Origin of the sequence: Mesorhizobium abyssinicae (assembly GCF_049887195.1) — a bacterium.
GTDB classification, from domain to species: Bacteria; Pseudomonadota; Alphaproteobacteria; order Rhizobiales; family Rhizobiaceae; genus Mesorhizobium; species Mesorhizobium abyssinicae.
On sequence record NZ_JARAKC010000021.1, the window covers coordinates 1 to 56,920 of the forward strand.

General features: G+C 62.9%; 50 protein-coding genes and 2 pseudogenes (1 of these 52 cut by a window edge). 14 read left to right on the forward strand and 38 right to left on the reverse strand.

All coding sequences use genetic code 11. The features are described from left to right. The first annotated feature begins 95 nt into the window (after positions 1-95). A complete protein-coding gene (locus tag PU724_RS27870; RefSeq protein WP_292248208.1) occupies positions 96-422 on the forward strand; it encodes a conjugal transfer protein TraD in 327 nt (108 codons plus the stop codon). 1 nt (position 423) lies between these two features. Beyond that, on the forward strand, positions 424-672 hold the full coding sequence (locus PU724_RS27875; RefSeq protein WP_292248206.1) for a conjugal transfer protein TraD: 249 nt from the start codon (positions 424-426) through the stop codon (positions 670-672). A 328-nt stretch (positions 673-1,000) separates the two neighbouring features. Here the strand turns inward: PU724_RS27875 and PU724_RS27880 are convergent, their stop codons facing one another. The 12 genes and pseudogenes from PU724_RS27880 to PU724_RS27935 form a co-directional block, all read right to left on the reverse strand. After that, positions 1,001-1,342, reverse strand: a complete 342-nt coding sequence (locus tag PU724_RS27880; protein ID WP_292248203.1) for a phage tail sheath C-terminal domain-containing protein — start codon at positions 1,340-1,342, stop codon at positions 1,001-1,003. 1,139 nt (positions 1,343-2,481) lie between these two features. After that, positions 2,482-2,772 carry a hypothetical protein gene (locus PU724_RS27885; protein WP_354421816.1) on the reverse strand — a complete coding sequence of 97 codons (291 nt, stop codon included), beginning with the start codon at positions 2,770-2,772 and terminating at the stop codon, positions 2,482-2,484. 48 nt (positions 2,773-2,820) lie between these two features. Beyond that, a complete protein-coding gene (locus tag PU724_RS27890; RefSeq protein ID WP_292248197.1) occupies positions 2,821-3,183 on the reverse strand; it encodes an SEL1-like repeat protein in 363 nt (120 codons plus the stop codon). Between the two features lie 92 nt (positions 3,184-3,275). Further along, positions 3,276-3,518: a tlde1 domain-containing protein gene (locus PU724_RS27895; protein WP_292248195.1), complete on the reverse strand. Its 243-nt coding sequence runs from the start codon at positions 3,516-3,518 to the stop codon at positions 3,276-3,278. Continuing rightward, positions 3,505-4,128: an RHS repeat-associated core domain-containing protein gene (locus tag PU724_RS27900; RefSeq protein WP_354421818.1), complete on the reverse strand. Its 624-nt coding sequence runs from the start codon at positions 4,126-4,128 to the stop codon at positions 3,505-3,507. Before PU724_RS27900 ends, PU724_RS27895 begins: the two co-directional genes overlap by 14 nt. 75 nt (positions 4,129-4,203) lie before the next feature. After that, on the reverse strand, positions 4,204-4,659 hold the full coding sequence (locus PU724_RS27905; protein ID WP_292246699.1) for a tetratricopeptide repeat protein: 456 nt from the start codon (positions 4,657-4,659) through the stop codon (positions 4,204-4,206). Positions 4,660-4,788: 129 nt separating this feature from the next. Continuing rightward, on the reverse strand, positions 4,789-5,052 hold the full coding sequence (locus PU724_RS27910; protein ID WP_354421821.1) for a hypothetical protein: 264 nt from the start codon (positions 5,050-5,052) through the stop codon (positions 4,789-4,791). Between the two features lie 141 nt (positions 5,053-5,193). Then, positions 5,194-6,501, reverse strand: coding sequence for an RHS repeat domain-containing protein (locus tag PU724_RS27915; protein WP_354421822.1), 1,308 nt, complete (start codon positions 6,499-6,501; stop codon positions 5,194-5,196). Positions 6,502-6,725: 224 nt separating this feature from the next. After that, on the reverse strand, positions 6,726-6,932 hold the full coding sequence (locus PU724_RS27920) for a hypothetical protein (protein WP_292249550.1): 207 nt from the start codon (positions 6,930-6,932) through the stop codon (positions 6,726-6,728). Between the two features lie 40 nt (positions 6,933-6,972). Further along, entirely contained in the window at positions 6,973-11,292 is a 4,320-nt protein-coding gene (locus tag PU724_RS27925) for an RHS repeat-associated core domain-containing protein (protein ID WP_426213700.1), read from the reverse strand. Positions 11,293-11,667: 375 nt separating this feature from the next. After that, positions 11,668-12,483, reverse strand: coding sequence for a hypothetical protein (locus PU724_RS27930; protein WP_354421825.1), 816 nt, complete (start codon positions 12,481-12,483; stop codon positions 11,668-11,670). 1,027 nt (positions 12,484-13,510) lie between these two features. Next, positions 13,511-15,555 (reverse strand): annotated as a pseudogene (locus PU724_RS27935) (SPFH domain-containing protein). A gap of 593 nt (positions 15,556-16,148) precedes the next feature. Between PU724_RS27935 and PU724_RS27940 the strand changes: the two are divergent. Both PU724_RS27940 and PU724_RS27945 read left to right on the forward strand, forming a co-directional pair. Next, positions 16,149-16,745, forward strand: coding sequence for an ankyrin repeat domain-containing protein (locus PU724_RS27940; RefSeq protein WP_127310975.1), 597 nt, complete (start codon positions 16,149-16,151; stop codon positions 16,743-16,745). A 13-nt stretch (positions 16,746-16,758) separates the two neighbouring features. Next, complete coding sequence (locus PU724_RS27945; protein WP_127284332.1) at positions 16,759-17,259, forward strand: YHS domain-containing (seleno)protein; 501 nt, start codon at positions 16,759-16,761, stop codon at positions 17,257-17,259. A gap of 48 nt (positions 17,260-17,307) precedes the next feature. On the opposite strand, the gene PU724_RS27950 is transcribed toward PU724_RS27945, so the two are convergent. Both PU724_RS27950 and PU724_RS27955 read right to left on the reverse strand, forming a co-directional pair. Beyond that, complete coding sequence (locus PU724_RS27950) at positions 17,308-19,473, reverse strand: adenylate/guanylate cyclase domain-containing protein (RefSeq protein ID WP_354421827.1); 2,166 nt, start codon at positions 19,471-19,473, stop codon at positions 17,308-17,310. Positions 19,474-19,722: 249 nt separating this feature from the next. After that, positions 19,723-20,025, reverse strand: coding sequence for a DUF982 domain-containing protein (locus PU724_RS27955; protein ID WP_127284334.1), 303 nt, complete (start codon positions 20,023-20,025; stop codon positions 19,723-19,725). A gap of 351 nt (positions 20,026-20,376) precedes the next feature. On the opposite strand from PU724_RS27955, the gene PU724_RS27960 reads away from it, so the two are divergent. Then, positions 20,377-21,834, forward strand: coding sequence for an NCS1 family nucleobase:cation symporter-1 (locus PU724_RS27960; protein ID WP_135909208.1), 1,458 nt, complete (start codon positions 20,377-20,379; stop codon positions 21,832-21,834). Positions 21,835-21,996: 162 nt separating this feature from the next. Here the strand turns inward: PU724_RS27960 and PU724_RS27965 are convergent, their stop codons facing one another. From PU724_RS27965 to tpiA, 5 genes are all read right to left on the reverse strand, one after another. Continuing rightward, positions 21,997-22,536 carry a DUF1697 domain-containing protein gene (locus tag PU724_RS27965; protein WP_127284336.1) on the reverse strand — a complete coding sequence of 180 codons (540 nt, stop codon included), beginning with the start codon at positions 22,534-22,536 and terminating at the stop codon, positions 21,997-21,999. Then, positions 22,536-24,173 (reverse strand): CTP synthase, encoded by a 1,638-nt coding sequence (locus PU724_RS27970; protein ID WP_127392869.1) that lies wholly within the window; start codon positions 24,171-24,173, stop codon positions 22,536-22,538. The genes PU724_RS27965 and PU724_RS27970 overlap by 1 nt, the downstream gene beginning before the upstream one ends. Before the next feature lie 172 nt (positions 24,174-24,345). Further along, positions 24,346-25,461 (reverse strand): L,D-transpeptidase, encoded by a 1,116-nt coding sequence (locus PU724_RS27975; RefSeq protein ID WP_135858427.1) that lies wholly within the window; start codon positions 25,459-25,461, stop codon positions 24,346-24,348. A gap of 213 nt (positions 25,462-25,674) precedes the next feature. Next, entirely contained in the window at positions 25,675-26,184 is a 510-nt protein-coding gene (gene secG / locus PU724_RS27980; RefSeq protein WP_354421830.1) for a preprotein translocase subunit SecG, read from the reverse strand. 161 nt (positions 26,185-26,345) lie between these two features. Beyond that, the gene (tpiA, locus tag PU724_RS27985; protein WP_127284340.1) at positions 26,346-27,113 is read right to left on the reverse strand and encodes a triose-phosphate isomerase; all 768 of its coding nucleotides are present in this window, start codon (positions 27,111-27,113) and stop codon (positions 26,346-26,348) included. 146 nt (positions 27,114-27,259) lie between these two features. Here tpiA and PU724_RS27990 point away from each other — a divergent pair, with 146 nt between their 5' ends. From PU724_RS27990 to lexA, 6 genes are all read left to right on the forward strand, one after another. Next, the gene (locus PU724_RS27990; protein WP_354421832.1) at positions 27,260-29,152 is read left to right on the forward strand and encodes a SurA N-terminal domain-containing protein; all 1,893 of its coding nucleotides are present in this window, start codon (positions 27,260-27,262) and stop codon (positions 29,150-29,152) included. Further along, the gene (gene trpD, locus PU724_RS27995) at positions 29,149-30,159 is read left to right on the forward strand and encodes an anthranilate phosphoribosyltransferase (protein ID WP_320320026.1); all 1,011 of its coding nucleotides are present in this window, start codon (positions 29,149-29,151) and stop codon (positions 30,157-30,159) included. Before PU724_RS27990 ends, trpD begins: the two co-directional genes overlap by 4 nt. Before the next feature lie 5 nt (positions 30,160-30,164). Then, complete coding sequence (gene trpC, locus PU724_RS28000) at positions 30,165-30,977, forward strand: indole-3-glycerol phosphate synthase TrpC (protein ID WP_354421834.1); 813 nt, start codon at positions 30,165-30,167, stop codon at positions 30,975-30,977. Between the two features lie 2 nt (positions 30,978-30,979). Then, positions 30,980-31,471, forward strand: coding sequence for a cyclic pyranopterin monophosphate synthase MoaC (gene moaC, locus PU724_RS28005; protein ID WP_354421836.1), 492 nt, complete (start codon positions 30,980-30,982; stop codon positions 31,469-31,471). Continuing rightward, positions 31,471-32,676 (forward strand): molybdopterin molybdotransferase MoeA, encoded by a 1,206-nt coding sequence (locus PU724_RS28010; RefSeq protein WP_354421838.1) that lies wholly within the window; start codon positions 31,471-31,473, stop codon positions 32,674-32,676. The genes moaC and PU724_RS28010 overlap by 1 nt, the downstream gene beginning before the upstream one ends. A gap of 116 nt (positions 32,677-32,792) precedes the next feature. Then, positions 32,793-33,527, forward strand: a complete 735-nt coding sequence (lexA, locus tag PU724_RS28015) for a transcriptional repressor LexA (RefSeq protein WP_126054478.1) — start codon at positions 32,793-32,795, stop codon at positions 33,525-33,527. On the opposite strand, the gene PU724_RS28020 is transcribed toward lexA, so the two are convergent. After that, the gene (locus PU724_RS28020) at positions 33,521-35,980 is read right to left on the reverse strand and encodes a ComEC/Rec2 family competence protein (RefSeq protein WP_354421840.1); all 2,460 of its coding nucleotides are present in this window, start codon (positions 35,978-35,980) and stop codon (positions 33,521-33,523) included. The genes lexA and PU724_RS28020 overlap by 7 nt on opposite strands. Positions 35,981-36,082: 102 nt before the next feature. Between PU724_RS28020 and gltX the strand changes: the two genes are divergently transcribed. Beyond that, on the forward strand, positions 36,083-37,507 hold the full coding sequence (gene gltX / locus PU724_RS28025) for a glutamate--tRNA ligase (RefSeq protein WP_354421841.1): 1,425 nt from the start codon (positions 36,083-36,085) through the stop codon (positions 37,505-37,507). Positions 37,508-37,690: 183 nt separating this feature from the next. Continuing rightward, a complete protein-coding gene (gltA, locus tag PU724_RS28030) occupies positions 37,691-39,019 on the forward strand; it encodes a citrate synthase (protein ID WP_127285805.1) in 1,329 nt (442 codons plus the stop codon). A 45-nt stretch (positions 39,020-39,064) separates the two neighbouring features. On the opposite strand, the gene lpxB is transcribed toward gltA, so the two are convergent. From lpxB to PU724_RS28095, 13 genes and pseudogenes are all read right to left on the reverse strand, one after another. Next, positions 39,065-40,231 (reverse strand): lipid-A-disaccharide synthase, encoded by a 1,167-nt coding sequence (gene lpxB / locus PU724_RS28035; protein WP_354421843.1) that lies wholly within the window; start codon positions 40,229-40,231, stop codon positions 39,065-39,067. Beyond that, entirely contained in the window at positions 40,221-41,123 is a 903-nt protein-coding gene (locus tag PU724_RS28040) for an LpxI family protein (protein WP_354421845.1), read from the reverse strand. Before PU724_RS28040 ends, lpxB begins: the two co-directional genes overlap by 11 nt. Beyond that, complete coding sequence (gene lpxA, locus PU724_RS28045) at positions 41,110-41,943, reverse strand: acyl-ACP--UDP-N-acetylglucosamine O-acyltransferase (protein WP_354421847.1); 834 nt, start codon at positions 41,941-41,943, stop codon at positions 41,110-41,112. The genes PU724_RS28040 and lpxA overlap by 14 nt, the downstream gene beginning before the upstream one ends. A 14-nt stretch (positions 41,944-41,957) precedes the next feature. Then, positions 41,958-42,416: a 3-hydroxyacyl-ACP dehydratase FabZ gene (gene fabZ, locus PU724_RS28050; RefSeq protein WP_127286425.1), complete on the reverse strand. Its 459-nt coding sequence runs from the start codon at positions 42,414-42,416 to the stop codon at positions 41,958-41,960. Further along, on the reverse strand, positions 42,409-43,464 hold the full coding sequence (gene lpxD, locus PU724_RS28055) for a UDP-3-O-(3-hydroxymyristoyl)glucosamine N-acyltransferase (RefSeq protein WP_354421849.1): 1,056 nt from the start codon (positions 43,462-43,464) through the stop codon (positions 42,409-42,411). Before lpxD ends, fabZ begins: the two co-directional genes overlap by 8 nt. A gap of 76 nt (positions 43,465-43,540) precedes the next feature. After that, entirely contained in the window at positions 43,541-45,916 is a 2,376-nt protein-coding gene (bamA, locus tag PU724_RS28060) for an outer membrane protein assembly factor BamA (protein WP_127286427.1), read from the reverse strand. 219 nt (positions 45,917-46,135) lie between these two features. Continuing rightward, positions 46,136-47,278: an RIP metalloprotease RseP gene (gene rseP, locus PU724_RS28065; RefSeq protein WP_127286428.1), complete on the reverse strand. Its 1,143-nt coding sequence runs from the start codon at positions 47,276-47,278 to the stop codon at positions 46,136-46,138. 103 nt (positions 47,279-47,381) lie between these two features. Next, a complete protein-coding gene (locus PU724_RS28070; protein ID WP_354421852.1) occupies positions 47,382-48,197 on the reverse strand; it encodes a phosphatidate cytidylyltransferase in 816 nt (271 codons plus the stop codon). 11 nt (positions 48,198-48,208) lie between these two features. Continuing rightward, a pseudogene (locus PU724_RS28075) lies at positions 48,209-48,940 on the reverse strand (isoprenyl transferase); the annotation flags it as partial. 20 nt (positions 48,941-48,960) lie between these two features. After that, complete coding sequence (gene frr / locus PU724_RS28080) at positions 48,961-49,515, reverse strand: ribosome recycling factor (protein WP_127286039.1); 555 nt, start codon at positions 49,513-49,515, stop codon at positions 48,961-48,963. A 123-nt stretch (positions 49,516-49,638) separates the two neighbouring features. Further along, positions 49,639-50,361, reverse strand: a complete 723-nt coding sequence (gene pyrH / locus PU724_RS28085) for a UMP kinase (protein WP_127286038.1) — start codon at positions 50,359-50,361, stop codon at positions 49,639-49,641. 157 nt (positions 50,362-50,518) lie between these two features. Continuing rightward, positions 50,519-51,628, reverse strand: coding sequence for an aldo/keto reductase (locus PU724_RS28090; RefSeq protein ID WP_354421854.1), 1,110 nt, complete (start codon positions 51,626-51,628; stop codon positions 50,519-50,521). Positions 51,629-51,660: 32 nt separating this feature from the next. After that, a complete protein-coding gene (locus PU724_RS28095) occupies positions 51,661-52,188 on the reverse strand; it encodes a nuclear transport factor 2 family protein (protein ID WP_354421856.1) in 528 nt (175 codons plus the stop codon). A 116-nt stretch (positions 52,189-52,304) separates the two neighbouring features. Here PU724_RS28095 and PU724_RS28100 point away from each other — a divergent pair, with 116 nt between their 5' ends. Further along, a complete protein-coding gene (locus tag PU724_RS28100) occupies positions 52,305-53,231 on the forward strand; it encodes a LysR family transcriptional regulator (RefSeq protein ID WP_127393699.1) in 927 nt (308 codons plus the stop codon). A 26-nt stretch (positions 53,232-53,257) separates the two neighbouring features. Here the strand turns inward: PU724_RS28100 and tsf are convergent, their stop codons facing one another. The 5 genes from tsf to PU724_RS28125 form a co-directional block, all read right to left on the reverse strand. Beyond that, positions 53,258-54,178 carry a translation elongation factor Ts gene (gene tsf, locus PU724_RS28105; protein WP_127286034.1) on the reverse strand — a complete coding sequence of 307 codons (921 nt, stop codon included), beginning with the start codon at positions 54,176-54,178 and terminating at the stop codon, positions 53,258-53,260. A gap of 118 nt (positions 54,179-54,296) precedes the next feature. Then, positions 54,297-55,076: a 30S ribosomal protein S2 gene (rpsB, locus tag PU724_RS28110; RefSeq protein WP_127286033.1), complete on the reverse strand. Its 780-nt coding sequence runs from the start codon at positions 55,074-55,076 to the stop codon at positions 54,297-54,299. 178 nt (positions 55,077-55,254) lie between these two features. Continuing rightward, positions 55,255-55,866: a LysE family translocator gene (locus PU724_RS28115; RefSeq protein ID WP_354421859.1), complete on the reverse strand. Its 612-nt coding sequence runs from the start codon at positions 55,864-55,866 to the stop codon at positions 55,255-55,257. Then, positions 55,863-56,141: a DUF4031 domain-containing protein gene (locus PU724_RS28120; RefSeq protein WP_126054457.1), complete on the reverse strand. Its 279-nt coding sequence runs from the start codon at positions 56,139-56,141 to the stop codon at positions 55,863-55,865. The genes PU724_RS28115 and PU724_RS28120 overlap by 4 nt, the downstream gene beginning before the upstream one ends. Before the next feature lie 57 nt (positions 56,142-56,198). Then, positions 56,199-56,920 carry the 3' portion of a cell envelope integrity EipB family protein gene (locus PU724_RS28125; protein WP_127286031.1) on the reverse strand. Its footprint extends 109 nt past the window's final position, so the window shows 722 of its 831 coding nt (coding positions 110-831); its start codon lies off the right edge, out of view; the stop codon is at positions 56,199-56,201.

Consider the following 56,920-nt stretch of genomic DNA (forward strand, 5'->3'; position numbering starts at 1 on the left):
ATGGACCAGCCCGTCCCGGGCTGTCTCGGCAACCCTGAAGCCTTCCGGCGGACGCTTGCCTATCATCGCCGCATCAACAACCGATGGAGACAGCAATGCGCAAACCACGTGACTTCGACGCCGAACTTCACGCCCTGGAAGAAAAGGCGCGCGAGCTCAAGACGCGAAAGGTGCAGCAGCTTGGCGAACTGGTGATCGCCACCGGCGCCGATCAACTCAGCAGCGAAGAGCTGGCCGGCGCGCTGGTCGCAATCGCTGAAACGAAAGACACCGCAAAGCGTGAGGCATGGGCCAAGCGTGGGGTGATGTTTTTCGAGAGCCGGTCCCGGCGAACTGCTCCGGCATCTCAGCGCAACCCTCGCAGCGCTCCAGCGCAACAAGGCAGCCCACAATCGCCGGCAGGCAGCTCTGGCTCGCAATGACATGCGCACTTGGCAGGTCGAGCGCCGCAAGCGAACTCGTCATCTGATTGAACTCGGCGGACTCATCGTCAAGGCAGGCATCGTCGAACTGACCAATGACGATCGCGCTATCATCTACGGAGCGATGCTCTGGATCGCCGCCAAGCTGCAAAGCCATGAAGGCGATCATGCGCGGCACTTATGGTCCGCGAAGGGGAAGCAGGCGCTCGACGCCGAGCGGCATGAGGGGCAAAAGGGCGGGTTGACGTAGCGAGGGTTGGTGCGGGTGGCGGGCTGCGCGGAGACCTCCACTATCGCAGCACAGCCCGCCACCGCGATTCGCCAAGCCGAGTTGGTTCATCCATCACCGGCGATCTCTACGAAACCAAATTAGTTCAGCCGAACAACTACCGTTGCCGCCCCTCCTGCCGCCCACGCCCTAACATGGAACTTGGAAAGCTACGGAACATGCATGAGTCTCGCAAACGACGGCAGACGCCTCGCCCTGCGGCTCTGTTGCATTTGAGCTTCGCTGTTCGATGCCACTCACCTAACCATCAGTTGAACGCGACCTCAGTCGGATAATCGGGAGGTCCGCATCAGACCTGAGCATCGGCGGTGTTCTGCAAGAGTCGGAAGATAACAAATTCAGCGGGACGAACCGGAGCAACGCCAATCTCACAGATAAGGCGTCCGTTGAGAATATCGTCTTGGGTCATCGATGAGCGGTCGCAAACGATTGTGAACGCTTCGTCTTCGGTCAGCCCCTTGAGATGACTTGCTCGCCATTGTGCGCGCAAGAACGAGTGAATTTTATCTTTGACACGCTCCCATAGCACTTCGTTGTTCGGTTCGAACACAACCCATTGCGTGTCCTCATCAATCGCTCGCTTGAGGAAGGTGAGAAACTGCTCAGTGTCGACGAATTCGACGGGTGGCATAGGCATAAAACTCTTGCTCGGCGATGGATCAATTCCGCTACGCATCGTGGCTTAGCATAGTGCCTTGTGAACTTGGTACGAAGTCAAGAATGCACCTTCAAGGCCGGTTGAGAAAACGCTAGATACACAAGCCGGCGGAAAACCAGCCGTGCTACAAACGATTGCGCGCAGCTTCGAAGGTTACCGCTAACCACGAGCCGGCGACTGCTATCGGCACCAAACGCAGGTTAGGGCCCTGCATTTTCGGATCGACGAAGTCGGTCCCCATCGCTTGATAATGCTTACCGTCCGCGTGAACGGGAGGGTCGTTGACGCGTTCGAATGGCAAGCTCCCATCTATTTCTTTAGGTCATCAAGGACCGAAGCAGTATGCGGCCAAGGAAATCTGACGACCGTCGATATCGCGATCTGCGCCTGCAATGACATCGAGCGTGGCAACAATGCCAAGAAGAGACCATGCTTGTGTGTGAAGGACTCTATCTTGAAGGTTTTTAAAGCCGCACTTGTGGCCTGGACCTCGGGTGGCAGGCGATCGAATAATCGACCCGTTTCTCCCTCGCTTCCGAGCCTCGGCAAGTCGGCAGGGCGATCGACGAATTCCGCGCCGGCATGTTCTCGCCGGTTGAGACGACTGCCTACGCGGCAGCGTATGGATCGACCCGTGCTGACGCTCGAATTTGGGTATTTCAGACTTTCAGTCCAACAAGAGAACAGCGTACAAGAGGGTCTGGGATTCACGTTTGCTAGCACGGCCAAGCGGCTAGTCGGATCATAGCGGAGGTTAACCGATCTGGCACACAGGTCGTGCCGACCGTTACGCGCCAATCGCGGCAACCGCCCATCGACCGCGGCTTGGTACTTCGGCAGGAATTCCTTGGCGTCTGGCCTTGGCGTCGCCCTCGGCCTGGTTTGTTAGGGCATGCCCCACATGGCCTGGATGAGCCGAACCGAAAGAAACGGATCCGGAGTTCAAGTGCCGATTGCAGCAAGCTCTGCATCCACTGCAGCCCGGTACCTCTCCAGAGAATCTCTCCCGCTTGATGTCCCCCGCACTTTTCGCCTCCGCAGACGCAGTGTCTTCGAGATGAGGGACGCCCAGTGAGAGACAGTGAGCGGCGTTGCGATACCGGCCCCAACTTTTATTCGCCCAGCAGCGCGCCGGCGCCGTCATATTCGGCGATCACATTGCCGTCGAGGTCATGGACGTAGTGCAGCACCGTCGAGGACGCCGGCAGCTGCCGCGCCACCAGGCGCGAAAGATAGTCGTAGGCGTAGGTCCCCTTCGACACGCCGCCGATTTTCACCTCGCCCAGCTGGCCGGCACCGTTCCAGGTAAAGGCCTTGCTGGTCGCGACATCGGTGTCGGCGGCGATGTTGCCGGCGGCATCCGAGCTGAAGGAGCGGCTCGGCGTGCCGAGGGCTAAGGTCAAGGATTAAGAGGCTCGCAAGAGCGAGCCGAACACCGCGGATGGCCATCGTCAATGCGACGATTGAGCGAGCATTGAGGCGGCTTCCTTGCTGCCGGCACCAGCAGCTAGTTTCAGCCACTTGAGGCTTTCGGCGGGATCCGCTTTCACCCCGTCTGTGCCATTGGCATAGGCTTTTGCAACGGCAAGCTCATAAGGCGCTGCGGGATCAGCGCCGTCCTCGATAGCCAGCGGCCCCCACGAGCCAATCCTGTCGAACCAGTAGACCGCATCCGCGTCACTCTTCGGAATGCCGCCCCACCCATATGCGTAGATTGAACCAACCAAGGTCTGAGCGGTCTTGTCCCCAAGTTGTGCCAGCGGTTTTAGGTGCTCCAACGCGGTAGCGCCGTCCTCCTGCTTCAGCGCGTGCACGCCCCTGTCCATTTGATCATTGCGAAGCAGAAGCAACCCAACACCGATTGCTATTAGCACCCCGAAGCACAGAATGACCCTATAAATCCTTGTCATGGAACCACCTGCAGGTGATTGTTGCCGTCCTCGTTTTTCAAAAGATCATTTATTCCTTGATACTGCTCCATCGCATCTGGATCCTCCTTGTCTGCAGTAATGCAACCCAACGAAATGCCCCCAGGATGCAATTCGAATCCGCAGCGTTTAAGCCCGAGCCGGCACATCCAGCCAGGAATCTTAGGGTTCGGCTCTAGACGCCAGAAACCTTCATGCCCCGGTCTGTCATCCTTGTTCATTTTTGTATTTACCGGGCACTACTGGCCCCAAATCATTATAGCCGATACAGCCCGGATCGTTTTGGCAAGAACCAACCCCCGAAAATACTCCTTTCGGGCCCAACGCCTTAGGATCGCCACCGGCATTCGGAATACAATAAAGTGTGTGTGTCGAAATTGAGTAAGTGCAGCTCGCCAACCCCTCCCAATCCACCGACATCAGCGGACTATTCCCCACATAAGCCCATCTCGACGGCCCGTCCGGCATGCCGAGCGGGTCGGGCTGCAGGTAGCGGCCGGTGGTCGGGTCGTAGTGGCGGTGCCAGTTGTAGTTCAGGCCGGATTCGAGCTGGAACCACTGGCCGGGCAAGCGGTAGTCGAGGCTGGCCGGCCCGGTGATGGAATAGACCTCGCCATAGGGCAGGTATTTCGCCCGCCACACCACCGCGTCTGATATTCTCGCCGGCCGCTCGAGGTGGTCGGTATGGACCCAGTAGGTGACCGGCGTCGTGCCCGCGGCGATGGCCGCGACCGGCCGGTCCTCCAGCCAGACATATTCGCGCAGCAGCGCGCCGGCGCCGTCATATTCGGCGATCACATTGCGGTCGAGGTCATGGACGTAGTGCAGCACCGTCGAGGACGCCGGCAGTTGCCGTACCGCAAGGCGCGAAAGATAGAGGAGGTATCCGAGATTTCGAAACCGGCCTCAGTCCTCAGCGCCTAGTGCGAGTGCCTTCTGCCGCCAAATGTCGGCCAATTCTCTGTCGACTTCCGTTCCAACCCCGTACCAACAACAGCGGCATACCTGCTGAATAGACTGCGCATCGCCAAATAAAGCTGCCTTAACATATAGCAGAAAAGCTTTCCGTTCGTCTTTTGTCACACCATTGCCGGCCTCATAGCTGTAGGCAAGATCGTACATGGCGCTTGCATTCCCGGCATCTGCAGCAATACGAAGCAGGTTCAGAGCCCTATCAACATCCATTTCTACGTTTGTTCCATGGAGATACCATGTCGCCAGCGCGTACGTCGCCCTGTCATCACCAGCGGCCGATGCTGCATTCAGCTTCTCCAGTACCACAAGCGGGTCACTCGACACGGTATCGGCTAGTTGAAGCGCCTCATCGTAAAGCGTGGAACGTATCAGCTCTTTCGAGGCCATGGCCCTTTGTATCCTAGCGGCTTCTTTCGAGGTAGATCACGAGAGGTGTCGCCTTTTTCACCACCATAGTCGCGTTTCTTACGCGCCCGCTGGAAGGCCATACGGGAGATTCCGGCTGCGGAGCTTCCGTCAGCTTTCGATGCGGTTGATGTATATACCTGTAGTGGACGATGATGAGAAATGGGCTCGACCGGCCCCTTTGGGCGAAATAGAAAATCCACCATTTTGACCATCATTGGCCGCAGAAAGAAAAATCTCTGACATCATTTTTAAAGCAGACTCCGTTCCTTCAATGAGGAAAATGGGTGATCCTCCGTCATCCGCATCAATTATTCTTGTCGATATACGGACGTCTTCCATATTGTACTTATCGACTACATCTTTGTAATTCATGACATCACACATACCATTTAGAATTTGCGCTTAGGCCGCCCATCGAGCCACACATCCCGATCCGGTCGTCCTCTCTCGTAGTCTCTTCTGTTCTTGTAAACCTCGTAGTGATTTTTATGCAGTTTGTCCTTTTCCCAGATTTCACCTGTTTTTGTATCCTCTTTGCCTGGAAGTGCCCCTAACAGGTTTGAAGTTCTCAGGATTCGTCGTTGGCGTTTGCTCAGGCTCAGCTTCTGGCTCACCGCCCTCGTCGTTGTTCAGAATGGGCTGCCTGGCTGGGTTCAGCAACGGCCCCGCGGGCGGAAGATAGGGCTCATCCGCATTTGGCGAACAATACGGCGGAAACAGCCAGTTCCACAAATCGTTCATACCACCTTTGAGAACGCCCCATCCGATGTATGGGAACGGTATGTACTGTCCGCTAGGATCTACCCCCATCAGCGGCGAGTTCTGTACGTAAGCATACCGACTCGGCCCGTCCGGCATGCCGAGCGGGTCGGGCTGCAGATAGCGGCCGGTGGTCGGGTCGTAGTGGCGGTGCCAGTTGTAGTTCAGGCCGGATTCGAGCTGGAACCACTGGCCGGGCAAGCGATAGTCGAGGCTGGCCGGCCCGGTGATGGAATAGACCTCGCCATAGGGCAGGTATTTCGCCCGCCACACCACCGCGTCGGTCTCGTCGGTCATCATCGCCGGCCGTTCGAGGTGGTCGGTGTGCACCCAGTAGGTGACCGGCGTCGTGCCCGCGGCGATGGCCGCGACCGGCCGATCCTCCAGCCAGACATATTCGCGCAGCAGCGCGCCGGTGCCGTCATATTCGGCGATCACATTGCCGTCGAGGTCATGGACGTAGTGCAGCACCGTCGAGGACGCCGGCAGTTGCCGTATCGCGAGGCGAGAAAGATAGTCGTAGGCGTAAGTGCCCTTCAACACGCCGCCGATTTTCACCTCGCCGAGCTGGCCGGCACTGTTCCAGGTAAAGGCCTTGCTGGTCGCGGCATCGGTGTCGGCGTCGATGTTGCCGGCCGCATCAAAGGTGAAGGAGCGGCTCGGCGTTCCGTTGCTGGTGATGCCGGCAAGCCGGTTCGAGCCCGCGCTGACGCTGTAGACATCGCTCGTCGCCGGCAGCGTGCCCCACGGACCATTCGCGGCCTGAAGAAAGCCGTTGTCGCCATAGGCGTAGGTCTCGTTGTTGGCCGCATCCAGGACATCCGTGATGCCGGTGAGGTTACGCTTGTCCGAATAGGTATAGGTCCAGTCGATCAGATGGGTGCTGGGAGCGTCGGCAAGCGGGAAGGTTCCGGACCCTTTGCCGCTATGGTGAAGGATTGATGAAGAGCCGGTCGCCTGGGAACCCGACCAACCCCTCCCGATCCACCGGCATAAGCGGCACGGTCGCCCGATATGACATAGGGCAGGTATCGGCGACCCAACGCCGTCGCGCGCGGGCATTGAGGTGACCAAGCAGACCGTCGACACCGTAAACCGCTCGGATCGCCATCCACGACCATCTCATCATCGGCGGGAACGGCAACGCCTTGGTGAAGGGTTTGCTGCTGATTTAATGGACAAGTTCGGACGAGTGAGCGATCGCACCTACGTGTAGCGTCATCGTCGTTCAGGCGCGGGCCGGCGAGGCTCTGGGCAGAACTATCCAACCGGGCCCAGGATGCGGATTAGGCCAGGTCATCGAGATCTTTGTACACTCGATATATCTCTCCCAAAATGTCAGTTTCGATACGGCCCATAGCGAGGCCAATCGCCTTTCTCATCCGCTTCATTTCATCGCTTTCCCAATCGTTTGATAGTTTTGCTATTTCGTTCAATTTCTCAACGGATGAGATCGCCAGATCTCTAGCATCCCTTGCAAACTTCTTATCCATTTACAGATCTGCTCCTATTTTGACTTGAAGTGAGTATCACCTATGGACCCAGAAACTCGCCCATGCAGCGGCGAAAACAGCCTCTATACTCGTTGCCATGCCCCACCCCCATAAGATGTTGGCATTGCTGAAAACAGCGCTCTTCTTTTTCCACTTTGGTTTCGCAAAATAGAGGACCATCCGGCTCATCCAGCTTGGGCACGCTCATCAGCAATGACGGTTTAGGCGACGGAAGTAGGGTGCGCGATAGCCCATCAGTTTTCAACCCCTCCCGATCCACCCCCATCAGCGGCGAGTTCTGTACATAAGCCCACCTCGACGGCCCGTCCGGCATGCCGAGCGGGTCGGGCTGCAGATAGCGGCCGGTGGTCGGGTCGTAGTGGCGGTGCCAGTTGTAGTTCAGGCCGGATTCGAGCTGGAACCACTGGCCGGGCAAGCGGTAGTCGAGGCTGGCCGGTCCGGTGATGGAATAGACCTCGCCATAGGGCAGGTATTTCGCCCGCCACACCACCGCGTCGGTCTCGTCGGTCATCATCGCCGGCCGCTCGAGGTGGTCGGTATGCACCCAGTAGGTGACCGGCGTCGTGCCCGCGGCGATGGCCGCGACCGGCCGGTCCTCCAGCCAGACATATTCGCGCAGCAGCGCGCCGGCGCCGTCATACTCGGCGATCACATTGCCGTCGAGGTCATGGACGTAGTGCAGCACCGTCGACGACGCCGGCAACTGCCGCACCGCAAGGCGCGAAAGATAGTCGTAAGCGTAGGTCCCCTTGGACACGCCGCCGATTTTCACCTCGCCCAGCTGGCCCGCACTGTTCCAGCTATAGGCCTTGCTGGTCGCGGCATCGGTGTCGGTGGCGATGTTGCCGGCCGCATCCGAGGTGAAGGAACGGCTCGGCGATCCGTTGCTGGCGATGCCGGCAAGCCGGTTCGAGCCCGCGCTGACGCTGTAGACATCGCTCGTCGCGGGAAGCGTGTCCCAAGGACCATTCGCGGCCTGAAGGAAGCCGTTGTCGCCATAGGCGTAGGTCTCGTTGTTGGCCGCATCCAGGACATCCGTGATGCCGGTGAGGTTACGCTTGTCCGAATAGGCATAGGTCCAGTCGATCAGATGGGTGCTGGGAGCGTCGATCAGCGTCTCCAGTTCCGTGATGCGGCCATCCTCGTCGTAGTGGCGCCATTCGCGCATACCGTTGCCGAACACGACGCCGGAACGCGGGCCGAAGGGCGTGCGCCCGACCCACTGGACCAGCCAGCCCATCGAGCCTCCTTGCGGCAGAGTGCGGATGACGCCGACCTTGCCGTCGGGATCGCGATCGAAGAAGACGATGCGTCCGGACGGATAGGTCTCGGTCACCACATTGCCAGCAGCGTCGTAGCCATAGGCGGTCGTATAGGTCTGGCTGCCGATGACCCGCTGTTCCTGGATGACCCGGCCGAGCAGGTCGTAGACATAGCCAACCGTTCCGGCAGCATCGGTCACCCCGGTCAGCCGGCCAACGCCCTTGTTGCCGCTCGCCGTCGAATCGTAGGTATAGGTGACGTTCAGTGCTGTTTCGCCGGGATAGGCGACGGCCGTGATGCGGGCCGCGTCGTCATAGGTGAAATCCGCCACGACGCCGCGCGCGTCGGTCCGTTCGGTCACCTGGCCCTTCTGGTTGCGCTGGTAAACGATCGCGCCGATGTCGTTGCTCTGTTCCTGGATCGCCTCGCCCCAGCCATTGCGCACGTAGCTGGTGACGACGCTGTTGGGATCGGTCGTGGTTGCCGGCTGGTCGGTGTCGCCATAGGTGGAGCGCGTGATGCTCGCCCGTTCGTCGACGAAAGTGATCAGCCGGTCGAGGCCGTCATACGCCATCGAGGCGGCATTTCCGTTCGGATCGGTGACGGAGGTAAGGTTGTTCGCCTTGTCATAGCCATAGGCCCAGCTTGCCGGTCCGGCGCCGGTAAGCTCGATGACGCGGCCGAGCTCGTCGAACGCCTGCTGCCACTGGAAGAACAGCTGCGGAAAGCCGTTATAGGCTTTGCGCGAGGTGACGTTGCCCATTGTGTCGTAGGTGAACTGGATGTTGTCGCCGAGGGCGTTGGTGATGGAGGCGACGCGGCTGTTGTCGTCATACGCCATCTGCAGGAACGAACCGTCCGGTCGCGTCACCTTGGTTGTGTTTCCAGCGTTGTCGTATTCGATCGTCGTCTCGGCTGCGACACCGCTTGGGTCCGAAACCGTCGAGATCACACGACCCACTGCATCATAAGTGAGAGACGTGACCAGGCCGTTGGCATCTTCTACCTCGGTCGGTTGGCCGCGGCCGTTCACGGAATTGACGGTCGTCACGAACCCAAGTTCGTCCGTGTAGGTATGCACATAGCCGGCCGCGTCATAGGTGTACGAGACCGTATCGCCAGTTCCGGGCAGCGGGCCGTCGATCGTCGCGACAAGACCCCCGGTCGTATAGGTATAGGTCCAGACACGGGTCTGGCCGTTGGTCGGATACGGCAAGGTGTGCGTGGTGGTATCGGTCTCGGTCAGCGAGACAAGGCGGCCGGCACCGTCATAGACGCGCGTGGCGGTGAGACCGGGCCTGGCAATCACTGCCGGAACGTTGAATGTCGTGTCCCAGGTGATCGATATCTGCTGCGTTTCAGGACGCCCGTATGCCAGTGTGATTTGCGTCGGACGGCCGCGCGCATCCCGAACATATCTGGTGATATGTCCTCCGTCATCGATCGTCGACGAGATGAACCCGTCGACGCCGTAGGCCACCTGGGCAGCGGTGGACGGACAATGGGTCGTCATCTCGCCGTCGACGCCGACCAGCCTGATGTCGGATGCGTTCGATCCGATCTTCTCGAACTTGTAGACGCTGTCGCGACCGAGCGGATTGGTGACGGTGCGCGTGACCAGACCGGCTGACGTGCCGTAGGAAACGGTGACCTGTTCCTGGTCGTCGGCCCCCTTCTCCAGGACTGCGCGACCCAAATCGTCATATTGATATGTCGCGATACGCACATTGCGATGATCGGTGATGCCGGTCACGGCGAAGGTGAAGTCGGGATCTTCATAGTGATAGGTTGTTGAGTCTGCCACCGCGAGAGCGGAATCCCGCAGCGTCACTCCGATAAGCCGTTCGATCGCCGTCGTCGACGGAGGCGTCGCCGCCGGCGGCGGATCGTAGTCGTATTTGACCGACGTCCCGTCGGGGAAGGTGATCGTATCCACAGCTTCGGGATATGGCAGAGAGCCCGAAATGCCGGTCAGGAACGTGATGTAGAAAAGATTCCAGCTAAAGGTCGCGGTGCGGCCGAACGTGTCGACAATTGTGCTCAACGAGCCGTCGCTCGCGTAGTTGAGTGTCCATTCGTATCCGTCGCGCTCGGTGATCTCTGTCGGGCGTCCGAAATAGTATTTCGGCGGGCTGACGTTGTAATTGGAGAAGGTCTTGAGGGTCCAGACGCGATCGTCAGGCCCGGTAATCCTCCATTCGGTCTGGCTGTCGTAGATCGTCGACAGGGTCGAAGGAAGCGTTCCAACGAACTCGACCTTGTAGTCGTAAGACACTGCGCCACTGGCTGTCCGAGGCAGGAACTGGCCGCTGGCATTCAGCAGGAAATCATAGGCCGAACCATCCGGAGCAAGCAGCGTCACGTTGCCGGTTGGTGAGGATGGGGAGCCACTGAAAGTGCCGAGATGCAGTTCCATCTCGAAATTGAACTGCCAACCAGTGGCAAGCCCGAGCGGCGACCGACGAAGGCTGGTGTTATAACCCCCAGGGAAACTCCTGTAGCTGCGGCCAATGCGGAAGCGGCCGTCCTCTGATACAAAGTCCGTGGCCGCAAGTATCTTGGAGCCGGTGCTCAGGATGATCGGTTTGCCGGTACTTGCGTTGGTGTTCCCTCCGTCATTGTAACATTCCGGTCGCTCCGGGGTTAAGCCGGCATCCGGCTTGCAAACACCGGGAGACACCCGCGTGTATCCTGAAGCGCAGGTGAAGGTCGTACTCCCCGGCCAAGTCGTGCCGCAGCTTCCGGGCTGCCCGGGCGTTTCCTCTGGACAAAGATACTGAAATTGGGTCCACGAGCAGCGATTGACCCACCAGACGTCAGAGGGGAGCGCCCCGATAAAACGGCTTCGATTGTTGCCATACCCAGCCCAAATCCACTGCGCGTGGCATGCCTCCGATGCGGTGGGATAGCTGCCGGCGACGCCAGAACTCCAAGCCCCATGGGGATCCGCGCAAGCGGGGCCAGCAGCAACAACAGCCAAAACCACAAGAAACTTGGCAGGGAGCGGCACCTCCAAGAACTTTCCTACACCGGCTCGAGGGAGAAGCGACCGGAAGAACGTCAAAATTCCTGACATGCCCTGTCTCCGACAAAAACCCAGCCAACGCCGACTGGGCCGCAATCGCCAAGCAACTCGCAGACTGAGAGTTATTGCGACGTCCAAAGGAGGCAGCCCCAACTCGCCGCCCCCCAGGTTGATGTCGAGGGAGCGGTCGTCCTGGCCGTCCGGTTCCCTGTCCCGTCATAGCTGAACGTGATGCACAAATCGGCGGAAGCGGACGTTGCATCCGAAGCGATGGCGCCCGCAGATATGACCAGCATGGTCAGCACTATCCTCGCACGTCGAGTTCGAGCACTGGTCATCGAAGCCTGCTCCTTGTCCTGAACTTGCGACCCGATTTTGCAGCCCGACTCGACTGACCAGATCCACTCCCCGTCAGGCGTCTTCTCACTATGGGTTAAGCCGCCCGGATGCAGGGTCGTCGTCTATGTCCCAGTAAGTCACAACTCCTCCCAGCGTCGATCCAGGACGCCCGGAGGAGGTGCCCGTCAGGCCGCCGATCCCCACAAGCGCGAGCGTGCCGTTGAGGAAAGTTGTGTTGGTCTCCGTCCATATGAAGAGCCAATTCTGGCTGTCCCATGAGACGTAAAAATTGATGTTTGTGCCATCATAGCTGACACGAAACCAGTTCGGTGCATCGCTAATAGATTGGACGTATGGATTTGAGCTGTAACTTGTATTTGAATTGCATCTCTTTACGACAAGCGAAGCACTACTGCTGCGGGACTCCATGATAGCACCCAGCATCTTCCCCGAGCTATCCTTGATCCACACCCCGAATGAGGGATAGTTGCCCATCAGCGTGGGATATTTTGCCCGAAATGTCAGCGTCCAGGGCGCGACCGGCACGGCCCTGTAAGCGCCAGGGAAGGATGTTGCATTGCTCGTCAGTGGCACTGAATAAAGGAGACCGACCTTTGCCACATCTGTCACGGTCGGGGTGATCGACGACGGTGAATCTATGACGGTAAAACTGCTTGCTGTTGGCGGTGCAAATGGCCCAAGCTCCCGCAGATCGTTGGGCAACGCTACCGCGTTGATGCAGTCTATCAGCGCATTGTAGTTCGCCATGACCTGCGTGGCGTCTGCCGGCTGACCATTTGTAAGCTGATACGGCAACGTGCATTGCGCCTGTGCAGCACCGCTGGCGCCGAGCACTAGAACGATGGCGCACACCGCCAAAGCGAAAACACCATTCCTTTGCATGCTATTGTCCCCCAAGTGCCAGATGGAGAGCGAACTTCATGAATGCGGCTGCACCGATTCTACGATAAGCTGTTGGGAAGGCTGCCTTTTCAGGTGGTTGGTTAGCGAGGCGCGGATTCTTAGCGCAAAGCGGCATCACCAATCGTGCGACGGCCGATTTGACGAATTGGTTCACCTAGAATTGGATTACAAGAAGAGTGACATTACAGAAGACCATGCGCAAGAGGACTTTTTCTTCAAGTTTCTTGGTTTCAATAAATTCTATTAACTATCACCGAATAAATTAGGAGCGACTAATTTAATTACTTACCGCGGTCGCTTAGCGGTCTATCTCCATCCGCCCGCCCTTGCGCGGACATCAAGATGAGCAACAGATACCGCCAACCGCTCGGCACTCCCGTCCACGCGACTCAGGGTCGGATCGCTAAAGAAGGTGCTGAGCGGTTTGGCGGTATCAGGATGGCACCATTGCCAGAAGTCGATGCCTCCCAAGCTGCCAAAAACCGAATCTAGTGTCCGACGTTGTCCATAAGCACGCGCAATTCGAGCTGGGGTACGAGCCAGAAAGTTCGAAAAGCTTCCAGGAAGCCAGGCAAATTGGATGCTGCATCGGACAACAAGCGGCACGGATATCATAGCGAACGTCCGCGATGGAACGGCCGATATCGTCGGCAAAGAGCGCCCCAAATAGGGCCGCCGACAGCTCCGTCGTGGGAACGAAAAAAGAAGAGAAGCAGAACTTTCGTGTGCGATTTTTGCACACGACATCTCATAACTAACTGATTTTCTTTAAGTATCTGTCCAGTCCATCATGGGGGCGATGGCGAGGCGCATCTTCTTGTAATCGCTGCTCTTCATATCCGGCGGTTCTCGAGTCCTCGGTCAACGAGGCGTCGCGCTCACATAAGCGATTTTGCAGCGATTTCCTACCCGGCCGCGAAGAGCAAGCGTGCCCCGATCTCGACGCGGAACTCTGGATTGCGAACGGCAGAGCAGAAATGGGCCGGTACAACCGGCCCATTCCCAATCAATCCTCCTCAACCGGAGCCGGGATCTCATCCGGTAGGTTTTGCCGTCCAACCCGGTCGGCGACGAGCATCGAAAGCATCATCTCGACAAGGCCATTGGCGCCCCCCTTCTCGCCGCCGGTAGCGCCGATCTGGATCTGCGGCACGAGCGGTAGCTTGCCATTTTCGATGGCCTCGGCGAAGCGCATGAGAACCTGCGAGTTGAGCTGATAGTCCGGTCCGCCGAAAGCCGCGACCTTCTTCTCGGTGGCCTCGGCCTCCGCCAGGCCGACAGCGCGCACCTTCTCGGCCTCCGCAAAACCGGTCGCCTTGATGCGTTCGGCATCGGCAAGCGCGACAGCCTTGATCATGTCGGCCTCGCCCTGGCCGGCGAGGCGCACCTTCTCGGCTTCTGCCTTGGCATTGACCTGAATGGTTTCCGCCTCCTGACGGGTGCGGGCGAGTTGCGCCTTGCCCTCGTTCTCACTGATCTCGATGGTAAGTGCCGACGTCGTGATCTTGGCTTGCTGTTCGGCAAGCGCCTCCTTCTCTCGCAACGTGCGTTCCTGAGTGGCCGCCCTCTCCTGCAATTTATAAGTCTCGACCTTTTCGACTGCGATCTGGCGGTCGCGCAGCTGGATCAGGATCTGCTCTATGCTGTTCTGGTCATTGGCGGCACGGGGTGTGCCAATCAACACTTCCTGCAGCTCGAGGCTGTAGGAATTGAATTTTTCGCGCATCTCCTCGCCGGATTTGCGCTGGATATCGCTACGCTCCTGCAAAAGCTGGATCAGCGTCTTTGTCTGGGCGATATTCTTGAAATAGGCAGAAACCATCGGGTCGAGCGTCTGTTCGACCAGCCGCTTGATGTCGCCGAAACGCTGCACCACGAGCGGCGCCTTCATATAGTCGATATGCACGACGACGGAGAGCGGCAGCACAGGCTCGAACGCATCCTTGGTGATCAACGAGACTTCAGACAGGTTCTCGTCCAGCCTGTGTTCGCCAAACTGCTCCTTCGTCCATTTGAGCACGAAGTTGGTGGTCGGCACGGTGACGATATTGCCGGCATAGGTATTGAACGCATACTTGCCCGGCAGCAGCGGTGTCGACCAGACACCGCGTGCGCCGACTTCGACCAGTTCGCCATGACGGTATGCCTGCCCGGATATATCGGCGCCGTGGCGGCCGTTATAGGAGACGACGACACCCACCGTGCCAACGTCGATGATTGTCTTCTCGACCAGTTCGACGGTCGCGAAAATGCGATTGAGGAAGTAGCTGCCGTCGGCCAGCACCTGCAACTGCCGGCCACGGTAGCCACCGGCATTGAGAAACTTCTCCGGGTCCTGAAAATTGTTGTGAAAGTTCGGGTCGTTCGGATCGTTGGCGACGGTCGGTGCGATGATCTCGCCGTCCGGCAGGGCCGGACCATCATGGATGGTGACGATTCCGATCATGTCCTCGGCATTGTGGATGACGACCGGCTCAAAGCCGCCCCGCTCCGAGATCACGCTGGACATATTGGCAAAAAGATTTTGTTCCGACGGGCTCAGATTGACGGCATGGATCGACTGGGCGGTCAGCACGATGAATTGCGCGAGATTGATGGCATAGGTGCCTTCACGCAAGATCTTGCGTTGCGGTCCTTTCTGCCCGCCTTTTTCGAGAAAGCCGCGCACATCCTGGAAATCGTCGGCGTCGGTGTTGGAAGCAAGTGTCTGCGTCGGAGGCAGCGGCTTGCCATCACGGGCAAAGACATAGCCGATCTGACCCTGCGGATGGTGACAAGATTGGCGCGATGAATCGAATATTGGAACGGCATGAAGAAATGGAGGCCACCGCGCACGACTTCCGGCTGGTAACCTGCCTCACGGTTGAGCGCGATGAAGCCATTGCTGACGGAACCGCGAAAACTCCATAGTTTTTCCAAGATGCCGAGCCTGTCGTTTGGGATGTAGCGGACCACGCCGCTCCGCCAGAACAGGATTGCCAGCACGACGACCGGCACGGCTATCTCGATTGCCGTCCATGTCATCGGCTCGAGATATTGTAGGGCTTCCATCTCTTCTCTCCTATGGGGCGCGCGGGTTCGTTCACCCGAGGGCCACCCGGTTGGTGTTTATTGATGAAGCGGGGAGATCGCGCACCGGCACGCTCGACGCACCAAGGGCTTGTCGAACGTTTGGGCTGCTCATTGTATGGGAAAATGACCGCGCATCCCGAGTCCCCAAGTAAGGGAGGCGTGGCCGTGAGCGATGTTACATCGGTGTTGCCTTGATAGACATAACAATAAATGACGTAGGTATCGCACCTACAGGTTTAAAGATACTCCGCGCGGGAATCGTATAAGTTATTTCCAACGCTTTCGCTATTTCGAAGCGTGATGGTTGCTTTTACAGTTACCAAAAGCGCGAAATGGCGTTCTTACGGGTTAGCCGCCGGCCCCCGGATCCGACTGGCTGGGCCGGCTGCAAGGGAGGAGCGAGCGCGGAACGGGAACATGTCTTCGGCTAGCTTCCAGCGGCGAGTGAAATTGGAAGTCGCAACCGTGGGAGCGCCCTTGTCTTCCGTCTCAGTTAGCGGTCCGCCCGTCCCTCGAAGGGCTACCCAGGTGAAGGGCCGCATGATATTTTAGGCGCCTCTAAAGGACATTCGATGCGCGGCTTGTTTGCAATGGTCGGTCTGGCTTTCGCGGTTGTGACGGCTGCGGCAGACCCGTTGTTCGATGCCGTTGCCGCAGGAGATCCCAGCGCCGCCAAGGAGGCTTTGGCCGGCGGCGCCGCCGTTGACGGTCGCGCGCGCGACCAGGCAACGCCCCTCATCAATGCCGCGCTTGCCGATCAGCCGGCGATCGCCGAACTGCTGATCGCCAAGGGCGCCGACGTTATGGCGCGCAATTCCGGTGGCTTCACGCCCCTTCATGCCGCAGCCTATTCCGGCAGCCTGCCTGTTGCCAAACTCCTGCTCAACCGTGGCGCCGTGCTCGACGACGCGGCCAACAAGGCAGGCGTCACGCCGATGATGGTGGCGGGCGAGGAAAACCATCTGGAGGTGGTCGAGTTCCTCATCTCCAAGGGCGCTGACGTCGCCCATCCCGAGGTCCACGGCTACGCGCCGATCAGCCGCGCCTTCTGGAAGGGCAACTTGGAGATCGTTCGCCTCTACAAGCGCCACGGCGCCGCTTGCCAGAAGCCTGAAGTCATCAAGGATACAGAAGAGAACTACAAACGGTGCATGGACATTCACGATTGATGGGAGACGCGCGATGTACGTGGCAGACGCAAGCAGATCTCTGAGCAACCTTATCCTGGCGGGCGCACTAGCCTTCTCGGTTGTCGGCGCGGCCCCCGCGCATGCCGACGGCTCGGTGAACACCGGTTACTTCGGCGGCGTGGCCATCATGGGCTATGATCCGGTCGCCTATTTCACCGACGGCAAGGCGGTCAAAGGTTCGGAGAAAATCGCTTATGACTGGCTCGGCACACCGTGGAATTTCGCAAGCGACGAGCACCGCAAGATGTTCATGAGCGAGCCTGTCAAATATGCTCCGCAATATGGCGGCTATTGCGTGGGCGAGGTTTCGCTAGAATCGGTGACGGTCAACGTCGATCCCGAGGCGTTCAAGATCATCGACGGCAAGCTCTACCTAGCCTACGACAAGCCTGATATGGAAAATATCGCCGCCCACGCCGACGACGTTTTGCCAAAAGCGGAAGCTGCTTGGCCGGCCGTCAAGGCAAGGCTGGAGCGCGACCAGATCAATTGATCCGACCGCTCGGGCGCTTTGATGTCTCCGCCCTAAAGTGTGCGGCGCTTAGTCGAGCGGCGAGAAGTGAAAAACGACGCGCGAGTTCACGAAGCTGAACGCGAACTCGCCTTGGCGCCTATAGATCGGGCCGCAATCCGGTCGCCCAAATGCGTTTTCGCTTTGCTCGCAAAGCAGATCCTCTTTAACGGATATCGTCTCGGTAATGAATTGAGCGGTAGAGCGGAAGGCCGCCTGGCCGTCATTGCCGATCTGCATGATTGCCGGCCGGGGCCCCGGCTCCGCGACGCCCTTCAGCGTGTGACCGATGACCAGGGCGCTGATGTCCTCACCCTTAAGCCGATCGCTCTCGTCGCCCTTGAAGGCATAGGGCCATTCCGGCAGACCCGCCTGCTTCAACGTGCCGATCAGGGTTTCCAAATCCTGCGGATTGCGAAAATGCCATCCCATCCTGATTGCGGCGATAGAGTCGTTGTTGGGAAGAAGTCGCAGGCCCTGGGCCACCGCCGCCCGCGCGTCTGCGATGCGGCCGGTCTGAGCATAGGCGGCGCCGAGCGAGACCAGGATGTTGCCGACCCCAGGCGCTTCGTCGCGAGCGCGTTCCAGCGCCGCCACCGCGCGTTTGCCATCGCCGTTGAAGAGAAAGACCGTGCCGGCGATCTGGCGGTTGATCGGCGACATGTCGGGGTCGAGCCGCAATGCCGTTTCGACAGCCGCGGCGGCTTCCGGAAACTTGCCGTCGAATAGGTAGACGTATCCGAGCGCGACCTGCGCTTCGACGTCACCCGGTCCGAGCGCCACGGCCCGCCGGGCCGACTCGATCGCTTCGTCGAAGCGCCGGTCCACGCTCTGCAGGATGGCAAGCATCGCGTAGGGCAGCGACAGATCGGGATTGAGCTGCAGGGCTCGCCCCGCGCTCTCATAGGCGCGCTTTCGCGCCGGGGCGGACTGCAGCACATCGTCATAGGCATTGCGCCAGACATAGACAGCAGTGCGCGCATCGGCGGCGAATGCCGCCGCGAACGAAGGATCCAGCGCGACCGCCTTTGCATAGAAGTTCAGTGCGTCCCGCATGCCCGGCGGGCGGCCGGTGAAGGCAGCGTGCTCGCCGCGCAGGTAGTAGTCATACGCCTCGAGATTGGCGGTGGGCGGGCGCTCCATCCTCTTGGTTTCCATCGCCGAGGGCTCGACGTCGAGCGCGGCGACGATTTCCTTGCGCATCTCATCCTGGACAGCGAACGTTTCGGCCGCGCGCCGGTCGAAGCGGTCGGCCCACACATGCTCGCCGTTTGCCGTATCGATCAACTGCGCGTTGATCCGGATCAGGTCACCGGTCGGCCTGACGCTGCCCTCGACGAGGAAGTCGACGCCGAGTTCGCGCCTGACGTCGGCGAGATTGGGCGGCTTGCCCTTATAAGCGGCGACCGAGTTGCCGGCGATCACGTCGAGGCCCGAAAGTTTAGCGAGGTCGGTGATCAGGTCCTCGGTTATGCCCTCGGCGAGATAGTCCTGCGCAGGGTCGCCGCTCAAATTGGAAAACGGCAATACCGCGACGGAGGGCCGTTGCGGCGCCCGCAGCCACTGCCAGGCAATCACGGTGCCGGCAACCGCGGCGGCAACGAGCAGCGCCGCACCCGTCGCTAGGATCGCCGGCCGCAGCGGGCGGCGCGGGCCGCTCAGAACCTTGCCCGCCTTCGAAGGTTCGAGGAGAATCCGATAGACGCGGACAGGGTCGGCGATGTTCTTCAGCCGCTGCTCGCCAAGGCTGGCGAAGCCGACGTCGCATTTGTGCACGGCGTGGTCGAAGGCCGTGCCAGAGATGCACACGCCGCCGGGCTCGGCCTGCGCTTCCAGCCGCGCGGCGATGTTGACCCCGTCACCATAGATGTCTTCACCCTCGACAATGATGTCGCCGAGGTTGACACCGATGCGAAAGCGGATGAGCCGGTCGTCCGCGATACCCTTGTCACGCTCGGCCATCTTGCGCTGGATGTCGGCCGCGCATTGCACCGCATCGACGACGCTGCCAAATTCGACCAGCGCACCGTCGCCCATAAGCTTGATCATACGGCCGTGATGACGGGCGATCGATGGATCTATCAACTCGCGGCGACAGGCCTTGAGCCGCTCCAGCGTGCCGACCTCGTCCTCGCCCATCAGCCGGCTGTAGCCGACTACATCGGCCGCAAATATGGCAGTTAGCCGCCGCTCCATGCGTCGCCTGTGCTCCGTTGAGGCGCGTGATGGGTCACCCGACGCACTCTACAACGGCAACCGCCGCAACGCACCCGGTCCGAGTGGAGTTGGCTACACGGGACTGAAGGTGAATCCGCTTTGGCCCGGGGCGGCAGTCACTTGGTCTGGCCGGTTCGGGCCCTAGCCGATTCTTCTTTCGCTAGCTGACGCAGAACCGCGGTCCGCGCCGCTATGGCGCGAACCTCGACAGTTCTGGAGTTAGAGCGGCTAGCGCCGCAAGGCGTAGACGTTGTCCATCGCCTCGCCGCCGAGCGGCATGGCCATCTCGTCGTCGAGGAGGCGTGTGATGCGGGCAAAGCCGGTAAAAGCTTTCCTTGCCTCCTCGGCCGACATGTTGCCGGCCATGGCGGCGGAGCAGCAGTTCAGGGCGCATTGATAGACCGGTCCGCGCCGACCTGCTGGCCATTTCCGCAAAAACACCATCGCTTCGGCGACGCTGTCTACTTCTTCTACGGGGTAGCCTTGCCCGGGCAGAATCCGCACGGGCGTAAAGAAATGCAAGCGATCCATCGTTTTCCTCCCGGCGATCGCGGTGCACAGAACCTCATTAAACACCCGGTGGGCCATTTGGTTCCACAAAAAAGCGGATGCGCGGCAAAAAAAATTCAACCGGACCGGATGCCCGGGATTTCGACCGTCAGGCAATCGATCCACGGGTGACCCGGACTGAGATCCGCTTTGCCGACTCAGGAGCGAAATGTCGATGATGGGCCGCGGTGCGCATGCGTGATAAGCGCGATTCTCGTTGAATGTCTTTAAGGTCAAAGCCGGCAAATGGTTTGCTTGCCGGTTCCCCTGCGTCAGGCTTAACCTCGCCGAATTAACGCGTGAGGGCGCGTTTTGCAAAAGGGGACACTTGCAATGACGATACAAGGCGCATCGCCCGACCTTTACAACGAGGACCTCGCTCCTGCGAAAGTACGCAACTGGGGGCCGTTCTCGATCTTCAACGTCTGGACGTCCGACGTCCACAGTCTGTGGGGCTACTATCTGGCGGCCAGCCTGTTCCTGTTCTGCGGCGGCTTCGTCAATTTCATCATCGCCATCGGCATCGGCTCGCTGATCATCTACGCGCTGATGAACATGGTAGGTTATGCCGGGGTGAAGACCGGCGTGCCCTACCCCGTTCTCGCCCGCGCCTCCTTCGGCATCTGGGGCGCCAACATTCCGGCGCTGGTGCGCGCAATCGTCGCTTGCTTCTGGTACGGCGCGCAGACGGCCGCCGCCTCCGGCGCCATCGTGGCGCTGCTGACGCGCCTGCAATGGTTCGACGAGTTCAACAAGACCTCGCACCTTCTCGGCCACTCCACCCTGGAAGTGATCTGCTTCGTCGTCATCTGGGCGTTGCAGCTCTTGATCATCCAGAAAGGCATGGAAACGGTGCGCCGCTTCCAGGACTGGGCCGGCCCCGCGGTCTGGGTGATGATGCTTCTCCTGGCCATCTATCTCTGCGTGAAGTCAGGCAGCTTCGCCTTCACCAGCGACATCCCGATGGATGTGCTGCGCGAAAAAACCGCCGATGCCGGCATCCCCGGCGATCCCGGCTCCTGGACAGCGCTCTTCGGCGTCGCGGCGATCTGGGTCACCTACTTCTCGGCGCTCTATCTCAACTTCTGCGACTTCGCCCGCTACGCGCCCGACAATGCGGCGCTGCGCAAGGGCAACATCTGGGGCCTGCCGGTCAATTTGATCCTGTTCTCGCTCGTCGCCGGCGTCACCACGATCGCCGCCTACGATGTCTACCACGAGGTGCTGCTCCATCCCGACCAGATCTCGGCCAAGTTCGACAGCTGGTTCCTGGCAGCCCTTGCCGCCCTCACCTTCGCGGTGGCGACGCTCGGCATCAATGTGGTGGCGAATTTCGTCTCGCCGGCCTTCGACTTCTCCAACGTCTTCCCGCGCCAGATCGACTTCAAGAAGGGCGGCTACATCGCGGCCGTGATCGCGCTGGTGCTCTACCCCTTCGCGCCCTGGGAAGGCAGCGCCGCGCACTTCGTCGGCATCATCGGCGCGACGATGGGACCGATCTTCGGCGTGATGATGGTCGATTACTACCTGATCCGGAAGGGCGAGGTCGACGTCGAGGCGCTCTACCGCGAAGACGGTGAGTTCCGCTTCCAAAGCGGCTGGCATGTCAACGCCTTCATCGCCGCCGGCATCGGCGCCATCTTCTCCTCGATCCTGCCCAACTTCACCAACTGGCTGCCGTCCTGGTGGGGCGTCTATGGCTGGTTCTTCGGTGTGGCGATCGCGGGCGCCGTCTACTACGTGCTGCGCACCATGGCGCTTGGCGCAGGGGCAAAGACGGCGAAGGCTTGAAATAAGGCAGTAGGCAGTAGGGCTTAGGCAATAGAGAATACCCCTACTGCCTACTGCCTACTGCCTACTGCCTACTGCCTACTGCCTACTGCCTACTGCCTACTGCCTACTGCCTACTGCCTACTGCCTACTGTCTACTGCCTACTGTCTACTGCCTACTGCCTACTGCCCAACCATCTCCGCCAGCCTGCGCACCGTGTTCCAGTTGCGCGAAGTACCTATGCCCATGCGCTTGTGATTGCTCGCCGCCAGCAGCCGTGAGCTTGGTCGCTCGCGCGAAAAGACGAGCCAGATGTCGCCGCCGACCGAAAGCACCTTTTCATCGTCGGCGGCATAGGCATCGAGCGCCGCGACGGCGTCCGCCGGCGCAGGCTTGCGCATGACGCGCACCGCGACCTGATCGCCGGCATCGGCGGACTCGGCCGGGAACGGATTGCCGCTCGCGAGCTTCAGCCAGTCCTCGGCGCGGCGCACGATGATATCGACATGGCGGCCGAAGGTCTTTTCGAACGCTGCTTCCAGCCGTTGTTCGAGATCGGCGATCTTGGCCGCCCGCGCGTCGAAGACCAGGTTGCCCGTCGCCACCAGCGTCCGGACATTCTTCAGGCCGATGCTCTCCGCCATCGCCTTGAGGTCGGACATGACGAGGCGTCGCCCCTCGCCCAGGATGATGCTGTAGAGCAGCGCGACGTAGGTCCGCATCAAACGAGGCGCGACTGGTCCACCGCGGCCGAGATGAAGCTCGCGAACAGCGGATGCGGTTCGAGCGGCCGGCTCTTCAATTCAGGGTGATACTGCACGCCGATGAACCAGGGATGGTCGGGGTATTCGACCGTTTCCGGCAACACGCCGTCGGGCGACATGCCGGCAAAGACCAGGCCGCAATCCTCGAGCCGCTGCTTGTAGTCGATATTGACCTCGTAGCGGTGCCGGTGGCGTTCGGAAATCTGGGTGTCGCCGTAGATCTCGGCAATCTTGGAACCCTTGCTCAGCTCTGCCTGATAGGCGCCGAGCCGCATCGTGCCGCCGAGATCGCCGGTCGCCCTGCGCTTCTCCAGCATGTTGCCCTTCAGCCATTCGGTCATCAGGCCAACGACAGGCTCCTCGGTCGGGCCGAACTCGGTCGAGGAGGCGTGCTCGACGCCGGCCAGCGAACGCGCCGCCTCGATGCAGGCCATCTGCATGCCGAAGCAGATGCCGAAATAAGGCACCTTGCGCTCGCGCGCGAACTTCGCCGCCAGGATCTTGCCTTCCGAACCGCGCTCGCCGAAGCCGCCGGGAACGAGGATGCCATGCACCTTCTCCAGCCAGGGCGTCGGGTCTTCCTTTTCGAAGATCTCGCTCTCGATCCAGTCGAGCTTGACCTTGACGCGGTTGGCGAGGCCGCCATGCGAAAGCGCCTCGATCAGCGATTTGTAGGCGTCTTTGAGGCCGGTGTATTTGCCGACAATGGCGATCGTCACCTCGCCTTCCGGATTGTGGATGCGGTTGGAGAGCGCCTGCCAGGGCTCCATGCGCGGCTTTGGCGCCGGGTCGATGCCGAAGGCGGCAAGCACCTCCGAATCGAGCCCCTCCTTGTGATAGGCCATCGGCACGTCATAGATGTGCGGCACGTCGAGCGCCTGGATAACGGCGCTTTCGCGCACGTTGCAGAACAGCGACAGCTTGCGGCGCTCTTCTTTTGGAATGGGCCGGTCGGCGCGCACCAGAAGGATGTCGGGCGCAATGCCGATGCCGCGCAGTTCCTTGACCGAATGCTGCGTTGGCTTGGTCTTCAGTTCGCCGGCGGTCGGGATGTACGGCATCAAGGTCAGATGGACATAGACCGCGTTGTTGCGCGGCAGGTCGTTGCCGAGCTGGCGGATCGCCTCCAGGAACGGCATCGCCTCGATGTCGCCGACCGTGCCGCCGATCTCGCACAGCACGAAGTCGTAGTCGTCATTGCCCTCGAGGACGAAATGCTTGATCTCGTCGGTGACGTGCGGAATGACCTGCACGGTCGCGCCGAGATAGTCGCCGCGCCGCTCGCGCTCGATGATGTTCTTGTAGATGCGGCCGGTGGTGATGTTGTCCTGCTGGTTGGCCGAGCGGCCGGTGAAGCGCTCATAGTGGCCAAGGTCGAGGTCGGTTTCCGCCCCGTCGTCGGTGACGAACACCTCGCCGTGCTGGTACGGCGACATCGTGCCGGGATCGACATTGAGATAGGGATCGAGCTTTTTGATGCGCGCGCGATAGCCGCGCGCCTGCAGGAGAGCCCCAAGAGCTGCCGCAGCAATGCCTTTTCCGAGTGAGGAAACCACGCCGCCAGTGATGAATACATATCGCGCCATGGGAGTCATCGCTTAACGCGGCCGGATTGATTCCGCCAGAGAAAAAACCGCCGCGAAGGCTTTTTCCCAAGAAGGCGCGACGCCCCGAAGGGCAAGAAATGTTGCAGTCAAAACAAAAGGGCCGGCTGGGCCGGCCCTTTCGGCATGATGGGTGGAGGCCTCAGATAATAACGCCTGGTTGTTATATAATAACAACCTTGGTGCCGACCTTGACCCGGCTGTAGAGGTCCATGACGTGCTCGTTGATCATGCGGAAGCAGCCATTGGAGGCGCTGGTTCCGATCGACTGCGGCGCGATGGTGCCGTGGATGCGCAGATGCGTGTCCTTCTTGCCGTCATAGAGATAGATGGCGCGCGCGCCGAGCGGATTCTCACCGCCGCCGGGCATGCCGTCCTTGTACTGGCCATAGTGCTTGGGCTCGCGCTTCTGCATGTCGAGCGTCGGGATCCAGCGCGGCCATTCCTGCTTGTCGCCGACAGCGACCGTCCCCTTGAACTGCAAGCCTTCGCGGCCGACGGCGATCGCATAGCGTCGCGCCGTGCTCGACGATTCGACGAGATAGAGACGGCGGGCGCTGGTGTCGATGACGATGGTGCCGGCGGGGTAGCCGCTGAACTCGACGTCCTGCGGCACGAACTCCGGCTTCACCTTGAACGGCCGCTTGGCGTCCTTCTTGGCGAGAGCCGAATCAAGTGCGCGCGTTTCGGGCAGATAGCTGATCGATGACGACGACGAACCGCCGAACAGGCCTGCAAACAGGCCGCCGCTTGCCGGCTTCTGGCCAGGAGCCTCGCTGCGCAGCTCGCCATTGTTGCCGGTCAGCGCGACGTTCATCGCCTCGGCCGGCATCGGCTCGGCCGACTGGATCGGTTCGACAGCGGCGATCGGCTCGATGATCTTGACCGTCTTCTTGCCTGTCTTGGCATCGGCCACTTTCGTCTCGGCCGACTGGCCCTTCTTCGCCAGCCATTCCTGCCGGGCAGCGTCCGCCTTGGCCTTGGCTGCGTCGCGCATCGCCAGCTTGCGGGCTTCCAGCGCCTTGGTCTTGGCGGCTTCCTTGTCGGCCGCGATCTTGTCCTCGAGCTTGCTGATCTGAGCGAGATCGGCTGGCGTCGGGTTCTTCTTCTTCTTGAGAAGCTTCAGCTGCGATGCGTCGCTTTTGACGGCGACATTGATGGCGCTGGTAATCTCGACTGACGGCGATGCGGCTATGTTTGCCGGCGTACCGGCGAAGGCTGCGGACCCCATGCCGAGCACGGCAAGGAATCCCATGAAAATGAAGCTGCGAAGCTGCATGGCGAAGATCCGATCGTGTAATGCTTTGTTGCCACGGCGTCGCCCGGCGTCCCCCAAGGACGCCGAAAGTGCCGCGCGCAATGTATAATCGATCTGGCCGAGCCGCCTCAAGCGGGCCGTCGGCCTACGCCCGGTTGAATCTTCGTGAATGTGCGGCATTTGCCGCGACTGTGTTCAAACGACAACAGATCGCGGCCGGATAAGCTTGTCCGGCTACTGGTTCGGAACCTGCGGGGTGACCGGCAAGGTGACGCCATTGGCCGCCGGCGGGGTGGCCGGATTCGCGGGTGCCGGCGCAGGCGCAGGCGCAGGCGTCGCGGCGCCGTTGCCCGACGAGGGCGGCGTCGCCGATCCGCTGGCGGGTGCCGCCGGCGCCGTCGAGGTCGACGGAGCGGCCGGTGCGGTGGCGCCGGCCGGCGCGTTGCCCGGCAGCTGGTCGAGCACGCCCTTGCCGGCGTTGCTGGACGACGCCGGGACGCGATCGAGGATGTCGATCGGCTTTTCGCCGTAGCGCGCGACGAGCGACAGAGTGAGCGAGGTGGCGAAGAAGGCCGCGGCCAGGATCGCCGTTGCCCGCGTCAATGCATTGGCGGCGCCACGCGCCGTCATGAAACCGGAACCGCCACCGATGCCGAGACCGCCGCCCTCGGAGCGCTGCAGCAGCACCACGCCGACGAGCGCGAGCACGACCATAAGGTGAATGACGATCAGTACGGTTTCCATAATTTATCCTGGCAAGGCCTTGCGCGGCCGCGGATACGACCGGTGATTTGGAGGCGGCTCCTTACAATGCTTTGATGGCATTTCCAAGCCCGTGGCCGGAATATGGGGAGCAATGCGGCCTTTGCAACGATTTCGGCCGCGCCGGCCTGTCGGCCCCGCGGCTAGGAGATATTCAGATAGGCCTCGGCGATGCCCAGAAAATCCGCCGCCTTCAGGCTGGCGCCGCCTACCAGCGCGCCGTCGACATTGGCCACGCCGAGCAGCTCGACAGCGTTGGACGGCTTGACCGAGCCGCCATAGAGGATACGCATCTTCGCCGCAGCGCCGCCGAGCAGCTCCGTCAGCTTGGCGCGGATATGCGCATGCGCATCGGCGACATCGTCAGCGGTCGGCGTCAGGCCGGTGCCGATCGCCCAGACAGGTTCGTAGGCAATGACCGTGTTGGCCGCCGTGGCGCTGGTCGGCACCGACCCGGCGATCTGGCGCGACAGCACGTCGAGCGTCGTGCCCGCCTCGCGTTCAGCCCTTGTCTCGCCGATGCAGATGATGGCAACCAGCCCGGCCCGCCACGCCGCGGACGCCTTGGCGTGAATGGTGGCGTCGTCCTCGCTGAGGTCGGCGCGGCATTCGGAATGGCCGACTATGACGTGACTGGCGCCGGCGTCCTTCAGCATCTCGGCTGAAATGCGCCCGGTATAGGCGCCGCTCTCCTTGGGATGGCAATCCTCGCCGCCGGCTCGGACCGGGGTGCGCGACAGGATTTCGGCCGCGTGCGACAGCAGGGTCGCGGGCACGCAGACCAGCGCCTCGGTCTCGGCGTCGAGCCCGCTCATGAAGCCGTTGCCGATCATCCTCAGCTCATTGAGCGAGGCGCTGGTGCCGTTCATTTTCCAGTTGCCGGCGACAAGCGGGCGGATTCCAGGCGTCATGAGCTTTGCTTTCTCCAGGCGATATTCGGCTTCCGCCCTCACTATCAAAATCAGGCCACAAAGCAATCGACAGTAGGCCGGAAGGGCGCTATTGCGCTTGTTTCAGACTCGGGCGCACGCAAAATGCGCAAAAATCGGAAGTAGGCATGCTTGGTATCTTGAGAAACGCGGCGGGCACCTGGGTCGCGAAGGCGTTGCTGTCCTTGCTGGTGATCAGCTTTGCCGTGTGGGGTATTTCGGGGCGTCTGTCAGGAACTTTGGGCGGCCATCATTCCGTGATCACCGCCGGCGGCACGACCGTTTCGATCAATGAGTACCGTCTCGCCTACGACCGCCAGATCAGCGTCATGTCGCAGCAGTTCGGCCAGCGCATCACGCACGAGCAGGCGAAGGCGCTCGGCATCGACAACCAGGTGCTGGCGCAGCTCGTCTCGGGCGCCGTGCTCGACGAGCAGGCCCGCAAGCTCGGCCTCGGCCTCTCCAAGGACCGGCTTGCCGAGCTGACGCGCGAGGACCCGGCCTTCAAGGGCCCGAGCGGCCAGTTCGACCGCAGGACGTTCGAATATCTGCTGCGTCAGGTCGGCATGCGGCCCGAAGACTATCTGAAGAACCGCTCCCAGGTGGCGGTGCGCCAGCAGATCGTCGAGGCGGTTTCGGATGGCCTCAAGGCGCCGCAAACCTTCCTCAAGGCGGTCGCGCTTTATCGCGGCGAGGATCGCACCATCGACTATCTCACGTTGCCGAAGACGCTGGTCGAACCGATCGAGACGCCGGCAGACAGCGCGCTCCAGACCTATTTCGATGCCAACAAGAAGACCTACGCCGCGCCCGAATACCGCAAGTTCTCCTATGTCAGGCTCGAGCCGCAGGACATCATGGATCCGACCGCGGTGACCGATCAGCAGATCAGCGACGACTACAACAAGAACAAGGGGCGCTACACGACGCCGGAGATGCGCACCATCGAGCAGCTGGTGTTCAAGACGCCGGATGCGGCCAAGGCCGCGTTCGATTCGCTGAAGGCCGGCGCGACCTTCGACAAGCTCGTCACCGCCGAAGGCAAGACCCAGGCAGACACGCTGCTCGGCACGCTTGCCAAGGACAAGATCGCCGACAAGGCGGTGGCCGAAGCGGCCTTCAAGCTCGCCGCCAATGAGGTCAGCCCCGTCGTCCAGGGTGCTTTCGGCCCGGTGCTCCTGCGCGTTACCGAGATCAAGCCGGAGGTGGTGAAGTCGCTGGCCGAAGTCTCCGACCAGATCCGCAAGGACCTGGCGCTCGGCGAGGCAAGCCGCATCCTGCTCGACGTGCACGACAGTTACGAGGACACGCGCGCTTCGGGCAGTTCGCTCGCCGACGCCGCCGCCAAGCTGAAGCTCAAGGTCGTCACCATCGACGCGATCGACCGCACCGGCCAGCGTCCCGACGAGACCATCGTCAAGGACCTGCCGGAATCGGCGGACCTGATCAAGGCGGTGTTCGCCGCAGAGCCCGGCACCGAGAATGAGGGCCTGACCACCGCCGACAATGGCTTCGTCTTCTACGAAGTCGGATCGATCACGCCGGCGCGCGACCGCACGCTGGACGAGGTTCGCCAGAAGGTGGTGGCCGACTGGACAGCGGCTGAAACGGAAAAGCGGCTCGACGCCAAGGCGCAGGAACTGGAAAAGCGTCTCAAGGCAGGCACCACGCTCGACGTGATCGCCGGCGAATTGAAGCTGGAGAAGCAGACCAAGCGCGGCCTGAAGCGCGAAGCCGATGACGCCGATTTCGGCAAGGAAGGCGCCGCCGAAATGTTCGGCGTCGGCGAAGGCGGCACCGGGCTGATCCCCTCGCCCACCGGCGACGGCCAGATCCTCTACAAGGTGGCCGAAGTGTTCGAGCCGGCCGGCGCCGATGGCAGCTCCGTGCCCGACGACGCGCAGAAATCCTTCACCGCCGGCATGTCGGACGACCTGCTCGACCAGTTGGTGGCGCAGTTGCAGACGCAATACGACGTCCGCATCGACCCGGCCGCGGTTTCCCAGGCGCAGGCCCGATGAGCGCGCTGAAGACCCATATCGCCAAGGTCGCCGCCGGCACTCCTCTTTCGTTTGAGGAGGCGCGCGAGGCCTTCGACATCATCATGTCGGGCGACGCAACGCCCGGTCAGATCGGCGGCTTCCTGATGGCGCTGCGCGTGCGCGGCGAGTCGGTGAGCGAGATTTCCGGCGCCGTCGCCACCATGCGCGCCAAGATGCTGCGCGTCGAGGCTCCGCACGGCGCCATCGATATCGTCGGCACCGGCGGCGACAATTCGCACAGCGTCAACATCTCGACGGGATCGGCATTCGTCATTGCAGCGAGCGGCGTGCCGGTGGCCAAGCACGGCAATCGCGGCCTGTCCTCATTGACCGGCGCTGCCGATGTGCTCACCGCGCTCGGCGTCAAGATCGACATCGGACCGGAGACGATCGGCCGTTGCATCCATGAAGCCGGCGTCGGCTTCATGTTCGCGCCGGCGCACCATCCGGCGATGAAGCACGTCGGCCCGATCCGGGGCGAGCTTGGCACGCGCACCATCTTCAACCTGCTCGGACCGCTGTCCAATCCGGCCGGCGTCAGCAGGCAGATGGTCGGCGTATTCCTGCCGGAATGGATCATGCCGGTTGCCGAGGCGTTGAAGGCGCTGGGCGCCGAGCACGCCTGGATCGTTCACGGCGACGGCTATGACGAGATCACCACCACCGGCGAGACGCAGGTGGCGGAACTTGCCGGCGGCGAGATCCGCACCTTCGCGCTCACCCCCGAAGCGGTCGGCCTGCAGCGCCACACCAAGGACGAGTTGCGCGGCGGCGACGCGGCCTACAACGCCAAGGCGCTGCGCGACATGCTGGCAGGTGCTGCGGGCGCCTACCGCGACACCGTGCTGATGAATGCGGGCGCCGGCCTGGTGGTGGCCGGCAAGGCGACGACGCTCGCCGACGGCATGGCGAGCGCGGCGCAAGCCATCGACAGCGGCCGCGCGCTCCAGGTGCTCGGTCGGCTGGTCGAAATTTCGAACGAGTAGAGCCCTTGTCCGACATTCTGCGCAAGATCGAAGCCTACAAGCGCGAGGAGATCGCGGCGGCCAAGCAGCGCGTGCCGTTGGCCGAGATCAAGGCGCGGGCTCAAGCCGCCGAGGCGCCGCGCGGTTTTCTTGCCGCGCTCGAGGCCAGGCGCAGGGCCGGCGGCTTCGGGCTGATCGCCGAGATCAAGAAGGCGAGCCCGTCCAAGGGGCTGATCCGCGCCGATTTCGATCCGCCGGCGCTCGCAAAGGCCTATGCGAATGGCGGCGCCGCCTGCCTCTCCGTGCTGACCGACGCCCCGTCCTTCCAGGGCGCGCCCGAATTCCTCACCGCCGCGCGCGCCGCCGTCGCCTTGCCGGCGCTGCGCAAGGATTTCCTGTTCGACGCCTATCAGGTGTTCGAGGCCCGCGCCTGGGGCGCCGACGCCATCCTGATCATCATGGCGAGTGTCGACGACGCGATGGCGCGCGAACTCGAGGCGACGGCGCTCGAACTCGGCATGGATGCGCTGGTCGAAGTGCATGACGAGGCCGAGATGGAGCGGGCGCTCCGGCTCTCGTCGCGGCTGATCGGCATCAACAACCGCGACCTCAGGACGTTCGAGACCAGCCTCGGCGTTTCGGAGCGGCTGGCGGCGATGGTACCGGCCGACCGGCTGCTGGTCAGCGAGAGCGGCATCTTCACCCATCAGGACTGCCGCAGGCTGGAGAAGAGCGGCATCGGCACCTTCCTTGTCGGCGAGAGCCTGATGCGGCAACAGGATGTCGCGGCGGCGACTCGCCTGCTTCTGACAGGCAAGGCGCCGGCCGAGGCCGTCTGACGATGGCGGCCGCCCTCACCCATCTTGGCGCCTCGGGCGAAGCCAACATGGTCGACGTCGGCGACAAGGCCGAAACGGTGCGCACCGCGATCGCCGAGGGCTTTGTCTCGATGCGCGCCGAAACGCTGGAGATGATCCTTGCCGGCGACGCCAAGAAGGGCGATGTGCTGGGCACCGCGCGCATCGCCGGCATCATGGCGGCCAAGCGCGCGCATGAACTGATCCCGCTCTGCCATCCGCTGCTCCTGACCAAGGTTTCCGTCGATATCGAACCGGACAAGTCGCTGCCCGGTCTCAAGATCACCGCGCTTGCCCGTGTCACCGGCAAGACCGGCGTCGAGATGGAAGCGTTGACGGCGGCCTCTGTCGCCTGCCTCACCATATACGACATGGCCAAGGCCGCCGACCGCGCCATGGTGATCTCCGGCATCAGGCTGGTCGAAAAGACCGGCGGCAAGTCCGGCGACTACAAGTCGGCCGGGGCGGGCGCCTGATGGCGCTGGTTCCTGTGGCCGAGGCGCTCGAGCGCCTGCTGGATGGCGCGGCGCCGCGGGCCAGCGAAAGCGTCGCACTGATCGACGCCGCCGGCCGGGTCCTGGCCGAGCCTGTGGTGGCGCTGCGCACGCAGCCCCCCTTCAACGCCTCAGCCATGGACGGCTATGCGACGCGCGCCGCCGATGTGGCATCCGTGCCGGCGCGGCTTCCGGTGATCGGCATTGCGCCGGCCGGCCGCGGCTTCGAAGGCAGCGTCGGCACGGCGCAAGCCGTGCGCATCTTCACCGGCGCGCCGGTGCCGCAAGGCGCCGACACCATCGTCATCCAGGAGAATGTGCAGGACCTCGGCGGCGGCACGATCGAAGTGACCGAGCCGACCGCTGAAGGGCGCAACATCCGCCGCGCCGGGCTCGACTTCGTAGAAGGCGATGTGCTGCTGGAAAAGGGCCGGCTGCTCGATCCGGCGGCACTGTCGCTGGCGGCATCCGCCAACCACCCGCGCCTCATTGTAGTGAAGCGGCCGCTGGTCGCCATCATCGCCACCGGCGACGAACTGCTGCCACCCGGCAGCGAACTCGGTCCCGACCAGATCATCTCGTCCAACGCCTATGGCGTCGCCGCCGCTGCGCAATCGGTCGGCGCCCGCGCGCTCGATCTCGGTATTGCCGCCGACCGCAGGGAAGCGATCGCCGCGCTGGTCAGGCAGGCCGTCGAGCAGCAGGCCGATGTCATCGTGACGCTTGGCGGCGCCTCGGTCGGCGACCACGATCTCATTCACGACGTGCTGACCGGCGAGGGCATGACGCTCGATTTCTGGAAGATCGCCATGCGCCCGGGCAAGCCGCTGATGTTCGGCCGGCTGGGACCCGCGCGCTGCATCGGCCTGCCCGGCAATCCGGTAGCGAGCCTGGTCTGTTCGCAGCTGTTCCTGAAGCCGTTGCTGGCGCGGCTCGGTGGCCGCGCGTTCACCCAGGACATTCGCGGGGCGCGGCTGGGCGCCGCGATGCAGGCAAACGATCTGAGGCAGGATTACGTGCGCGCCGTCGCCCGCGAAGAAGCCGGCTCACTGGTTGCGACGCCCTTCGGCATCCAGGACTCCTCGATGCTGCGCACGCTGGCCGACGCCAACGGCCTGGTCGTGCGCGAGCCCTTCGCGCCTGCGGCCGCTGTGGGCGATGCCTGCCGCGTGCTGATGCTACGCTGAACAAAACGTCAACGCATTCATTAAACTTTAAACGGTTGCGGAACACAACTGGAACAGATAGTGTTTGTTCTGGGTTTGTTTTTCTGATTCTGGTTTCAGAACCCGTGGGGGCCGCCATGCTGACGCGCAAACAACATGAACTCCTGATGTTCATCCATGAACGGCTGAAGGAAAGCGGCATTCCGCCCTCTTTCGACGAGATGAAGGAGGCGCTTGATCTGGCTTCGAAGTCGGGCATCCACCGGCTGATCACGGCGCTGGAGGAGCGCGGCTTCATTCGCCGGCTGCCCAACCGGGCGCGTGCGCTGGAAGTGCTGCGCCTGCCCGATTCGATCGCGCCTGGCCTCAATGCCGCGAAGAAGTTTTCGCCGAGCGTCATCCAGGGAAGCCTCGGACAGGGCAATCTCGGCCGGCAGATCAAACCGGCGTCGCCGTCGCGGACCCCCAGCAATGACGACGACGCTGTGTCGGCGGTGTCGATCCCGGTAATGGGCCGCATCGCCGCCGGCGTGCCGATCGACGCCATCCAGCACCAGACGCATTCGATCTCGGTGCCCCCGGACATGATCTCGGGCGGCGAGCATTATGCGCTGGAGGTGAAGGGCGACTCGATGATCGAGGCCGGCATCTTCGACGGCGACACCGTCATCATCCGCAACGCCGACACGGCGAGCCCCGGCGAGATCGTTGTGGCGCTGGTCGACGAGGAAGAGGCGACGCTGAAGCGCTTCCGCCGCAAGGGCGCATCGATCGCGCTCGAAGCCGCCAACCCTGCCTATGAGACCCGCATCTTCGGCCCTGACCGGGTCAAGGTGCAAGGCAAGCTGGTCGGCCTGATCCGGCGCTACTGAGCGGACGGCGCCAGTTTGACCACCGGTTTTTCGGGTCTCTGGTAGGGCGGCAGTCCCCTCGCCTCGCGAGAGTATTTGCGCTGCTCGTGCCATGGCCGGTAGGGCTTTTCGACAGCGTAGCGGATTGTTGCTTGCGCGGTCGCCGATTGCGGATCGAAGAAGACGGCGGCGCTGCCGGAGCGGGCGAGCTGACGTTTGGTGACGACGAGGGCCAGCGAATTCCAGCAGGGACTGTAGGCGGTGGCGTCGTCGATGACGATCAGGTCGGCGAAGGCGCAGGCCGGCCGCGCCGTCTTGCGGTTTTCCGCGAGCGCCACGATTGCGCCTGACGGATGTCGGGCAAGGCATAGCCCGTCCCTGCAGTAGAATGGCGAGCCCGGCGGCAGGTCGAGCGGTTCGATATCGAAGCGTGCATCCCCTGTCTCGAAGGTCTCCGGCTCGACGATGGTCTCGGCCACCAGCGCGCGTTTCCAGTTGTCGGTGGTGAATTCATTCGACCGCACCCGGTTGACGGCAAGCTCGCCGCCGCCGATCGGCATCGCCACCAGATGAGCATCCTCCGAGATCAGCACATCGGGCGTGCGGGTATTGGAAACCGTCATCAGGCCGGCCACAGCGAAGGGGATCGCCGCAAGTCTCAGCCAGGTCGTGGCCATGGTCGCGATGACCAGCGCTATCGTCACGAAAAGCACCGACTGGATGGAGATCAGCCCGACGGCATCGACCGGCGAGCGTTCGGAGATCCACCCGGAAATCGCAATCATCGCGGTCAGGCCCTTGCCCATCAGATACAGGAATGGCCAGTCGAGACCGAACGGCATCGTCAGGGCGCTGGCGACCCCCAGGAACATGACCACCGAAACGATCGGCATGACGGCCAGGTTGGCGAGCAGGCTGAGCGGCGACACGCGCTGGAAGTGCCAGATGGCGAAAAGCGCCGTAGCGCTGCCGGCGATGATTGAGGTCATGGCAAGGCCGCCCATCCCCATCACCAGCTTTCGCGACGCAAAGTGAAGGAACGATCGCTTCGGCACCGGCGCGGTCGTCCTGTCGGCCCGATAGTCCGACCAGCCGGCATAGGCGCCGACCAGGGCGGCGGTGGCGGCGAACGACATCTGGAAACTCGGGCCGACCACTTCGTGCGGCGACACAAGAATGACGGCGATGGCCGAGATCGCCAGATTGCGCATGGTGAGCGCGGCCCGGTCGAAAAGTACGGCGACAAGCATCACCGCCAGCATGATGAAGCTGCGTTCGGCGGCGACCACAATGCCGGAGAAGACGAGGTAAGCGGCGATCGAGAGGAGCGCGGCGGCGGCGGCATATTTCTTGACCGGCCGGCGCGAGGCGAAGTCGGGAAACAGCGCGAAGGCGCCGCGCAGCAGAAGCATGATGGTGCCGGCAACCAGCGCCATGTGCAGGCCGGAGATGGAGATGATGTGGTAGATGCCGGTGCGCCGCATCGCCTCGTTGATCTCATCGGGAATGCCTGCGCGCACGCCGACGATCAGCGCCGCCGCGATCTCGCCCTCCGGGCCGCCAACCAGGCCGCGAATATGGTCGGCGATGCTCTCCCGCGCCTTCTCGATCGCGGAAGCGAGGTTCGCCGTCGCTGGCGCCTCTTGGCTGGCTATTGTCTTTGGATTGCCGAGGAAAAAGCCGCTGGCGCCAATGCCCGAAAAATAGCTGTCGAAGGAGAAGTCGTAGCTGTCCGGCCGCACCGGGCCGGTCGGCTGCAGCAGCCTTGCATAGCCCGTCAGCAGCGAGCCGGCGGTCATGTCGGCGGGTACTTTCCGCGCCGAAAGCCTGACCCGCTCCGGCGCGTAGCGCAGTTTTGGGTGGGCGGTGGAGATCACATCGATAGTCAGCCTGACGCGGCCGTTCTCCATCTCCTCCAGGCTTACGAGGCGGCCGGTCAGGCGGGTCTGGATCTCGGAACCGAGCATCGGGGTCGCGGCGCGCCAGGTCTCGACCTTGGCGGCGAGAAAGCCCAGGGCGCAAAAGAACGCCGCCATGAAGAGGAGATGCGTCTTTGGCCGTGAGCGCGAAACCAGCGCGCAGACAGCCATGAGCGCCACCGCCGCAAGCGGCCTGTAGGGATCTGGCTCTGCGTTCAGCGAGAAATAGAAGATCACGCCGGTCGCCAGGAATACCGGCACCAGCAGAAAGCCGATGCCGCGATCAAGCTCGGTCGTGGCAGCGTTGCCGATGCTGCGGTGAAACGCCGGCCATGACACGCGGCCAAGCTGCTTGCGGAGCCGCGTGATGGTTGCCGTTGGCGAGGCCGGGCGGAATCCGTCGTCATCGGTCGGCAAAATCTCTTTGGCCGGACGCGGCTCCGGAAGTGAAACCGGCGCGGCATCGGCAGGCACGGTGTCGGCAAACAGCAGTCGCTCGCTGACGCCAGCTGTCGTCCCCTCGCCCTCCTCCGCGCCCCGGCCTCGTCCAGCCATCAGATCTGCCCCTTGCGCCCCAGACCTCCTATGCTACATGAACGCCGAAAACGCGAAAGTCCGCGCCACCACGTCTGCTTCCTGTGCCAGCCTGAGAGTGCCATGTCCGACAAGGTCGTCACCCGTTTTGCCCCCTCGCCGACAGGCTACCTGCACATTGGCGGGGCGCGCACGGCGCTGTTCAACTGGCTCTATGCGAAGCACACCGGCGGCACCATGCTGCTGCGCATCGAGGACACCGATCGCGAGCGCTCCACCGAGGCGGCGACCGCTGCCATCCTGGACGGACTGACCTGGCTCGGCCTGTCATGGGACGGCGAGGCCGTGTCGCAGTTCGAGCGCGCGCCGCGCCATCGCGAGGTCGCGGAGGAGCTCGTGCGCCTGGGCAAGGCCTATTACAGCTACGAGACGCCCGCGGAGCTCGAGGCGATGCGCGAGGCGGCGCGGGCCAAGGGCCTGCCGCCGCGCTACAACGGCCAGTGGCGCGACCGCGACCCGTCCGAGGCGCCTCCCGGCCTCAAGGGTGCCATCCGCATCAAGGCGCCGACCGAAGGCGAGACCGTCGTGCACGACCGCGTGCAGGGCGAGGTGCGCTTTCCCAACAAGGACCTCGACGATTTCATCATTCTGCGCTCGGACGGCAACCCGACCTACATGCACGCCGTCGTCGTCGACGATCACGACATGGGCGTCACCCACATCATCCGCGGCGACGATCATCTGACCAACGCAGCGCGCCAGACGGTGATCTACAACGCCATGGGCTGGGATGTGCCGTCGATGTCGCACATTCCGCTGATCCATGGCGCCGACGGCGCCAAGCTGTCGAAACGGCATGGCGCGCTCGGCGTCGAGGCCTATCGTTCGATGGGCTATCTGCCGGAGGCCCTGCTCAACTATCTCGCCCGCCTCGGCTGGAGCCATGGCGATGACGAAGTCATGTCGATCAAGGACATGATCGGCTGGTTCGACATCGGCGACGTCAACAAGGGCGCCGCCCGCTTCGACTTCGCCAAGCTCGAGGCGCTGAACGGCGTGCATATGCGCAAGATGGACGATCATGCGCTGTTCGACATCTTCGTCGCCACCCTACCCTATCTCGAAGGCGGCCCGGCGCTCGCCGCCCGGCTCGACGACCAGAAGAAGGCGCAGTTGCTCGCGGCCCTGCCCGGCCTCAAGGAGCGCGCCAAGACGCTGGTCGAACTGGTCGACGGCGCGGGGTTCCTGTTTGCCGAGCGGCCGTTGCCGGTCGACGAGAAGGCGGCGGCGCTGCTTTCCGGCGAAGCGCGCGCCGTTCTGCGTGGCGCCCATGCGACGCTGACGGCGGTCTCTGGCGACTGGACGGCAGCTACCGCCGAGGCCGCGATCCGTGACTTCGCGCAAGCCGGCGGCCACAAGCTCGGCGCCGTGGCGCAGCCGCTGAGAGCCGCGCTGACCGGCAGGAGTACATCGCCCGGCGTGTTCGACGTGCTTGCCGTGCTTGGCCGCGAGGAAAGCCTGGCGCGCATCGCGGATCAAATCGATTAGGAGCGAACTGGCCCAAGAAGATTGGCATTGAAAGGCGCGTTTCGCAGTGCAACATTAGGCCTTGGCCCAATCTGGCACGCACCTCCTAAAATGCGGTGGCGAGTACGCGCATTCCGGTGATTTCGACGTGTCGTTTTGCAGGAATTTGCCTTGCCGGCATGAGGAAACAAGAAGGAGTTTCTAATGAGCGAAGCTGCAACAAAATTGGACTTGGGGGCCAACCCGCGCGAGTCGACCGCCAAGCTGGAACTCGCCGGCAAGACGCATGAATTCAAGGTGCGAAGCGGTTCGGTCGGGCCCGACGTCATCGACATCGGCGCGCTCTACAGCACCACCGGCGCCTTCACCTACGATCCCGGCTTCACCTCGACGGCAAGCTGCGAGTCGGCCATCACCTTCATCGACGGCGACGCCGGCATCCTGCTTCACCGCGGCTATCCGATCGACCAGCTCGCCGAGCATGGCGACTTCCTCGAGGTCTGCTACCTGCTGCTCTACGGCGAATTGCCGACCAAGGCGCAGAAGGACGACTTCGATTACCGGGTGACGCGCCACACCATGGTGCATGAGCAGATGTCGCGCTTCTTCACCGGCTTCCGCCGCGATGCGCATCCGATGGCTGTCATGTGCGGCGTGGTCGGCGCGCTGTCGGCCTTCTACCACGACTCGACGGACATTTCGGATCCCTACCAGCGCATGGTCGCCTCGATGCGCCTCATCGCCAAGATGCCGACGATCGCGGCGATGGCCTACAAGTACCACATCGGCCAGCCCTTCATTTATCCGAAGAACGAGCTGAACTTCGCCGCCAACTTCCTGCACATGTGCTTTGCGGTGCCGTGCGAGGAGTACAAGATCAATCCGGTGCTGGCGCGCGCCATGGAGCGCATCTTCATCCTGCACGCCGATCACGAGCAGAACGCCTCGACCTCGACGGTGCGTCTTGCCGGCTCATCGGGCGCCAATCCGTTTGCCTGCATCGCCGCCGGCATCGCCTGCCTGTGGGGCCCGGCGCATGGCGGCGCCAACGAGGCGGCGCTCAACATGCTGGGCGAGATCGGCCATGTCGACCACATCCCGGAATTCATCGCCCGCGCCAAGGACAAGAACGATCCGTTCCGGCTGATGGGCTTTGGCCATCGCGTCTACAAGAACTACGATCCGCGCGCCAAGATCATGCAGAAGACCGCGCATGAGGTGCTGGGCGAGCTCGGCATCAAGGACGACCCGTTGCTCGACATCGCCATGGAGCTGGAAAAGATCGCGCTCACCGACGCTTATTTCATCGAGAAGAAGCTCTATCCGAACGTCGACTTCTATTCCGGCATCACGCTGAAGGCGCTGGGCTTCCCCACCACCATGTTCACCGTGCTGTTCGCGGTCGCCCGCACCGTCGGCTGGATCGCGCAGTGGAAGGAGATGATCGAGGATCCGCACCAGAAGATCGGCCGGCCGCGTCAGCTCTACACGGGCGCCGCCGAACGCGACTACGTGCCGATCGCCAAGCGCTGATCGCGCCCGAGCGAAAAGGTGAAAAAGCGCCCGCGAGGGCGCTTTTTATTTGATGTGTCGCAGAACGACCTCGGCGGCGATATCGCCTGACGGTCTGTCCGTCGCCATGCGCCGCGCGATCTCGGCGAAACCGTCCTTCTGCCAGGCGCGCATGCCGGTGTCGGAAAACAGCGTCTCCAGTTGCCTGGCGAGGTTCTCCGGCAGGACATACTGGTCGTAAAACTCCGGAACCAGGGTCCGGTCCGAGATCAGATTGGGCAGCAGCGCCGACCAGACGGAAATGAGATGCGGCATGACCAGCCGCGCGACGGGATCGAGCTTGTAGCACGACACCATCGGCACGCCCGACAGGGCCAGTTCGAGCGATACCGTTCCCGAGGCGATCAGCGCGGCATCGGCCTTGCCGAAGGCCTGCCATTTGCGTTCGGGCTCGACGATGATCTCCGGTTTGTCGTCCCAACTGGCGACCGAAGCCCTGACCAGCTCGGTGACGTGCGGCACGGTCGGCAAGAGCAGACGCAGGCGATGCCCGCGCTGGCGCAGGATCGACATCGTCTTGCCGAACGGCTCGATTAGCCGGCGTACTTCGCCACGACGGGAACCCGGCAGCACCAGCAGCGTCTTGACGCGATCCCCCGCCAGGTCCCGCGGCAGGCCTTGCGCCTTGGCGGCGCCAAGCACGCCAGGATCCCGCGCCAGGCGATGCCCGACATAGGTGCCAGGCGGACCGCCGAGGCGGGCGAGCGCCTTCACCTCGAAAGGCAGGATGCACAGGATATGGTCGACATAGGGCTTCATCGCCACCGCCCTGCCCGGTCGCCATGCCCAGACACTCGGGCAGACATAGTGGACGATCGGAATCGACGGGTTGGCGGCACGCACCTTCTTCGCCACGCGCAACGAGAAATCCGGGCTGTCGATGGTGATGAGGCAGTCGGGTTTTTCGGCCGCGATCATGCTTGCCGTCTGGCCGATCCGCCTGATCAGGCGCGGCAGGTCGCGCAGGATCGCGCTGAACCCCATCAGCGCGATCTCGCTGCCGTCGAACAGGGATTTCAGGCCGAGCGCCTGCAAGTGCCGACCGCCGATGCCGAGAAGCTGAACATCCCGGCCCGTCGTCCGCTTCAGCGCCGCGACGATGTCGGCGCCCAGCAGGTCGCCCGATTCCTCGCCGCAGACGACGGCGACCTTCAGCGACTTGCTAGTGGCCATGAGCCGGCTCCTCGGCGGGCAGGCCGATGATGAAAAGGCCGAGCGCATTGGCGCGCGCGATCGTATCGGGACCTTCAAGGATCAGCGAGCGGCCGGCTTCCACGGCAATCCCTGCCAGCCCTGCCTCTTGCGCCGCCTCGACCGTCCGCGGGCCGATGGTTGGTAGATCGGCGCGCAATTCCTGGCCGGGCTTGGCGCATTTGACAAGCACGCCGCGGGTCTTGCCGGCCAGCCGGCCATGGTCGCGCAGTTGCCTGGTCCGCTCAAGCAGTCCGTTGGTGCCCTCTATGCCTTCCAGCGCGATCGCCCGGCCGCCGATGGCGATGGCAGCCTGGCCGATATCCAGCGCGCCGATCGCCTTGGCGGCCACCCCGGCGGCCTCGATGTCACGCCAGTCGGCTTTGCTTGGCTCAGCCTGGGTCAAAGGGCCCTTGCCGGCGAGCAGTTCGGGCACGATCTCATGCGCTCCGACGACCTTGATGCCGCGCTTTTCCAGAAAGCGCGTCAGGATCCGCAGCAGGCCGTCATCTCCGCGCGCCAGCCCCATCACCACCGTCGGCACGACCGCCAGCAGGCCAAGGCTCGGCCGCATGGCGCTTAATTTCGGCCTGCGCCTGATCTCGCCGGCCAGCACGAGATGGCTGATCCGCTTGCGCCTGAGCAACGGGACCAGCGAGCCGAAGTCTTCGAGCGCGAGTTGCTCGGCTTCATAGACGGCGAGGTCCTGCTTGCGGTCGACCTCGCCTTCGGCAGCGATGATGACGGGCGGGTGCCCTTGCCTTGCCAGGCTGGCCGCGACTTCCACCGGCAGGCTGCCGCCGCCGGCGATGATGCCGACCCTGGAGCCCGGCGCGAGGTCTAGCTTGGCTCCGGCAGCCTCAGCCTTCGTCATCGGCATCGTCGCCGTCGCCGCCCTTGAGCGACGGGACGGCATAGTGCCGCTTGCCGCGACTGGCGACGAAATCGATGATTTTCATGGCCGTCGGCGAGGAGGCGAATTCCGCCTTGGCGAACTCGATGTTCTCGCCGACGGTCCGCGAGCGGTCGAAGATCGTCCGGTAGGCCTTGCGCAACAGGTGGATCTCGGCGCGCGGCAGGCCCGAGCGCTTGAGGCCGACGATGTTAAGGCCGCGAAGGCTGGCGCGGTTGCCGACGGCGATCGCATAGGGAATGACATCGCCGACGACGGCCGAACAGCCGCCGATGAAGGCGTTGTTGCCGATGCGGACGAACTGGTGAACGGCGGTGAGGCCGCCAATATAGACGTTGTCGCCGATCTCGCAGTGGCCGCCGAGCGTCGCGCCATTGGCGAAGGTGGCGTTCTTGCCGACGACGCAGTCATGGGCGATATGGGCATAGGCGAGGAAATTGCCATTGTCCCCCACCGTTGTCTCGCCACGGCTGGAATCGGTGCCGAGATGCATGGTGACGCCTTCGCGGATCGTGCAGTTCTCGCCAATCACCAGCGTCGTGCGGCCACCCTTGTGCTTGGTGTTCTGCGGCGGCGCGCCCAGCGTCGCCATCGGATAGACCTTGGTACCGGCACCGATGGTGGTCGCGCCCATCACCGAAACATGGCTGACCAACTCGACGCGGTCGCCGATCACGGCGTCGGCGCCGACATGGCAGAACGGCCCGATGCGGGCGCCCTTGCCGATGGCGGCGCCATCTTCGACGACGGCGGAAGGATGGATGAATGTCTGAACTGTCATGAGCATTTCGATCGTCAGCCGGTGACCATCATCGCCGAAATCTCGGCTTCGGCGGCCTTGGCGCCGTCCACCAGGGCTTCACAGGCGAATTTGAGCAGGTTGCCGCGCTTCTTGATTTTCTTGACGTGGATCTTCAACTGGTCGCCGGGGACGACCGGCTTGCGGAACTTGGCATTGTCGATGGTCAGGAAATAGACCAGCGAGGGTTTTTCAGCGTTGAGGCTGCGGATGCAGATGGCGCCGGCGGTCTGCGCCATGGCCTCGACGATCAACACGCCCGGCATCACCGGCTGATCCGGGAAATGGCCCTGGAAATGCGGCTCATTGATGGTCACGTTCTTGATGCCGACGGCGGAATCGTCGCCGTCGATGTCGACAATGCGATCGATCATCAGGAACGGATAGCGATGCGGCAGGAGCTTCATCAGCCCCAATATGTCGACCGCCTCGAGCGTCGCCACCATGTCAGCCATTCCCATCGCCCTGTTTGCGGGTCCTGGCCAGCTTGCGCAGCATCGCGATCTCGCGCATGGCCTCGGCCATCGGCTGCGCCGGGTAGCCTCCCCAGATCTCGCCCGCCGGGACGTTGCTCATGAATCCGCTTCTCGCTGCAAGCTTGGCCCCAGGCCCAATGGTCAAATGATCGGCGAGGCCGACGCCGCCGCCCATGGTGACGCCGTCGCCGACGACGACGGATCCGGAGATACCCGAAAGTCCGGCTATAATGCAATTGCGGCCGATGCGGACATTGTGGGCGATCTGCACCAGATTGTCGATCTTGGTGCCCTGGCCGATGATTGTATCGGACATGGCGCCGCGATCGACGGTGGTGTTCGAGCCGATCTCGACATCGTCCTGGATGACGACACGGCCGATCTGCGGCACGCGCTCCGGCCCTTTGGCGCCGGCGACAAAGCCGAAGCCGTCCTGGCCAATCCGCGCACCGCCATGGATGATGACGCGATTGCCGATCAGCGCATACTGGACGCTGGCGCCCGGGCCGACATAGCCGTCGCGGCCGATCTGGCAGGAATGGCCGATGACCGCATGCGGAGCAATGATGGTGCCGCTGCCGATCGAGACGCGCGGACCGATGACCGCGCCGGCTTCGACAACGGCGCCGGCCTCGACATGCGCCGAAGGGTCTATGTGGGCGTGCGGGGAGATGCCGGTTTCGCCGGTCATGGGCCCGGGTGTGGCGGCTTGCGGAAACAGCAGGCGCCCGACCAGCGCGAACGCCTGCTGCGGGCGCGGATGCGTAAGGACGGCGACGCCTGCCGGAGCCTTGCTGGCGAAGTCCGCCGGACAGAGAACCGCCGCAGCCTTGAGCGACGGCATGAGGGCGAAATTGCGCTTGCCGTCGACGAAGACGAGCGCGTCCTTGCCACCTTCATTGGCCGGCGCCAGGGCTTCGATGGCAATATGGGATTGGCCGGAATCGACAAGCTGGGCGCCGGTCAGATTCGCGACTTCGCCTGCCGTATACCGGCGTGATGGCGCGAAGAACACCGGATCGGTCATTCCAGAAGCAATATCCAGCTTGGTCGGATCACTCTTCCGGACCGCAACGCGGCCCGGAAGCATTGTTACCCGCGGATCAGAAACGGGTCGCTATGCCGAAGTTGAATTCCTGCACGTCGTCGGTCGGTTGCTTCTTGACCGGCACCGCGTAGTCGATGCGGATCGGGCCGAAAGGCGAAGCCCACATCAGGCCGACACCAACCGAAGCGCGCAGCTTCATGTCGGTCGTCGACTGATCGACCAGGGCGGTATCGACCTTGCTGCCATAGAGCGTTGCCGCATCGGCAAAGACCGCGCCACGCAAGCCGAAGCTTTCCGGGATAACTGGCAGCGGGAACTGGGCTTCCGCCGAGGCATTGAAATAGGTGGTGCCGCCGAGGTGATCGCCACTGGTGCCCGTGGCAACAGGTCCGATGCCGCCATAGGCGAAGCCGCGAATCATGCGGTCGCTGCTCTGGAAGTGATCGAAGATACGCAAGCCGTCGTCGCCATAGCCTTCGATGTGGCCGGCACCGCCGGAGATCAGGCCGACCAGATCCAACTGCTCGGAAAGGGTCTGGTAGACACTGCCGCGGCCCGTCACCTTGACGAACTTGGCATCACCGCCGAGGCCGGCCACTTCCGTGGTCACATTGGCATAGATGCCTTCATGCGGGTTCTTCATGTCATCGATGGTGTTGTAGGTCAGGCCGAGGCTGACCGACGACTTGATCCACGGACTTTCGTCAATACCCTGAACGATCGCCGCCGAGATATCGCAATCCGCGTCCGGAATCCCATCTTGCGGCGTGTCATCGCAACCACTGTCGAGCTTATACTTCTCCTGCGCGATGTTGTACGCCAGCTGCGTCGAGATGTTGTCGGTGATCGGCAGGCCGAAGCGCACGGTCGCGCCCAACGTCTCACTGTCGTAGTGATCGTAGTTGCGCGTCTGCTGGAAGACGTCGAAGCCGGCCGCGATGCGGCGCCCGAGGAAGTAGGGCTCGGTGAAGGAGAAGCTGTAGTCGCGCGAGTTCTTGCCGCCGCCCGCCGCGATCTTGATGTACTGGCCGCGGCCGAGGAAGTTGCGCTCGGTGATCGAGCCTTCGACGGACGGCCCCGCCGTCTCGCCGCCGGTCGAGTAGCCAGCGCCGACCGAGAACTCGCCCGTCGACTTTTCGACCACATCCACCACCAGCACGACCTGGTCGGGCTGCGAGCCCGGCACCGTCGAGATGTCGACTTTGTCAAAGTAATTGAGCGCTTCCAGCCGCTTCTTCGCGCGCTGGATGAGCACCTGGTTGAAGGCATCGCCTTCGCTGACATCGAACTCGCGGCGAATGACGTAGTCACGCGTGCGGTCGTTGCCGCGGATTTCGATGCGCTCGATATAGGCCTTGGTGCCCTGATCGATCGTATAGACAACCGAAATCGTGTGGTTCTCAAAATTGCGGTCGCCACGCGGCGTCACCTGGGCGAAGGCATAGCCGGAACCGGCAACCTTCTCGGTCAGCGCGATGATGGAGTCCTCGACGTCCTTGGCGTTGTAGACGTCACCCTTGTGGGTTTCGACCACTGATTCCAGCGCCTTCGAGTCGACCTCGGGGATGGTGCTTTCGACACTGACGTCGCCGAACGTGTAGCGATCGCCTTCCTGGACGGTGATGGTGACCGTGTATTTGTTGGTGGTGTCGTCGAGCTCGCCGACCGCGGAGACGACCTGGAAGTCGGCATAGCCGTGATTGTAGTAGAAGCGGCGCAGCAGTTCCTGGTCGGCGCGCAGCTTGTCCTCGTCATAGACGTCGTCGCGCAGCACGAAGGAAAGCCAGGACGAACGCTTGGTGGCGATGACGTCCGAAAGGCGGCGGCTCGAATAGGCGCTGTTGCCGACGAAATTGATCGCGGCGATTTGCGTGCGGCCACCTTCATTGATGTTGAAGACCACGTTCACGCGGTTGTCGCCGAGTTCCATGATCTGCGTCGTCACGGCGGCGTCGTCGCGGCCGATGCGGCGATACGCAGCCTTCACCGCATCGACGTCCGAATCGAGCGTCTGCTGGGAGAAGGTGCCGCGCGGCTTCAGCTGCACGGCGACTGCCAGTGCATTGTCCTTGAGCTTCTTGTTGCCCTGGAACAGGACCTGGTTCACGACCTTGTATTCGGAAACCTTGACGACCAGCGAGGAGCCGACCTGGTTGATCTGCACATCCGAGAACAGTCCGGTGCCGAACAGCGCCTTGACCGCATCGTCGATGTCGGAGCTGGAGAAGGCCTTGCCGGGCTTGATCTGGATGTAGTTGCGGATGGTGTCGGCGTCGACACGCTGATTGCCCGTCACCTCGACTCTGGAGACAACGGCCGCCTCGGCAGCTGATGTGGCAACGAACTGCACTGCGAGCGCGCCTGGCACAACCAGAGCGGCGGACAAAGCCACCGCGGACGCGGCGCTCAGAAACTTGGATGCTGCCTTCATCGGGCTTTTGTACCTTTTCTCGTAGTCCCCACGGCGAGAAAACCGGACGTGCGGTAATTTTCCCATACCGTATTAACCGGATTTTCCCTACACGCAAGGCTTCTGGTTAATTTGTAATTACTTAACCCTGGTGCGTGGCTTTCGCGTCACGCCTTACCCCTGTGCATGGTAAACGGCGTCTCAACATTGCGGCTGCTGAAGCCAAATTTCTTCATGATTTCAGCATCCAAACAGATCGTTCCAGAATACGAACCCCATGAAGCCGAGCACCAGAAGCAGCCCGGCCCGATAGGCCATTTCCATCATCCGTTCCGACACCGGCCGGCGGATGACCGCCTCCACGCCGTAGAACAACAGGTGGCCGCCGTCGAGAGGGGGAATCGGCAACAGGTTGAGAATTCCTATCCCCACTGACAGGAAAGCAACAAGCTGCACAAGCCACTCGAAGCCGAGTTTTGCCGCCTGCCCCGACATTTTCGCGATCTTGATCGGCCCGCCCAGCTGGCATTTGTCCTCGCGGCCGACGAGGAAACGCTGCAGGAACTGGCCGGTGCGCTGAATGACGTGACCGGTCTCTTCGACGGCCGCTCCCACCGCGCCGACCGGATTGTAGGTGATGACGCGCGGCTGGCCGAGTTCCGTGCTGTTGGCGACGCCGATCACCGCCACCTTGATCTTGTTGCCCAGCGCGTCCTGCTGCTCCATCGGCTCCGGCGTCGCCGTGAGCGTGATCTCCTTGCCGCCACGCAGCATGGTGAAGGCGATGGCGTCGCCGGCGCGACCCTGGACCAGGCGCTGGACGTCGGCGAAGGTTTCGACCGCGCTGCCATCGACTTTGACGAATCGGTCACCGGGCAGGATGCCGGCTTTCTCGGCCGGGCTGCCGGCGACAACCTCGGCCACCATCGGATCCAGCACCGGGCGGCCATAGACGGAAAACAGCACGGCAAAGACGGCGATCGTCAGCAGGAAATTGAACAGCGGCCCCGCCACCACCGTGGCTGCGCGCTTCCAGATCGGCTGGGTGTGGAAGGCGACAGCGCGCTCGGCAGCGCTCAGCGTTTCCAGGTCCTCGGCGCTAGGCTGGCTCGACGTGGCATTCATGTCGCCGACGAACTTCACATAGCCGCCAAGCGGTATGGCGCAGAGCTTCCAGCGCGTGCCGTGGCTGTCGTTGAAGCCGAAGAGCTCGGGGCCGAAGCCGATCGAAAAGGCCTTGACGCCGATGCCGCACAAGCGGCCGATGAGGTAGTGACCCATTTCGTGCACGAAGACCACCACGGTCAGCACGAACAGGAACGGCACCAGCGTGCCGAGGACGAAGCCTTCCGTGCTGAACAACGCGTGAAGAATCTCGTTCAAGTCGTGTCCTCAAGATCGTGCGCGACGCAGGCCGTGCCGCGACTGTGACATCAATCCAGGCGAATCCGTGACGCAGCCCGTCTCTCGCCCTACGACATGCAGTTCAAACCGGAAACAGCCCCTGTGCCGGATGATCGGCGCCCGCCGATATCCATCCGATGACGTACAGGGCGAACGCCGCCGCGACAAGCCCGTCCACCCTGTCCATGACGCCGCCATGGCCGGGTATCAGGTTTCCTGAGTCCTTCTGCCCATGGCGACGCTTGACCCAGGATTCGAAAAGGTCGCCGGCTTGCGAGACGACCGACAAAGCCAGGGCGACAAGGCCAAGGATGCCGAGATTGCCGACCCCGGCCACCGCAGCCAGAAGCACACCCGCGATCACGCCGCCAATGGCGCCGCCGAGCGCTCCGCTCTGCGTCTTGCCGGGCGAGATCGACGGCGCCAGCTTGGGGCCGCCGACGGCGCGACCGACGAAATAAGCCGCTATGTCGGTCGCCCAGACGACGGCGAACAGGAAGAGGATCGCAATCAGGCCGGAATGGTCGCCGTCGCGCAGCATCGCCAGCGACAGGCCGGAGAGAGACGCATAGGCCAGCCCGGCGGCATCCCATTGCGCCGCCCCGCGCATTTGAGCGCTGGCGGCCGTGACCACAACTATGACCACGACGAGCGAGAGCAGCCAGGATGCCGGCACGCCGGCTATCAGGAAGCCGATGAAGGCCAGCAGCAGCGCCTCCGGCAGGAAGCCCAGGGACCCGCCGGTCGCCGGGCGCGCCATGCGTGACCACTCATAGAAAATGGTAGAGACGATGAAGGTGCAGAGAAAGCGGAACGGCAAGCCGCCGAGCCAGGTGAGCCCGAGGGTGACGGCGGCCAGCACGAGCGCCGAGATGACGCGCAGCTGGAGGTTGCTCATCTGGCCGCCGCTCACGAAGCGACGTCTTGGGCGGCAAGCCCGCCAAAACGGCGCTCGCGGCTGGCGAAGTCGCGCAGCGCGTCGGCCAGGTGCTCGCGGCTGAAGTCCGGCCAGTAGCAAGGCAGGAACACCAGTTCGCTGTAAGCCGCCTGCCACAAGAGGAAGTTGGACAACCTGAGCTCGCCGCTGGTGCGGATGACCAGTTCGGGATCGGGAATGCCGTCGGTATCGAGCGCGCCGGCAAAGGACTCCGCCGTGATCGCCTCGCTGTCGATCTCGCCGCGGACGGCCGCGGCTGCAAGCTTGCGCGCCGCGCGCACGATCTCGTCACGCCCGCCATAGTTGAAGGCGATGACCAGCGTCAGCGACTCGTTGCCGGCGGTGAGCGATTCGGCTTCCTGCAGCAGGCCCCTGATGTCCGGCTGCAGTCCTGACCGGTCGCCGACGATTCGCACCCGCACGCCGTTCTGGTGCAGTTCGGCAAGGTCGCGGCGGATGAACAGCTTCAAGAGGCCCATCAGGTCGCTGACCTCGGATTTGGGCCGCGACCAGTTTTCCGACGAGAAGGCGTAAACGGTCAGGAACGAGATACCGAGGCCAGGCGCGGCGCGCACCGTCTTGCGCAAGGCCTCGACGCCGGCGCGATGGCCGGCAAGCCGCGGCATGCCGCGCGCCTTGGCCCAGCGTCCATTTCCATCCATGATGATCGCGACATGCGCGGGCGTTGCCATGGTCTCGCTTTCGGGCCGGTGAAGGACCGACCCTAAACCTGCATGATTTCAGCTTCCTTATCGGAAAGCAGATGGTCGATGGTGCTGATCATCTCGTCGGTCAGTTTCTGCACCTGGTCGGAACGCTTGCGGTGATCGTCCTCGCCGATATTGCCGTCCTTTTCGGCCTTCTTGAGGAAATCCATGCCGTCACGGCGGACATGGCGGACAGCGACGCGGGCATTCTCGGCATAGCCGTGCGAAATCTTGACCAGTTCCTTGCGGCGCTGCTCGTTGAGCTCGGGCAGCGGAATCCTGAGATTGGTGCCGTCGACGATCGGGTTGAAGCCGAGATTGGATTCGCGGATCGCACGGTCGACGGCGCCGACCATCGCCTTGTCCCAGACCGACACCGAAAGCATGCGCGGCTCCGGCACGGATACGTTCGCCACCTGGTTGATCGGCATCGAGGTGCCGTATGCCTGGACCTGGATCGCGTCGAGCAGGTTGCTGGACGCGCGCCCGGTGCGCAGCGAGGCCAGATCATGCCGGAAGGCGGCGATCGCCCCGTCCATGCGCCGCTTGAGGTCGTCGAACTCACCACTCATCATCGTCTCCTCGACCCGTTTGCCGGGTTCACTGTTCAGGGCAACGGCCCCGTGCTCGAGCCTCGTTCCGAAAACCGGCTGTCGCTTTCATTAGCGGGCTTCCGGTTCGGATCACGCTCCGGATCAATCGTCCGCAACGACCGTGCAGCGGCCGCCGCCCCTCAGAATCTCGCCAAAACCACCCTTCTCGTGGATCGAATAGACGATTATCGGAATGTTGTTTTCGCGCGCAAGTGCAATCGCTGCCGTATCCATGATCGAAAGCCCGCGTTTGATCACTTCGGCATGGCTGATGCGCTCGAAGCGGGTCGCGTTGGGGTCCTTCTTGGGATCGGCGGAGTAGACGCCATCCACCTGGGTGCCCTTGAACAGCGCGTCGGCGCCGATTTCGGCGGCGCGCAGCGCCGCGGCCGAATCGGTGGTGAAGAACGGATTGCCGGTGCCGCCGGCGAAGATGACGACCTTGCCCTGATTCATGTAGGCAGTGGCCTGGCGCTGGGAGAAGCTCTCGCAAAGCTCCGGCATGGCGATTGCCGACAGCACCACGGCCTCGACGCCGATCTTGTTCAGCGAAGTGCGCAGCGCCAGCGAGTTGATGACGGTGGCAAGCATGCCCATGTGGTCGCCGGTGACGCGGTCGCCGCCCTTGGACGCAACCGCCACGCCGCGAAAGATGTTGCCGCCGCCGATGACGACACCAACCTCGATGCCCATCGCGCGCGCCTCGGCGATATCGGCGGCGATGCGGTCGACGACCGAGACATCGATGCCGAAATGCTGCTCGCCCATCAACGCTTCGCCCGACGCTTTCAGCAAGACACGTCGGTAGAGGGGCTTCGCCGTCATCTGAACCTCGTCATTGTGCGTGTGATGCGCCTGGGGTGGCCGCCCTCGCGCAGGCGCCGCGCCCAAAACAGCGGCGCGATGCGAGTTCCGATACACGAAGGGCGCCGCGATGTCACGCGGCGCCCCTGCGCAATCCCCGCTTGCGGACTGCGGCCGATCAGTCGCTGGCAACGCTGACGGCTTCGCCTTCGATGAGCACCGGCGACGCATAGCCCGCAGGTTTGTCGCCTGTCGTGGCGCCGCCAGTGACGCGGCCCTGTATCTCGAAACCGAAATAGGAATAGGGGAATGGCGCGGGGGACCGGCTCGCCTCGTCCAGCCTGCCGCGAAGATCGGCGGGAATCGAAAAATCCAGCGCGCCGAGATTGTCCTGCAGCTGGCCGAGCTTCGTGGCGCCGAGGATGACCGAGGCGATGCCCGGCTGCGTCGCCACCCAGTTGAGCGCCACCTGCGGCATGCTGCGGCCGAGTTCGGCGGCAACCTTTTCGAGCTCCGCCACGATCTTCCAGTTGCGCTCGGTGAATTTCTGGAACCCCGGATGGGTGGTGTTGCGAAACCCATCGAGCCGGCCGGCATTTCCGGCCTGCGCCGGCCGATACTTGCCGCTGAGCAAGCCGCTGGCCAGCGGGCTCCAGACCATGATGCCCGCCCCGTGACGCGTGCCGAAGGGGACGAACTCATGCTCGATCGAACGTTCGACGAGCGAATATTCGAGCTGCAAGGCCGAAACCGGCTCGTAGCCGCGCAATTCGGCAATCGCCTGGGCGCGGCCGGCATACCAGGCCGGCACGTCCGACAGACCGATATGGCGCACCTTGCCCGCGCGCACCAGGTCGTCCAGCGTGCGCATGACCTCTTCGGCCGGCGTCAGCCGGTCCCAGACGTGAAGCAGGTAGAGGTCGATGTAGTCCGTGCCGAGTCGCCTGAGCGAGGCCTCCACCGCGCGCATGATGTTCTTGCGGCCATTGCCGCCGCTGTTTGGATTGCCGAGCTCGGTGTTCATGGTGAACTTGGTGGCGATCACTGCCTTGTCGCGCAGCCCGCGCTGGGCGACGAATTCGCCGAGCCAGGTCTCGCTCGTGCCATTGGTGTAGAGGTCGGCCGTATCGAAGAAATTGCCGCCTGCCTCGACATAGGCGTCGAACATCGAGCGGGCGGTTTCCCGGTCGGCTCCCCAGCCCCATTCGGTGCCGAACGTCATGGTGCCGAGTGCGAGACGACTTACCCGAAGGCCGCTGTTGCCGAGCGTGTAGTAGCTCATAGTCATGGTGTTGTTCCGATCCAGATTGACGCCGCCTTTCAGCGGCCGGGAGTGGCCTTGACCCACGGGTTGCCGCGCTCATGCGTCATGCGGAACGTGAACCCATCCACTTTCCAGCCGGCTTGCGTGCGGGTCAGGTGGTGTTCGTAGGTGCCCCAGACTTCCCAGAGCGGGTCGCCATTGCCTTCCATCCGGTTCCAGGCGCAGCCGTTCGACGACACGGTGGCGCCATTGCCGTCGAATGCCACCTGGTGGTTGGTGCGCAGGTGCAGGCTGGTCTTGCTCCCCTTGAGGTTCGCCGACCAAGTGCCGATCAGCTCGTCGGAAGGGATGGTGGCCGGCGGCTGTCCGGAGAGGCTGCTGAAGTCCACCGTGACGAGATCTGCGAAGTAACTGCGGGCAAGCGGCCAGTCCTGTGCGTCGACGGCGCGGTCGATGGCGTCGGCAATGCGGATGACGGCGCGCTCATCGGCGAGCGCGCGCCAGTCGGACGATTCCGCCCCGCCGGCATCGACCGGCGCCAGCGCAATGCCGGCCGCGAAAGTGACGTGCTTCAACGCATTCATTTCATCTTCTCCTCGTACATCAGCGCGCTGCCGATGGTGCTGGCGACAATGTGGGCCGATGTGCCGGAATCGATAAGATTGCATTGTTCGCAATGACTATGCGATATCGTTCAGCAATGGATCGCGATTTGCTCAGCCATCTGCCAGTCGTCGTCGCCGTCGCGCGGCGCGGCGGCTTCGCGCTTGCCGCGGCGGAGCTCGGCATGAGCCCGTCGGCGGTCAGCCATGCGGTGCGTCTTGTCGAGGAGAGGATCGGTCAGCCGCTGTTCGCCCGCACGACGCGCAGCGTCTCGCTGACCGAGGCCGGCAAGGCATTGATCGAGACGGCGGCCCCTGCCCTGCAGGACATCGCCGAACGCATGGACCGCATCCGCGGCATCGGCGGCCGTCCGGCCGGGCTTCTCAGGATCAATGTCTCCCATATCGCCATCCCCCTGGCGGTGACGCCCGTGGTGGCGGCAATGGCGGAACGCTATCCGGACGTGACCGTCGAGCTGTTTGCCGATCAGGGCCTCGTCGACATCGTTGGCGAAGGTTTCGACGCCGGCATCAGGCTGGGCGAGATGATCGCGCAGGACATGGTGGCGGTCCGGCTGACGCCGCCATTCAGCGCCGTGATGGCCGCTTCGCCGGCCTATGTTGGGCGGCGCGGCCGTCCCGCCAGCGTGGCCGATCTCGCCAGCCACAATTGCGTCGGCTACCGCCTCGTGCGCAGCGGCGCGCTCTATCGCTGGGACCTGAGCGAGGACGGCAAGGACGTCTCGGTGGAGACGCACGGCACGGCAGTCGTCACCGATTCGCTCGCCGCGATCGACCTCGCGCTTGCCGGGGTCGGCATCATCTACGTCTTCGAGCCGCTGGTGCGCGCTCACATCGCCGCCGGCCGCCTTGTGCAGATCCTGCCGCAATCGGCGATAGAGGAACCCGGCCTGTTCCTCTATTTCCCGCGCCGGGCGTCGATGGCGCCGAAGCTCAGGGCCTTCATCGATACCGCACAAGAAATCGGCCGGGCATCCTCGCGGACGCCCGGCCGTGCTGCCTGAGCTCTGTAGCCTTACTTGTGCTTCGGCTATTTCTTGACCGCCGCCGCGACTTCCGCGGCGAAATCGGTCTCTTCCTTCTCGATGCCTTCGCCGAGCGCGAAGCGCAGATAGGCAGTGATCTTGGCCGGCGCGCCGATCTCCTTCTCGGCATCCTTCAGCGCCTTCTCGACGGTGATGTCGGGATTGAGCACGAAGGCCTGCTTGAGGAGCACGACCTCTTCGTAGAACTTGCGCAGACGGCCTTCGACCATCTTCTCGATGATCGCCTCCGGCTTGCCGGACTGGCGCGCCTGGTCGGAGAAGATCGCCTTCTCGCGCTCGACGGCCGCCGGGTCGATCTGCTCGGCGGTCAGAGCCATCGGGTTGGTGGCGGCGACATGCATGGCGACCTGGCGGCCGAAGGCGTTGGCGGCATGCTCGTTGCCGGTGGTCTCGATCGCCACCAGCACGCCGAGCTTGCCGAGGCCGTCGGCGACGGCGTTGTGCACATAGGTCGCCACCGCGCCGTGCGGCACGCTGAGCTTGGCCGAACGACGGAAGCCCATGTTCTCGCCGATGGTGCCGACCGCGTCCTTGATGGTCTCGGTGACCGACTTGTCGGAGCCCGGATATTTGGCGGCGGCCACCGCTTCGGTGGTGCCGTAGGCGAGCGCCACCTTGGCGACGTTGGCGACGATTTCCTGGAAGGCAGCGTTACGGGCGACGAAATCGGTCTCGGAATTGACCTCGACGACCGCAGCCTCGCGCACGCCGGAATCGACACCGATCAGGCCCTCGGCGGCGGTGCGGCCGGCCTTCTTGTCGGCCTTGGAGATGCCCTTCTTGCGCAGCCAGTCGACGGCCTCTTCCATGTTGCCGTTGGTCTCGTTCAACGCCGCCTTGCAGTCCATCATGCCCGCGCCGGTCAAGTCGCGGAGTTCTTTGACCTGTGCAGCCGAAATGCTCATTGTCGCCTCTTTGTTTCAAATGCGCCGACGCACCATCGATTCTCGATGATGCGCCCGGCGACAGCGCTTAGCGCGCCAAGATATTGGAAAGATGAAGGCCGGAACCGGCCTTCGCTATTTATGCTTCCGGGGTCTCGGCCGCCGGAGCATCGAGCGCCGGCTCGACCGGAGCCTCGACCGAGGCGCCGATGTCGACGCCGAGCGCGCCCTGCTGGCGGGCGATGCCGTCGATGGCAGCCTTGGCGATCAGGTCGCAGTAGAGCTGGATGGCGCGGGCCGCGTCGTCATTGCCGGGGATCGGGAAGTCGATCTTGTCCGGGTCGCAGTTCGAATCGATGATGGCGACGACCGGGATGCCGAGACGCTTGGCCTCGAGGATGGCGATCGCCTCCTTGTTGGTGTCGATGACGAACATTAGGTCCGGCGTCGAGCCCATGTCCTTGATGCCGCCCAGCGCCTTGTCGAGCTTCTCGCGCTCGCGGTCGAGGTTGAGGCGTTCCTTTTTGGTCAGGCCCTGGGCCTCGCCGGCCAGCAGCTCGTCGAGCTTGCGCAGGCGCTGGATCGAGTTCGAGATCGTCTTCCAGTTGGTCAGCATGCCGCCGAGCCAACGCGAGTTGACATAGTACTGGGCCGAGCGCTGCGCGGCGTCGGCGACGATTTCGGACGCCTGGCGCTTGGTGCCGACGAACAGCACGCGGCCGCCCTTGGCGACGGTGTCCGACACCTGCTTGAGCGCCTGGTTCAGCAGCGGCACCGTCTGCGACAGGTCGATGATGTGGATGTTGTTGCGGGCGCCGTAGATGTAGGGCGCCATCTTCGGGTTCCAGCGGTGGGTCTGGTGGCCGAAGTGAATGCCAGCTTCCAAAAGCTGACGCATGCTGAAATCAGGCAGAGCCATTCTCAAGTTCCTTTCCGGTTGGCCTCCACGGACACAGGCATTTTCGGACCGTGGTCCTCGAACGCCACCGGAGGTTTCAGCCGGATTTCTCCCGGGCAGACACCAAAGTCCGTGTGTGGAATGAGCGCGCATATAGAGGGGATGCGCGACAAACGCAAGCGCTCCGGCCGTCTGCCGATCAGCGTGCGACGATCAGCGCACCCGTGCCGATCATGGCGCCGCCGGCAAACCTGTTCATCAGCCGCATGCGCCTGGACGTCGTGAACCAGCCTGAGGCCCGCCCGGCGAGTGCCGCGTAGACGCCCATGGTGACGATGTTGACGCTGATCACGACCGCGACAACCAGCAGCCCGTCGGCGAACGTCATGGTGTCGAGGTCGAGGATCAGCGGCATGATCGAGGCGTGAAACAGGATTGCCTTGGGGTTGCCGAGCGCGATTGAGGCGCCAAGGAAAAACGAGCGGGAGAGCCTCGCCTGGGGTGCCTGCGCCGCCTCCGCATGGGCAGCCGCCGAGCGCCACATCCTGATGCCGAGGAACACCAGATAGGTAGCGCCCGCATATTTCAGGACGAGGAACACCCATTCGAAGGTCTGGGCCAGCGCCACCAGGCCGAGCAGCGCCAGGATCACCAGCACCGCGTCGCCGGCGGCAATGCCGACACCGGCCATAAAGGCGCGGACAAAGCCACGCGAGACGCCGTTGGTGATGACCGCGAACATTGCCGGGCCGGGCGTGGCGGCGGCGAGCGTGATCGCGGCGCAGTAAGCCAGAAATGCCGTCAGCGTCATGGCCGTATCTTCCCGTTCGGCACCCGCACGCGGCGAAAGATCGCAACGATCTCCTCGCGGCTGCATTCAATGGCGCCAAGCCGCACGGCCCGGTCGCGCTCGAAGCCGGTTATGTCATAGTGCGGCGCCGATGTCTTGGGCGGCCCCTGGTAGGACGAACGCTTGAGGCCGAGTTCGGTGGCGAAGCGATGCAGTTCGTCGGTGTCGTCGGCCATCAGATGGCACCAGCGGTGGCCGGCCCATTTCCAGATCGCCGCGTCGACATAGATCGCCATCAGGCCTGCCGCTTCCCTCTTCAGCGCCAACGGCCCCGCGAGACGATTTGCCTTCGACTATTTCGATGCGGGACAGGGTTTCGACTGGTCGAACAGCGACAGGTTGACCAGCTTGCCGGTCATCGAGAAGTCGCCATAGTCCATGACCAGGTCGCGGGTGATGCCGTTCTCGTGCAGCTTGAAGCTGATCCGGTACTCCGGCACCTCCTCGCCGCTTTTGTCGGTTTCGTCGAAATAGGCGATGTCGACCGGCCAGTATTTGTCGGCGGCGAGCTTGGCCAGCGCCGGCGCTTCCGGGTCGGTCTTGTCGGCGTCGGTCTTCTTGCCGACGACGACCGTCGTCGTCATCACCTTGTTGGCGTCTTCCGACCCGTCGAACAGGTTGGTTTCATAGAAGCTCTCGCCCTTCTCGGCCTTGCCGATCAGTTCCACCAGATGCTGGGTCGGGAACTGGGTGGCGGCGAGCTCCAGGCTGTTCTTCTCGGGCTTGTCGATGTCGACCTTGAGGCCCTTGGCTTCCCTGGTCGCCATGCCCTTGACCTCCTTGTCGAGGTTCTGGTCGACGAAGGACTTTGTGACGAAGGAGAACGTCTTGCCTTCGGCATCCTCGAAAGTGGTCGTCTGCTGATCGGTCAGGCGCGTGTTGTCGTTGGTGACGATCTGGGTGACGAAGCGGAATTTCACCGTGTAGCCCTCGCAAGGCGAGCCATTGAACTCGTACACCATGCGGCCCGAAATACCGGTTATGCCGGAGCGGTCGGATGCCTTGTTGAGGGTCA

What these genes read in the sequence shown, in the direction of transcription:
- moaC (WP_354421836.1), top strand. Translation starts at nt 30,980, where the DNA reads ATGGCGGCCGCCCTCACCCATCTTGGCGCCTCGGGCGAAGCCAACATG.
- PU724_RS27880 (WP_292248203.1), bottom strand. Translation starts at nt 1,342, where the DNA reads ATGCCACCCGTCGAATTCGTCGACACTGAGCAGTTTCTCACCTTCCTC.
- PU724_RS27870 (WP_292248208.1), top strand. Translation starts at nt 96, where the DNA reads ATGCGCAAACCACGTGACTTCGACGCCGAACTTCACGCCCTGGAAGAA.
- PU724_RS27970 (WP_127392869.1), bottom strand. Translation starts at nt 24,173, where the DNA reads ATGACTCCCATGGCGCGATATGTATTCATCACTGGCGGCGTGGTTTCC.
- trpD (WP_320320026.1), top strand. Translation starts at nt 29,149, where the DNA reads ATGAGCGCGCTGAAGACCCATATCGCCAAGGTCGCCGCCGGCACTCCT.
- rpsB (WP_127286033.1), bottom strand. Translation starts at nt 55,076, where the DNA reads ATGGCTCTGCCTGATTTCAGCATGCGTCAGCTTTTGGAAGCTGGCATT.
- frr (WP_127286039.1), bottom strand. Translation starts at nt 49,515, where the DNA reads ATGAGTGGTGAGTTCGACGACCTCAAGCGGCGCATGGACGGGGCGATC.
- PU724_RS27910 (WP_354421821.1), bottom strand. Translation starts at nt 5,052, where the DNA reads ATGAATTACAAAGATGTAGTCGATAAGTACAATATGGAAGACGTCCGT.
- lexA (WP_126054478.1), top strand. Translation starts at nt 32,793, where the DNA reads ATGCTGACGCGCAAACAACATGAACTCCTGATGTTCATCCATGAACGG.
- PU724_RS27905 (WP_292246699.1), bottom strand. Translation starts at nt 4,659, where the DNA reads ATGGCCTCGAAAGAGCTGATACGTTCCACGCTTTACGATGAGGCGCTT.
- PU724_RS28040 (WP_354421845.1), bottom strand. Translation starts at nt 41,123, where the DNA reads ATGACGAAGGCTGAGGCTGCCGGAGCCAAGCTAGACCTCGCGCCGGGC.
- PU724_RS27955 (WP_127284334.1), bottom strand. Translation starts at nt 20,025, where the DNA reads ATGGATCGCTTGCATTTCTTTACGCCCGTGCGGATTCTGCCCGGGCAA.
- PU724_RS27975 (WP_135858427.1), bottom strand. Translation starts at nt 25,461, where the DNA reads ATGCAGCTTCGCAGCTTCATTTTCATGGGATTCCTTGCCGTGCTCGGC.
- gltX (WP_354421841.1), top strand. Translation starts at nt 36,083, where the DNA reads ATGTCCGACAAGGTCGTCACCCGTTTTGCCCCCTCGCCGACAGGCTAC.
- PU724_RS28100 (WP_127393699.1), top strand. Translation starts at nt 52,305, where the DNA reads ATGGATCGCGATTTGCTCAGCCATCTGCCAGTCGTCGTCGCCGTCGCG.
- PU724_RS27990 (WP_354421832.1), top strand. Translation starts at nt 27,260, where the DNA reads ATGCTTGGTATCTTGAGAAACGCGGCGGGCACCTGGGTCGCGAAGGCG.
- PU724_RS28020 (WP_354421840.1), bottom strand. Translation starts at nt 35,980, where the DNA reads ATGGCTGGACGAGGCCGGGGCGCGGAGGAGGGCGAGGGGACGACAGCT.
- lpxD (WP_354421849.1), bottom strand. Translation starts at nt 43,464, where the DNA reads ATGACCGATCCGGTGTTCTTCGCGCCATCACGCCGGTATACGGCAGGC.
- PU724_RS27965 (WP_127284336.1), bottom strand. Translation starts at nt 22,536, where the DNA reads ATGCGGACCTACGTCGCGCTGCTCTACAGCATCATCCTGGGCGAGGGG.
- PU724_RS27945 (WP_127284332.1), top strand. Translation starts at nt 16,759, where the DNA reads ATGTACGTGGCAGACGCAAGCAGATCTCTGAGCAACCTTATCCTGGCG.
- fabZ (WP_127286425.1), bottom strand. Translation starts at nt 42,416, where the DNA reads ATGGCTGACATGGTGGCGACGCTCGAGGCGGTCGACATATTGGGGCTG.
- gltA (WP_127285805.1), top strand. Translation starts at nt 37,691, where the DNA reads ATGAGCGAAGCTGCAACAAAATTGGACTTGGGGGCCAACCCGCGCGAG.
- PU724_RS28010 (WP_354421838.1), top strand. Translation starts at nt 31,471, where the DNA reads ATGGCGCTGGTTCCTGTGGCCGAGGCGCTCGAGCGCCTGCTGGATGGC.
- pyrH (WP_127286038.1), bottom strand. Translation starts at nt 50,361, where the DNA reads ATGACGGCGAAGCCCCTCTACCGACGTGTCTTGCTGAAAGCGTCGGGC.
- PU724_RS27950 (WP_354421827.1), bottom strand. Translation starts at nt 19,473, where the DNA reads ATGGAGCGGCGGCTAACTGCCATATTTGCGGCCGATGTAGTCGGCTAC.
- PU724_RS28090 (WP_354421854.1), bottom strand. Translation starts at nt 51,628, where the DNA reads ATGACTATGAGCTACTACACGCTCGGCAACAGCGGCCTTCGGGTAAGT.
- PU724_RS27895 (WP_292248195.1), bottom strand. Translation starts at nt 3,518, where the DNA reads ATGAACAAGGATGACAGACCGGGGCATGAAGGTTTCTGGCGTCTAGAG.
- lpxA (WP_354421847.1), bottom strand. Translation starts at nt 41,943, where the DNA reads ATGACAGTTCAGACATTCATCCATCCTTCCGCCGTCGTCGAAGATGGC.
- PU724_RS27940 (WP_127310975.1), top strand. Translation starts at nt 16,149, where the DNA reads ATGCGCGGCTTGTTTGCAATGGTCGGTCTGGCTTTCGCGGTTGTGACG.
- tpiA (WP_127284340.1), bottom strand. Translation starts at nt 27,113, where the DNA reads ATGACGCCTGGAATCCGCCCGCTTGTCGCCGGCAACTGGAAAATGAAC.
- PU724_RS27875 (WP_292248206.1), top strand. Translation starts at nt 424, where the DNA reads ATGCGCACTTGGCAGGTCGAGCGCCGCAAGCGAACTCGTCATCTGATT.
- tsf (WP_127286034.1), bottom strand. Translation starts at nt 54,178, where the DNA reads ATGAGCATTTCGGCTGCACAGGTCAAAGAACTCCGCGACTTGACCGGC.
- bamA (WP_127286427.1), bottom strand. Translation starts at nt 45,916, where the DNA reads ATGAAGGCAGCATCCAAGTTTCTGAGCGCCGCGTCCGCGGTGGCTTTG.
- secG (WP_354421830.1), bottom strand. Translation starts at nt 26,184, where the DNA reads ATGGAAACCGTACTGATCGTCATTCACCTTATGGTCGTGCTCGCGCTC.
- PU724_RS28095 (WP_354421856.1), bottom strand. Translation starts at nt 52,188, where the DNA reads ATGAATGCGTTGAAGCACGTCACTTTCGCGGCCGGCATTGCGCTGGCG.
- PU724_RS27960 (WP_135909208.1), top strand. Translation starts at nt 20,377, where the DNA reads ATGACGATACAAGGCGCATCGCCCGACCTTTACAACGAGGACCTCGCT.
- PU724_RS27930 (WP_354421825.1), bottom strand. Translation starts at nt 12,483, where the DNA reads ATGCAAAGGAATGGTGTTTTCGCTTTGGCGGTGTGCGCCATCGTTCTA.
- PU724_RS28115 (WP_354421859.1), bottom strand. Translation starts at nt 55,866, where the DNA reads ATGACGCTGACGGCATTTCTGGCTTACTGCGCCGCGATCACGCTCGCC.
- PU724_RS28070 (WP_354421852.1), bottom strand. Translation starts at nt 48,197, where the DNA reads ATGAGCAACCTCCAGCTGCGCGTCATCTCGGCGCTCGTGCTGGCCGCC.
- lpxB (WP_354421843.1), bottom strand. Translation starts at nt 40,231, where the DNA reads ATGGCCACTAGCAAGTCGCTGAAGGTCGCCGTCGTCTGCGGCGAGGAA.
- PU724_RS27925 (WP_426213700.1), bottom strand. Translation starts at nt 11,292, where the DNA reads ATGTCAGGAATTTTGACGTTCTTCCGGTCGCTTCTCCCTCGAGCCGGT.
- PU724_RS28120 (WP_126054457.1), bottom strand. Translation starts at nt 56,141, where the DNA reads ATGGCGATCTATGTCGACGCGGCGATCTGGAAATGGGCCGGCCACCGC.
- PU724_RS27920 (WP_292249550.1), bottom strand. Translation starts at nt 6,932, where the DNA reads ATGGATAAGAAGTTTGCAAGGGATGCTAGAGATCTGGCGATCTCATCC.
- PU724_RS27915 (WP_354421822.1), bottom strand. Translation starts at nt 6,501, where the DNA reads ATGCCCGCGCGCGACGGCGTTGGGTCGCCGATACCTGCCCTATGTCAT.